Origin of the sequence: Caballeronia sp. INDeC2 (assembly GCF_023631325.1) — a bacterium.
Lineage (GTDB): Bacteria > Pseudomonadota > Gammaproteobacteria > Burkholderiales > Burkholderiaceae > Caballeronia.
Window position 1 is genome coordinate 225,803 of the sequence record NZ_JALQDG010000040.1, and the last position, 57,671, is coordinate 283,473.

At 64.8% G+C, this 57,671-nt stretch carries 43 protein-coding genes and 1 pseudogene (1 of these 44 cut by a window edge); 25 read left to right on the forward strand and 19 right to left on the reverse strand.

Translation table 11 applies throughout. The annotated features are described in order from the left end of the window. From NCS28_RS25480 to NCS28_RS25490, 3 genes are all read left to right on the forward strand, one after another. Positions 1 to 282, forward strand: the 3' portion of a protein-coding gene (locus NCS28_RS25480) for a universal stress protein (RefSeq protein WP_250516548.1). Its footprint begins 165 nt before the window's first position; the window shows 282 of its 447 coding nt (coding positions 166-447); its start codon lies off the left edge, out of view; its stop codon occupies positions 280 to 282. A 31-nt stretch (positions 283 to 313) separates the two neighbouring features. Further along, entirely contained in the window at positions 314 to 625 is a 312-nt protein-coding gene (locus NCS28_RS25485; protein ID WP_250516549.1) for a hypothetical protein, read from the forward strand. Between the two features lie 80 nt (positions 626 to 705). Further along, positions 706 to 1,011 (forward strand): DUF1488 family protein, encoded by a 306-nt coding sequence (locus NCS28_RS25490; protein ID WP_250516550.1) that lies wholly within the window; start codon positions 706 to 708, stop codon positions 1,009 to 1,011. On the opposite strand, the gene fnr is transcribed toward NCS28_RS25490, so the two are convergent. The 6 genes from fnr to NCS28_RS25520 form a co-directional block, all read right to left on the reverse strand. Beyond that, positions 987 to 1,721 carry a fumarate/nitrate reduction transcriptional regulator Fnr gene (fnr, locus tag NCS28_RS25495; protein WP_250516551.1) on the reverse strand — a complete coding sequence of 245 codons (735 nt, stop codon included), beginning with the start codon at positions 1,719 to 1,721 and terminating at the stop codon, positions 987 to 989. The genes NCS28_RS25490 and fnr overlap by 25 nt on opposite strands. Positions 1,722 to 1,883: 162 nt before the next feature. Continuing rightward, the gene (locus NCS28_RS25500; RefSeq protein ID WP_250516552.1) at positions 1,884 to 2,531 is read right to left on the reverse strand and encodes a response regulator; all 648 of its coding nucleotides are present in this window, start codon (positions 2,529 to 2,531) and stop codon (positions 1,884 to 1,886) included. Positions 2,532 to 2,572: 41 nt separating this feature from the next. Further along, on the reverse strand, positions 2,573 to 3,700 hold the full coding sequence (locus tag NCS28_RS25505) for a PAS domain-containing sensor histidine kinase (protein ID WP_250516553.1): 1,128 nt from the start codon (positions 3,698 to 3,700) through the stop codon (positions 2,573 to 2,575). 46 nt (positions 3,701 to 3,746) lie between these two features. Continuing rightward, entirely contained in the window at positions 3,747 to 3,977 is a 231-nt protein-coding gene (locus tag NCS28_RS25510) for a hypothetical protein (RefSeq protein WP_250516601.1), read from the reverse strand. Between the two features lie 65 nt (positions 3,978 to 4,042). Then, entirely contained in the window at positions 4,043 to 4,267 is a 225-nt protein-coding gene (locus tag NCS28_RS25515; protein WP_250516554.1) for a hypothetical protein, read from the reverse strand. Positions 4,268 to 4,513: 246 nt separating this feature from the next. After that, positions 4,514 to 4,840, reverse strand: coding sequence for a hypothetical protein (locus NCS28_RS25520; protein WP_250516555.1), 327 nt, complete (start codon positions 4,838 to 4,840; stop codon positions 4,514 to 4,516). Between NCS28_RS25520 and NCS28_RS25525 the strand changes: the two genes are divergently transcribed. Together NCS28_RS25525 and NCS28_RS25530 are read left to right on the forward strand one after the other, a co-directional pair. Then, a complete protein-coding gene (locus NCS28_RS25525) occupies positions 4,827 to 6,341 on the forward strand; it encodes a pyrrolo-quinoline quinone (RefSeq protein ID WP_250516556.1) in 1,515 nt (504 codons plus the stop codon). The two genes, NCS28_RS25520 and NCS28_RS25525, sit on opposite strands and share 14 nt — an antisense overlap. 66 nt (positions 6,342 to 6,407) lie before the next feature. Next, positions 6,408 to 6,980: a DUF1993 domain-containing protein gene (locus NCS28_RS25530; RefSeq protein ID WP_250516557.1), complete on the forward strand. Its 573-nt coding sequence runs from the start codon at positions 6,408 to 6,410 to the stop codon at positions 6,978 to 6,980. Between the two features lie 12 nt (positions 6,981 to 6,992). Here NCS28_RS25530 and NCS28_RS25535 read toward each other — a convergent pair whose 3' ends face one another. The 4 genes from NCS28_RS25535 to NCS28_RS25550 all read right to left on the reverse strand — a co-directional run bounded on the left by NCS28_RS25535 (position 6,993) and on the right by NCS28_RS25550 (position 11,021). Next, a complete protein-coding gene (locus tag NCS28_RS25535; RefSeq protein WP_250516558.1) occupies positions 6,993 to 8,318 on the reverse strand; it encodes an MFS transporter in 1,326 nt (441 codons plus the stop codon). A gap of 142 nt (positions 8,319 to 8,460) precedes the next feature. Then, positions 8,461 to 9,393, reverse strand: a complete 933-nt coding sequence (gene kce / locus NCS28_RS25540; RefSeq protein WP_250516559.1) for a 3,5-dioxohexanoate:acetyl-CoA acetone transferase — start codon at positions 9,391 to 9,393, stop codon at positions 8,461 to 8,463. 9 nt (positions 9,394 to 9,402) lie between these two features. Further along, positions 9,403 to 10,194 (reverse strand): SDR family oxidoreductase, encoded by a 792-nt coding sequence (locus NCS28_RS25545; RefSeq protein ID WP_250516560.1) that lies wholly within the window; start codon positions 10,192 to 10,194, stop codon positions 9,403 to 9,405. A gap of 107 nt (positions 10,195 to 10,301) precedes the next feature. Beyond that, a complete protein-coding gene (locus tag NCS28_RS25550) occupies positions 10,302 to 11,021 on the reverse strand; it encodes a GntR family transcriptional regulator (RefSeq protein WP_502801234.1) in 720 nt (239 codons plus the stop codon). A gap of 182 nt (positions 11,022 to 11,203) precedes the next feature. Between NCS28_RS25550 and NCS28_RS25555 the strand changes: the two genes are divergently transcribed. From NCS28_RS25555 to NCS28_RS25565, 3 genes are read left to right on the forward strand one after another with little or no spacing between them, the layout of a single operon-like run. Continuing rightward, on the forward strand, positions 11,204 to 11,893 hold the full coding sequence (locus tag NCS28_RS25555; RefSeq protein WP_250516561.1) for an ABC transporter ATP-binding protein: 690 nt from the start codon (positions 11,204 to 11,206) through the stop codon (positions 11,891 to 11,893). Continuing rightward, on the forward strand, positions 11,890 to 14,433 hold the full coding sequence (locus NCS28_RS25560; protein ID WP_250516562.1) for an FtsX-like permease family protein: 2,544 nt from the start codon (positions 11,890 to 11,892) through the stop codon (positions 14,431 to 14,433). Before NCS28_RS25555 ends, NCS28_RS25560 begins: the two co-directional genes overlap by 4 nt. Continuing rightward, on the forward strand, positions 14,433 to 15,518 hold the full coding sequence (locus NCS28_RS25565) for a lipocalin-like domain-containing protein (RefSeq protein ID WP_250516563.1): 1,086 nt from the start codon (positions 14,433 to 14,435) through the stop codon (positions 15,516 to 15,518). Before NCS28_RS25560 ends, NCS28_RS25565 begins: the two co-directional genes overlap by 1 nt. Positions 15,519 to 15,522: 4 nt before the next feature. Here NCS28_RS25565 and NCS28_RS25570 read toward each other — a convergent pair whose 3' ends face one another. Beyond that, positions 15,523 to 16,686, reverse strand: coding sequence for a GGDEF domain-containing protein (locus tag NCS28_RS25570; protein WP_250516564.1), 1,164 nt, complete (start codon positions 16,684 to 16,686; stop codon positions 15,523 to 15,525). A gap of 353 nt (positions 16,687 to 17,039) precedes the next feature. Here NCS28_RS25570 and NCS28_RS25575 point away from each other — a divergent pair, with 353 nt between their 5' ends. From NCS28_RS25575 to NCS28_RS25605, 7 genes are all read left to right on the forward strand, one after another. Continuing rightward, positions 17,040 to 17,669, forward strand: coding sequence for an RNA polymerase factor sigma-70 (locus tag NCS28_RS25575; RefSeq protein ID WP_502801236.1), 630 nt, complete (start codon positions 17,040 to 17,042; stop codon positions 17,667 to 17,669). 64 nt (positions 17,670 to 17,733) lie between these two features. Beyond that, the gene (locus NCS28_RS25580) at positions 17,734 to 17,991 is read left to right on the forward strand and encodes an MbtH family protein (RefSeq protein WP_250516566.1); all 258 of its coding nucleotides are present in this window, start codon (positions 17,734 to 17,736) and stop codon (positions 17,989 to 17,991) included. 23 nt (positions 17,992 to 18,014) lie between these two features. Then, positions 18,015 to 19,013, forward strand: a complete 999-nt coding sequence (locus NCS28_RS25585) for a TauD/TfdA family dioxygenase (RefSeq protein WP_250516567.1) — start codon at positions 18,015 to 18,017, stop codon at positions 19,011 to 19,013. Beyond that, complete coding sequence (locus NCS28_RS25590) at positions 19,010 to 19,825, forward strand: ABC transporter ATP-binding protein (protein WP_250516568.1); 816 nt, start codon at positions 19,010 to 19,012, stop codon at positions 19,823 to 19,825. The genes NCS28_RS25585 and NCS28_RS25590 overlap by 4 nt, the downstream gene beginning before the upstream one ends. Before the next feature lie 94 nt (positions 19,826 to 19,919). Next, positions 19,920 to 22,010, forward strand: a complete 2,091-nt coding sequence (gene fhuB, locus NCS28_RS25595; protein WP_250516569.1) for a Fe(3+)-hydroxamate ABC transporter permease FhuB — start codon at positions 19,920 to 19,922, stop codon at positions 22,008 to 22,010. Further along, positions 22,007 to 22,774, forward strand: coding sequence for a siderophore-iron reductase FhuF (gene fhuF, locus NCS28_RS25600; RefSeq protein ID WP_250516570.1), 768 nt, complete (start codon positions 22,007 to 22,009; stop codon positions 22,772 to 22,774). Before fhuB ends, fhuF begins: the two co-directional genes overlap by 4 nt. Further along, positions 22,705 to 23,751, forward strand: a complete 1,047-nt coding sequence (locus NCS28_RS25605) for an ABC transporter substrate-binding protein (RefSeq protein ID WP_502801235.1) — start codon at positions 22,705 to 22,707, stop codon at positions 23,749 to 23,751. Before fhuF ends, NCS28_RS25605 begins: the two co-directional genes overlap by 70 nt. Before the next feature lie 33 nt (positions 23,752 to 23,784). Here NCS28_RS25605 and NCS28_RS25610 read toward each other — a convergent pair whose 3' ends face one another. After that, on the reverse strand, positions 23,785 to 25,524 hold the full coding sequence (locus tag NCS28_RS25610) for a cyclic peptide export ABC transporter (protein ID WP_250516571.1): 1,740 nt from the start codon (positions 25,522 to 25,524) through the stop codon (positions 23,785 to 23,787). A 205-nt stretch (positions 25,525 to 25,729) separates the two neighbouring features. Here NCS28_RS25610 and NCS28_RS25615 point away from each other — a divergent pair, with 205 nt between their 5' ends. The 10 genes from NCS28_RS25615 (at position 25,730) to NCS28_RS25660 (ending at position 48,723) form a co-directional block, all read left to right on the forward strand. Beyond that, positions 25,730 to 35,290 (forward strand): non-ribosomal peptide synthetase, encoded by a 9,561-nt coding sequence (locus tag NCS28_RS25615; protein ID WP_250516572.1) that lies wholly within the window; start codon positions 25,730 to 25,732, stop codon positions 35,288 to 35,290. Positions 35,291 to 35,315: 25 nt separating this feature from the next. Continuing rightward, complete coding sequence (locus NCS28_RS25620) at positions 35,316 to 40,283, forward strand: non-ribosomal peptide synthetase (RefSeq protein ID WP_250516573.1); 4,968 nt, start codon at positions 35,316 to 35,318, stop codon at positions 40,281 to 40,283. Between the two features lie 13 nt (positions 40,284 to 40,296). Then, positions 40,297 to 41,658, forward strand: a complete 1,362-nt coding sequence (locus tag NCS28_RS25625; RefSeq protein ID WP_250516574.1) for a lysine N(6)-hydroxylase/L-ornithine N(5)-oxygenase family protein — start codon at positions 40,297 to 40,299, stop codon at positions 41,656 to 41,658. A gap of 49 nt (positions 41,659 to 41,707) precedes the next feature. Next, positions 41,708 to 43,888: a TonB-dependent siderophore receptor gene (locus tag NCS28_RS25630; RefSeq protein WP_250516575.1), complete on the forward strand. Its 2,181-nt coding sequence runs from the start codon at positions 41,708 to 41,710 to the stop codon at positions 43,886 to 43,888. A gap of 56 nt (positions 43,889 to 43,944) precedes the next feature. Next, a complete protein-coding gene (locus NCS28_RS25635) occupies positions 43,945 to 44,805 on the forward strand; it encodes a formyl transferase (protein ID WP_250516576.1) in 861 nt (286 codons plus the stop codon). Positions 44,806 to 45,413: 608 nt separating this feature from the next. After that, positions 45,414 to 46,361: a GNAT family N-acetyltransferase gene (locus NCS28_RS25640; protein WP_250516577.1), complete on the forward strand. Its 948-nt coding sequence runs from the start codon at positions 45,414 to 45,416 to the stop codon at positions 46,359 to 46,361. A gap of 138 nt (positions 46,362 to 46,499) precedes the next feature. Next, positions 46,500 to 46,706 (forward strand): hypothetical protein, encoded by a 207-nt coding sequence (locus NCS28_RS25645; RefSeq protein ID WP_250516578.1) that lies wholly within the window; start codon positions 46,500 to 46,502, stop codon positions 46,704 to 46,706. 132 nt (positions 46,707 to 46,838) lie between these two features. Then, the gene (locus tag NCS28_RS25650; RefSeq protein ID WP_250516579.1) at positions 46,839 to 47,750 is read left to right on the forward strand and encodes an urea transporter; all 912 of its coding nucleotides are present in this window, start codon (positions 46,839 to 46,841) and stop codon (positions 47,748 to 47,750) included. After that, complete coding sequence (locus tag NCS28_RS25655; RefSeq protein WP_250516580.1) at positions 47,728 to 48,504, forward strand: class II aldolase/adducin family protein; 777 nt, start codon at positions 47,728 to 47,730, stop codon at positions 48,502 to 48,504. The genes NCS28_RS25650 and NCS28_RS25655 overlap by 23 nt, the downstream gene beginning before the upstream one ends. A 33-nt stretch (positions 48,505 to 48,537) precedes the next feature. Continuing rightward, entirely contained in the window at positions 48,538 to 48,723 is a 186-nt protein-coding gene (locus NCS28_RS25660; protein ID WP_250516581.1) for a 4-oxalocrotonate tautomerase, read from the forward strand. A 51-nt stretch (positions 48,724 to 48,774) separates the two neighbouring features. On the opposite strand, the gene NCS28_RS25665 is transcribed toward NCS28_RS25660, so the two are convergent. From NCS28_RS25665 to NCS28_RS25695, 7 genes and pseudogenes are all read right to left on the reverse strand, one after another. Further along, positions 48,775 to 50,952, reverse strand: coding sequence for a malate synthase G (locus tag NCS28_RS25665; RefSeq protein ID WP_250516582.1), 2,178 nt, complete (start codon positions 50,950 to 50,952; stop codon positions 48,775 to 48,777). Between the two features lie 261 nt (positions 50,953 to 51,213). Further along, positions 51,214 to 51,501 (reverse strand): hypothetical protein, encoded by a 288-nt coding sequence (locus tag NCS28_RS25670; RefSeq protein WP_250516606.1) that lies wholly within the window; start codon positions 51,499 to 51,501, stop codon positions 51,214 to 51,216. 31 nt (positions 51,502 to 51,532) lie between these two features. Continuing rightward, positions 51,533 to 51,838: pseudogene (locus NCS28_RS33265) on the reverse strand (UPF0149 family protein); the annotation flags it as partial. Between the two features lie 86 nt (positions 51,839 to 51,924). Next, positions 51,925 to 54,153 carry a xanthine dehydrogenase family protein molybdopterin-binding subunit gene (locus tag NCS28_RS25680; protein ID WP_250516583.1) on the reverse strand — a complete coding sequence of 743 codons (2,229 nt, stop codon included), beginning with the start codon at positions 54,151 to 54,153 and terminating at the stop codon, positions 51,925 to 51,927. A 21-nt stretch (positions 54,154 to 54,174) separates the two neighbouring features. Continuing rightward, positions 54,175 to 55,179 (reverse strand): FAD binding domain-containing protein, encoded by a 1,005-nt coding sequence (locus NCS28_RS25685; RefSeq protein ID WP_284505980.1) that lies wholly within the window; start codon positions 55,177 to 55,179, stop codon positions 54,175 to 54,177. A gap of 10 nt (positions 55,180 to 55,189) precedes the next feature. Next, the gene (locus tag NCS28_RS25690) at positions 55,190 to 55,756 is read right to left on the reverse strand and encodes a (2Fe-2S)-binding protein (RefSeq protein ID WP_250516584.1); all 567 of its coding nucleotides are present in this window, start codon (positions 55,754 to 55,756) and stop codon (positions 55,190 to 55,192) included. Positions 55,757 to 56,314: 558 nt separating this feature from the next. Further along, positions 56,315 to 57,631: an MFS transporter gene (locus NCS28_RS25695; protein ID WP_250516585.1), complete on the reverse strand. Its 1,317-nt coding sequence runs from the start codon at positions 57,629 to 57,631 to the stop codon at positions 56,315 to 56,317. Between the last annotated feature and the right edge of the window lie 40 nt (positions 57,632 to 57,671).

Here is a 57,671-nt window from a genome sequence, read left to right on the forward strand (position 1 = left end):
GAAGGCACGCTCACGCTGGAGATCGCGTATGCGCGCGTGCTCGACGCGGGCATCGACTGCGAAACCGAGCTGGCCGAGACGCTCAATGTGACCGACACGATTGCGAAATGTTTGCAGCGGCGCGCGGTGCATATGCCCGCGGATGTCGTCGTGATGGGCACGCACGGGCGCACGGGATTGCGCAGGCTCGCGCTCGGCAGCGTCGCCGAAGCGTTCGTCAGACGTTCGACGTGCCCCGTGCTGCTCATGCGCGCGCCGAATGGCGAGTGCAAGGATGCGTGAGGATCAGCGGCCTGACAGGAGAAACAATCACATGGGCCTCGGAATGCAGATCGCCTACCTCGGTTTTTCCGGCTCGAACGTGATCGAACGAGAAGCGGGCGTCGAACTCGTGCGGCTTGCGGGCGTCGCGACGGATATCGTCGATTGCCGGCTCACGATCAAGGTCTATCCCGATCACTCGGGGCAACCTGTCTACGATGCGCAGCTGGTGCTCCTCACGCGCGACTCCGAGCAGGTCACAGTGCAATGCAACACACACGCCGATCCGACCGTGGCGACGCAGCATGCTTTCGACGACGCCGTGCGTGTCTTGCATGAGCGGCGCGCACGGTCGCCGTATTGATCCAGATCAATACGCGGTACGAATCCGTAGCAGAGACTCAGTGGATATGCGCCGCAGGTCGAACCATACGAGGTATCGGCATGAACATCACGTTTCCGAGCCAGCCGCCCGTCTATCAGGGCGATGTCCCTTCGCTCACATTCGCCGCCTTCGCCGACGGCGAGCGCATCGCGTGCACCATTTCCGCCGAGGCGCTCGAAGATCACTTCGGCGCGGCGTCGTGGCGGGAGGACGATTTGCAGCAGGCGTTCGAGAGCCATCGCTCGTCGATCGAAGGCGCTGCGGAACATGTGCTGACCCGCGTCGGCGGCACATCGGTCATGCTGCGCAGCGGATTTTTCCGCTTCCGTCAGGCGCGCGCTCAGACTTCTTCGAGCCGCGCCTGATCGAGAATCCGCACGTCGCGGCCGCGCGCATCGATCACGCCGGCCTTTTGCAGCCGGGAGAACATGCGGCTCACCGTTTCGATCTTCAGGCCGAGATAACTGCCGATTTCCTCGCGCGTCATGCGCAGGACGAATTGCGCGGGCGAATAGCCGCGCGCCTTCATGCGCGTCGAGAGATTCAGGAGGAAGGCCGCGACGCGCTGTTCCGCGGTCATCGTGCCGAGCAGCATCATGAGGTTCGACTCGCGCACGATTTCGCTGCACATCACGCGATGCACGTGATGCTGAAGCGCCCTGACTTCGCGGCACAGCAATTCGAGCAGGTCGAACGGAATGATGCACACGACGCTGTCTTCGAGCGCGATGGCATCGCACGTATGACGATCGGCGCTCACGCCATCGAGCCCGAGGGCGTCGCCCGGCAGATGAAAACCCGTGACCTGCTCGTGTCCTTCGCGATGCATGACGACGGTCTTGAAGCAGCCGCTGCGCACCGCGTAGAGACTTTGAAACGGATCGCCGCTGCGGAAAAGCGTTTCGCCGCGCCGCACGGTGCGCGTCGAGCAGATGATCGCGTCGAGGCGTTCGTATTCGATTGGGGATAGATCGGACGGCATGCAAATGCGCTGCATCGAGCATGTCGAGCAGCGCGCGCCTGTGCGCTTCACGTCGGCTCGAATGCCGCGACCGTCCGCGCTCACGGGAACCATGCTGCGCCTCCTGTCGGACCGGATCGCGCGTCGATGCGCAATCCCGCGTGTCACGCATCGAATTATTGGCCGCTTTATCTCGAAAATAAATCGGCGCGGGCGGATCGTGCTGTAGGCGTTCGGGAAGCCGTGTAGGGAACTGCCGACAAGCGGCGCTTGAACTCAGGCGCTGTCGTCGTCGAAAAGCTGATGGCGCACCGCGTAGCGCACGAGCGCGGCTTCGTGCGGCATCTGCATCTTGTCGAGGATGCGCGCCTTGTAGGTGCTGATGGTCTTCGCGCTCACGCACAGCGCCTCGCCGATATCGCCGATCGACTCGCCCGCGCACAAGCGCCGGAACACCTCGAACTCGCGATCCGACAGACGCTGATGCGGCAGCGCGTCGGCGGGTTCGCTGAGGCTTTGCGCGAAGCGTTCGGCCATCGCGAGGCTCACGTAGACTCCGCCCGACGCGACCTTGCCGACCGCCGCGACCAGTTCCGCGCTCGCGCTTTCCTTGGTGAGATACCCCGACGCCCCGGCCTTGAAGGCGCGCGCGGCGTATTGCTGCTCGGCGTGCATGGTGAGCACGAGAATGCGCAGCGCGGGCAATTCGTCCTTGATCTGCTTGAGCAGGTCGATGCCGCCGCGGCCCGGCATCGAGAGATCGAGCACGAGCACGTCGGCATTGGTGGAGCGTGCGAGCGCGAGCGTCGTCGGCCCGTCGTTCGCTTCGCCGGCGACCTCGAAGCCGTGCGCGTTCGCGAGGATATGGCGCAGGCCGTCGCGTACGAGCGTGTGGTCGTCGGCAATCAGCACTTTTATCGTCATCGATGCGATCCCTTTGTCATGAGCCGTTTTACACGACGACTTCATGATTCGCCAGTCGCAAGGCCGTCATCGGCGCGACGTTCGAGCGGAAATGTCACGACGATGCGAAAGCCTTCGCCCGGCGCGCTGCGAAACTCGATGACGCCGCCCAGCTGACGCACTCGCTCGCTCATGCCGAGCAGACCGAAGGTGCCGGCGGCGCGTCCGCGCGTGACATCGGCGCCGCAACCGTCGTCTTCGATCGTCAGCGTGCAGCTCGACCGCGCGCAGACGATCGCGATGCGCGCCTCGCTCGCCCGCGCATGGCGCACGACGTTCGTGAGCGCTTCCTGAACCAGCCGGAAGACCGATGTGGAGGCGTTCGTGCCGAACCCGTTTTCCTCACCTTCGATATGCAAGTGGATCGTCAGATCGTAGCGCCGGCGAAAGTCGCAGACGAGCCAGTCGATCGCGGCGAAGAGCCCGAGATCGTCGAGCACGGGCGGGCGCAGGCCGGCCGCGATGCGCCGCGCCGATCCGATGATCGTGTCGATCTGCGCCTGCATCGCGCCGATCTGCGCGCGCGATTGCCGTGCGATGTGCGCATCCTGTGCGCCGGTGCCGAGGATCGACAACTGCATCTTCAGCGCGGCGAGCTGCTGGCCGAGATCGTCGTGCAATTCGCGGGCAATCGACGCGCGCTCTTTCTCGATCGCGCTCTGCACGTGCGCGGAGAGTTCGCGCGTGTGCTGCAACTCGGCGAGCCGCAACTGGTCGGTCATGTCGCGCGTGACCTTGACGAAGCCGAGCAGATCGCCGCGCGCGTCGTGCAGCGCGGTGATGACGACGTTCGCCCAGAAGGGGCTCCCGTCCTTGCGGACGCGCCAGCCCTCGTCTTCGGCACGCCCGTCCCGCGCCGCTATTGCAAGCTCGTTCTGCGGCTTGCCCGCCGCGATGTCGTCGGGCGGATAGAAGACGGAAAAATGACGGCCGACGATCTCCCGCGCGTCATAGCCTTTGATTCTTTTCGCGCCGGAATTCCATGTCGCGACGTTGCCGTGCGCGTCGAGCAGGAAGATCGCATAGTCTTCGACGGCCTCGACGAGAAGCCGGAAAGACGCATCCGTCTGCAGCGCGGGCGTGAGCGGGGCGCGGGGATCGTCGGGTTCGGTCGGGGAGGCGTTCGTCATCGTTGCAATGGGCGGGTGCGCATGCAACGTCCGACGCGTCGCAATGCTATTGCGTAGTCAACCTGAAAGGCGGCAAGGGAAGTTCGTCGCCGTCGAGAAAGGCGGTCGCGCAGCGAACCGCGAAACCGAGCGCGCCGTCCTTGCTCGCGAACGCGCCGAGATTGCCGAGAGAGGTGGCATGGCCGTCCTCTTCCAGGATCGACGCGGTTGCGACGAACGCATTGCCCACTCGAGTGACGGAGGGCTGAAAAGCCGCTCCCCGATGATAGATGATCATGGATTCAACCTGGTCGGAATGGTCGGAGGCGCGAGCGGCAGGCGTGCTGCCGGGTGCGCCCGGGATCACGCGTGCTGCACGGACTGTCGATGGTCGATTTCGGCCATGCCATAGGCGAACGCATAGCGCACCGCGCCGGTCGCGCTCGCAAATTCGCCGAGCATGCCGCTCGAACGGCGCGTGCCGTCCGGTTCGCGCACGATGAGCATCGCTGTATAGCGGTCCTGCTCCGGCACGGCCGTCGCGCTCAGCACGCGGCCTTTATAGATGACATCTTTGAATTGGGTCATCGTTCTCTCAGGTTCTTTTTCGGTGACGGCACTCGTGATGCCTACATTCCGTAAGCAACAGCCTAACCGTTCAAATTTTGTCGTCTAATCCGATTTAAGTTTTTTTACTTTTTTCCGGTAGTTACTTAAGTCCGATGAAATTATTTCCGCCGGTCACGCATCGAGCCGACCGTTCCGCCAAATCCTAGCCTTCCCCCGACGATCTTTTCCCTTGTTAAGCCGTCGCAGACAATAATCGGCACAACACTAGGGCGGGCCCCTCCTGAACGGAGATCCACAGATGAAAGGGCATTTATCGGTTGGCGTGACCGCAGTTGCCATTGCAGCAATCATCGGTGGATGCAGCGGAGGAAGTTCCAGTTCCGATCCGTCCGCGACATCCGGAGGCGCGGCATCGGCGTCCGGGCCTGCGGCGGCGTCTTCGCCTTCGTCGGCATCGTCGCCTTCATCGCCTTCACCGCCTTCATCGCCTGCTTCGTCCGCTGCACCGGCGAGCAGCGCGAGCGCACCGTCAGGCGCCAGCACGCCCGTGACAACCCGGCCGTCCGCATCCACGCCGATGGACGTCACCACGTATCACAACGACATCCGCCGTACCGCGCAGCAGCTCGCTGAAACCCGGCTCACGCTCGCCAACGTGAATGCATCGACATTCGGCAAGCTCGGCTTCTATTCCGTCGATGGCGCCGTCGATGCCCAGCCGCTCTTTCTCGGCAACGTGCCGATTGCGGGCGGCACGCATAACGTGCTGTACGTCGAAACCGAGAACGCGAGCATCTACGCGTTCGATGCCGACACCGGCACCGTGCTCTGGCATGTCTCCACGTTGCTTCCGGGCGAAGTGCCGAGCGACGATCGCGGTTGCGATCAGACCACGCCGACCATCGGCATCACGGCGACACCCGTCATCGATCGCACGCGGGGGCCGAATGGCGCGATGTATGTCGTCGGCATGTCGAAGGACAGCGGCGGCGCGTATCACCAGCGCATTCACGCAATCGACATCGCAACGGGCGAGGAACTCTTCGGCGGCCCGACCGAGATCACCGGCTCGTATCCGGGCACCGGCTCGGGCAGCGTGAACGGCGTCGTGCCGTTTACGCCCGCGCAGTACATCGAGCGCGCGTCGCTGCTGCTCATGAACGGCGTCGTATACACGGCATGGAGCTCGCATTGCGACGCCTTGCCGTACACCGGCTGGGTCATGGGCTACAGCGCGGACACGCTGAAGCAGACAGGCATCGTCAACGTCACGCCGAACGGCGAGATGGGCGGCATCTGGATGGGCGGCGCGGGCCTCGCATCGGACGGCACGTCGATCTATTTCCTCGACGGCAACGGCACGTTCGATCCGACCACCAACGCACAGGAAATGCCCAACAAGAACGACTTCGGCAACGGCTTCCTCAAGGTCACGCCGTCGTCGACGCTGACGCTTCAGGTGACCGATTACTTCGAGCCGTCGGATACCGTCGCGGAATCGACCGCGGACCTCGACCTGGGCTCGGGCGGCGTGCTGGTCTTGCCCGATGTCACCGACATCAACGGCAACGTGCAGCATCTCGCCATAGGCGGCGGCAAGACGCGCGTGCTCTACGTCGTGAATCGCGACGCGATGGGAAAGTTCGATTCGAACGCCGATCATATCTATCAGCCGCTGTACTCGACGATCACCGGCCCCGTATTCACCGCGCCCGCGTTCTACAACAACACGATCTATATCGGCCCGGCGGGCGATCACCTCAAGGCGCTGCCGGTCGTGAACGCGGTGGTGGCGACGACAGCGTCGAGTCAGACCACGAGCCCGGCGGGTAACTGGAATTTCCCGGGCTTCGCGCCCGTCATTTCGGCGAACGGTGATACGAACGGCATCGTATGGGGCGTCGAGAACACGACGCCGACCGCCGTGCTGCACGCGTACAACGCGGGCAATCTCGCGAACGAACTCTACAACAGCAATCAGGCGGGCACGCGCGATCAGTTCGGCAATAACAAATTCATCTCGCCGACGATAGCGAACGGCAAGGTCTACGTGGGCACGAAAACCGGCGTCGCCGTGTTCGGTCTGCTATGAAATGTCCCATCGGGGAAGCTCTGCATCGGGATAAGATCGAGGAACATCGACCCGTGGAGCATTCTCATGCAACTGACCCGTCTTCTCGTTCCGAGCTTCGCGCAGACGCTGAAGAATCTGTCGACGTGGCTCGACAAGGCCGCCGCGCATCGGCAGGAAAAGGACGCGAATCCCGATGCGCTGATGACGCTGCGTCTTGCGCCCGACATGTATCCGCTCGCGGCGCAAGTGCGCTTCGTGTGTTTTCAGGCGCAGGAGCCGGTGTATCGATTGCGCGGAGAAGCCGTGCCGCAGAGCTTGCGCGAGGTGCGTGAAGAAGGGGCGAAGGCGAACGAGCAGCCCGGCTCGTTCGCTGAAGCGCGGGCGCGTATCGCCGAGGCGATCGCGTTTCTTTCGGCCCTTGCGCCCGATGCGCTCGATGCCGGCACCGATGCGCAAATCGCTTTGGATCTGCCGAACGGCATCGTCTTCGATATGACCGGCGAGCAATACGCGCGCGACTGGTCCTTGCCGCAGTTCTACTTTCACGCCATGACCGCTTACGCGATCCTGCGCAATCACGGCGTGCCGCTCGGCAAGCCGGATTACGTCGCCCATATGTTCGCGTATATCCGGCCCGGCACGTTGCCGCAGGGTTGAAGCGTCAGCGCATCACGCGTTCGACATCACGCGGCGTTTGTCGTCGGCGCGATCTTCGTTGCCGTGACGCAGGCGCGTGCTGCACACCGCGGCGATCAGCAGCGCGATCGCGAGACACACGAGCCCGTTCATCGCGCGGCCGGTCGTCTGTTCGATGATGCCCATCACCGTCGGTCCGACGAAGCCGCCGAGCAAGCCGCATGAATTGACGAGGCCGAGGCCGCCCGCGAGCGCGCTGCCCGAAAGACGCGACTGCGGGAACGTGAAGATGATCGACTGCACGACGAAGAACATCAGCGCCGAGAGGCACACGCCGAGCAGCCCGATCACCGGCGACGCCCATGCGGCGATCAGCATGCCCGACGCCATGACGACCAGCCCCGCGATCAGAATGCGACGGCTCTTCGACGAATCGCTCGCGAAGCGCGGCAGCGTGGCTGCGCCGATTGCGGCGGCGACCCACGGCGTCGCGCTGAGCAGGCCGATCGTCAGCGGAGAAAATTTCCCCGACGCGCCGATGATGCCCGGCAGGAAAAAGATCACCGTATAGATCGTCAGTTGATGGCAGAAGTAGACGAGAATCGCGAGCCACACCTGACGATCGCCGAGCACGCCGCGCAATGCGCCCGCGCCGTGGCCGCCGCCCTGCGCGTCCTGTTCGGCGGCGAGGCGGCGTTCCAGCGCGACGGCTTCATCGCGTGACAGCCACGGCGCGCTCGTCGGACGATCGGGCAGCATCTTCCATACGACGAACGCCAGCAGAATCGCGGGCACGCCTTCGATCACGAAGAGCCATTGCCAGCCGTGAAAGCCGAGCACGCCGTCCAGTTCGAGCAACGCGCCGCCGAGCGGACCGCCGACGATATTCGCCACGCACACGCCGAGCAGGAAGTAGCCGGTAGCGCGAGCGCGTTCCTCCCGTCCGAACCAGTACGTGAGATAGAGCATCACGCCGGGGAAGAGTCCGGCTTCGGCCGTGCCGAGCAGGAGGCGCATCACATAGAACGAGGTCTCGCCGGTGACGAAGGCCATCGCGACGGACAGCGCGCCCCACGTCACCATGATGCGCGTGATCCAGAAACGCGCGCCGACCTTGTGCATGATCAGGTTGCTCGGAATCTCGAAGGCCGCGTAGGTCAGGAAGAAGAGACCCGCGCCGAGTCCGTACGCGGCGGCGGAGATGCCGAGATCGATGCTCATCGAATGCTTCGCGAGCGCGATGTTCGTGCGATCGAGAAAGCTGATCACATAGACGATCACTAGCAAGGGCATCAGCTTGCGCAGCATCAGGCTATTGAGCGATGCGTGCGATGCGCTCGTCGTGTTGGGCTTGGACATGATGACTCCCGGAATCAGAAGGGGCGCGCGATGCGCGCGGGCGATGCGGTGTCGGGAAGGCGTTTCAAGAATGTGTCTCCGTAAGCGTTGTATTTTTATTGGCAAGAGCACGCGCCGATCATGCGGCGCGTGCGCATCAAAACTAGAAGTTCACGTTGTCGCCGCCCTTGAGCGACAGCATCTGCCGCGCTTCGGCCGGCGTCGCGACATCGAGCGACAAGCCTTCGATCACTTGCCGGATCTTGCGCACCTGCGCCGCGCTCGATTCGGCGAGTTGGCCCGGTCCGATCCACAGCGAATCTTCGAGACCCACGCGCACGTTCGACCCTTGCGCGACGCCGATCGAGCCGAGCGGAATCTGGTTGCGGCCCGCGCCGAGAATCGACCAGACATAGTCGTTGCCGAAGAGACGATCCGCGGTGCGCTTCATGTGCGCGAGATCCTCCGGATGCCCGCCGATGCCGCCGAGCAAGCCGAAGACGCTCTGCACGAAGAACGGTCCCTTCACGAGCCCGCGATCGACGAAATGCGCGAGGTTATACAGATGCGAGATGTCGTAGCACTCGAACTCGAAGCGCGTTCCATTGGCCGAGCATGAGGTCAGGATGTATTCGATATCGGCGAACGTGTTCTTGAACACGAGATCGCGGCTCTTCTCCAGATGCTGGCGTTCCCAGTCGTGCTTGAGATCCTTGAAGCGGTCGAGCATCGGATAGAGGCCGAAGTTCATCGAGCCCATGTTCAGCGACGCCACTTCCGGCTGAAAGTGATGTGCGGGCTTCAGACGTTCCGCGACCGTCATGTGCGGACTGCCGCCCGTCGTCAGGTTGATGACCGCATCGGTTTGCGACTTGATGCGCGGCAGGAAGCGCTGGAACACGGCGGGGTCTTGCGTCGGGCGGCCGTCTTCGGGATCGCGCGCATGCAGATGCAGAATCGCCGCGCCTTCCTTCGCGGCCGCGAGCGCGGCTTCGGCGATTTCGTCGGGCGTGACCGGCAGATACGGCGACATCGACGGCGTATGGATCGCGCCCGTCGGTGCGCACGTGATGATGACCTTGCGTTTGGTTGCCATGTTGTCCTCTTAAAGCGTTTCGACGTTGCCGCAGACGGAGAGCGCCTGACCCGAAATCGCGCTGCCGGCGGGCGAGCTGAGATAGAGCACGCTCGCGGCGACTTCCTCTTGCGTGACCATGCGGCGCAGCGAAATCTTCGCGAGATATTGCTTCTCCATCTCCTCGTAAGCGATGCCGAGCTGTTTCGCGCGCGCGGCGATCACGCCTTCCATGCGCGGACCCTTGACGATGCCCGGCTGCACCGCATTCACGCGAATGTTGTCCGGACCGAGTTCGATGGCGAGACTCTTCGCGAGGCCGACCACGGCCCACTTCGTCGCGGAGTAGGGCGTGCGAAAGCCATAGCCGAGACGCCCCGCGACCGACGACATGAACACGATCACGCCGCCATCGGTCGCCTCGCGCAGCATCGGCACGGCCTCGCGCGAGAAGTAGTACTGGCTGTTCAGATTCACGTCGATGGTCTTTTCCCAGTCGTCGGAATCGATCGCGTCGATGCCGCCCGTCGGGCCCGCGATGCCCGCGTTGTTGATCAGCACGTCGAGGCCGCCGAGCTCGCGACGCACGTCGTCGAAGACGCGCTTCACGTCCTCCTTGTTCGCGACATCCGCACGCGTGCCCGTGATCGACGGCGAAACGCTCGACACCGCGTCGATGGCTTTCGGGTCGACATCGCAGACATGCACGCGTGCGCCCGTCGACACGAACGCCTTCGCGATTGCGAGACCGATGCCCGACGCGCCGCCCGTGATCAGCACGCGCAAGCCAGCGCGCGGGGTGAGCAGTTTGATGAAATCCATCGATTGACTCCTTTGTGGTTATGTTTTGCGGGACGTGCGCCGTCCTCGCGATAGCGATTAGTAATACTGATGAATATGTGAAGGAGCGCGCGTTGCGCCTTCGTCGTTCAGCTCTGCGCGTGACGCCGCATGTGCGATTCCTGCGAACGCAGACGCGCTTCGAGATCGCGTGCGGCGTCGCGAATGTCCTTTGCGATACCTTCGCGCGCGGCGGCGCCGTCGTGCTTCCACAACGCATCGATGATCTGCCGGTGCGCCTGCATCGACACGCGCATGTGCGCCACGTCGGGCGCGACCATGTTCAGGAACGGACCGATGCGCATCCACATGTTCTGGATCGTCGCGAGCGTCATGTCGCTTGCGCCGTGCCGATAGATGCTCGTATGGAAGGCGAAGTTGCAGCGCAGATAGGCGCGGGCGTCGTCGGCTTCGACGTGGGCATCCATTTCATCGAAGATGTGCTGCACGGCGGCGACGTCCTCGTTGGCCATGCGGGCCGCCGCGCGTTCCGCGACGCAGCCTTCCAGCGCGATACGCACGTCGCGCAGTTCTTCGAGCAGGTCGGGCGTCATCGGCGGGACCATCAGGCCGCGCGACGGGCCATCGACCAGTGCGCCTTCCGCGCGCAGGCGCGTAAGCGCGGCGCGCACGGGCATCGTCGAGAGGCCTACTGCTTCCGCGACGCCGCGCAGACTCAGCGGCTGCCCGGCGGCGAAACTGCCGCTCATGATCGCTTCGCGCAATTGCTGATAGACCTTCGTCGCCATCGTTTCCGTCGCGATGACTTCGAGTTGCGGCATGGGTTGCGTCAATGATCGGGGTGCCACGCGGATTTTCTTCCTGATGTTTGATCTGTGATCACAGTTTGATTTCGCGAGGAAGTTAAGTCAATGCGAAGCGCGTCAGGGATAACCCGATGTGACGTGGCGTTCATTTGGACCGAAAGCGAGATCGTTGGGCACAATGCTTGCGAATTCTCGAACCGCGACATCGCCCCAGCCAATCCGCAATGCGACCCACCGACTCCGACGTTTCTCCGGCCCTCGAATGCCGCCGCCTCACGAAGAACTATCGCGGCGGCCGCGTCGTGCTCGACGCGCTCGACTTCGCGCTCGGCGCGGGCGAGTTCGTCGCGATCATGGGCGATTCGGGCGTCGGCAAATCCACGCTGCTAAATCTGATCGCGGGTCTCGATACCGCCGACAGCGGCGACGTGCTGATCGACGGCACGTCGATCTCGACGCTCTCCGACGACGCCGCCACCCGCCTGCGCCGGCAAAAGCTCGGCTTCGTATTCCAGGCGTTTCATGTCCTGCCGCATTTGACGCTGTATCAGAACGTGGCGGTTCCGCTGCTGTTGAACGGCATGCCGCCCGCGCCGGCGCACGCGATGCTCGCGGCGGTCGGCCTCGACGGACGCGGCGGCGACATGCCGCGTCAGCTTTCCGGCGGCGAACTGCAACGTGTGGCGATTGCGCGGGCGCTGGTGCATCGGCCGCGTCTTTTGCTCGCCGACGAACCCACCGGCAATCTCGATCCGCAGACCGCGCACGAAGTGCTCGCATTGCTGCGCGCCGAAACCCAGGCGACGCGCGCCGCGACGGTGATGGTCACGCATTCGGAAGCGGCCGCTGCGTTTGCCGATCGCATCGTGATTCTGAGTGATGGCGCGCTGCACGCCGCGACGCTCGCGCGATGAGCGATATCGCGGTCAAGCGCCTCCAATTCGACACGCTCACGCGCTGGCTGCTCGGCGCGCAGTGGCGCAGTCAGCGGGGCCGCGCGCTCGTCGCCATGCTGACCATCGCGCTGGGCGTCGGGCTGGGCTATGCCGTGCAACTTATCAACGGCGCGGCGTTCAACGAGTTTTCCGCTGCCGCGCGCAGCCTGTCGGGGCAAGCGGACTTGCAGGTGCGCGGCGCGCAGCCTTTCATCGACGAGAACATTTATCCGCAACTCGCGACGCATGCGGGCGTTGCGGTCGCGAGTCCGGTGCTCGAAGTCGACACCGCCGTGCCCGGCAAAAGCGCGCCGCTCAAGGTGCTCGGCATCGACGTGTTCCGCGCGAAACGCGTCGCGCCGGACCTGACCGGCGTGCCGTCGCCGAACGCATCTCTCGATGTGCTCGCAGGCGACGCGATCTTCCTTTCTTCGGCCGCACAGACATGGCTCGGCGCGCACGATGGCGGACAGGTCCAGTTGCAGAGCGGCACGTCGCCGGTGACGCTGCGTGTCGCGGGCGGCATCGCGCGCGTGCGTGCCGGTCAGCGCATCGCCGTGATGGACATCGCGGCCGTGCAGACGCACTTCGCGCTCGCGGGCAAGCTGTCGCGCATCGATCTGCAACTCGCGCGCGGCGTCGATCGCGATGCGTTCCGGCAGACGCTGCAACGCGAACTCGGCGGGCGGCTCGTCGTGACGGAAACGCAGGACATCGAAAGCCGCACCGACCGGCTGTCGCGCGCGTATCGCATCAACATGAACGTGCTCGCGCTCGTCGCGCTTTTCACCGGCGCGTTTCTCGTGTTCTCGACGCAGGCCGCGGGCGTCGTGCGCCGCCGCGCGCAGTTCGCGATGCTGCGCGTGCTCGGCATGACGCGCGCGACGCTCGTGCGGCAGATCATGCTCGAAGGCGCGCTGCTCGGCGTCGTGGGTGGCGTGCTTGGCATCGCGCTCGGCTTCACGGTCGCGGCGCTCGCGCTGCGCTTTTTCGGCAGCGATCTCGGCGGCGGCTATTTCCCGGGCGTCGAACCGCGCGTGGTGTTCGAGCCGGTCGCGAGCGCGATTTTTCTCGCGCTCGGCATCGGCGTCGCCCTCGCGGGCACGCTCGTTCCCGCGCTCGAAGCGGCGCGCACGCGTCCCGCGCCGGCACTCAAGGCGGGCAGCGAAGAAGCCGCGCTCGCGCCGCTCGGCAGGCCGTGGCCCGCGCTCGCGTGTCTGGCGCTCGGCGCCGCGCTGACGCAGGCGCCGCCCGTCTTCGATACGCCGATCGCCGGATATGCCGCCGTCGCACTGTTGCTCGTCGGCGGCATTGCGCTGATGCCGCGTCTCACGGCGATCGTGTTTCGTCGCGCGATGAAGCCGAAGAGCGCCGTCGCGACGCTCGCGCTCGCGCGTCTCGCAAATGCGCCGGGGCAGGCGTCGATCGCGATGGGCGGCGTGCTGTCGAGCTTCACGCTGATCGTCGCGATGGCGATCATGGTGACGAGCTTTCGCGTGTCGGTGGAAGACTGGCTCGCGCATCTGCTGTCGGCGGATCTTTACGTGCGCATGGCGGCGACTGGCGACACGGGCGGCTTGCAGCCCGATCAGCAGATGCAGCTCGCCGCGGCGAACGGCGTCGCGCATGCGGCGTTCACGCGGGCGTCGAAACTCACGCTCGATGCCGCGAAACCGTCCGTGGCATTGATCGCCCGCGAACTCGACGCCGCCGATCCCGGCGCGACCTTGCAGATGACCGGCGAGGTGCTGCCGCCTGCTTCATGGCGCGCCGATGAAACGCCGGTCTGGGCCTCGGAAGCGATGGCCGATCTGTACGGCTATCGCGTGGGCGAGCGCGTGAGCTTGCCTGTCGGCGGCGCGAACGAGCGCTTCGTCGTCGCGGGAATCTGGCGCGACTACGTGCGGCAGACGGGCGCGCTGCAAATGCGTATCGCCGATTACCGCCGTCTCACCGGCGACACGACCGCGACCGATGTCGCGATCACGTTGCGCGCGGGTTCGAGCGCGGCGCAGGTCATCGACGCGATCAGGAAACTTCCCTTCGGCGATACGCTCGAGTTCTCAGAGCCCGGCGAGATTCGCGGGCGCACGCTGACCATCTTCGATCGCAGTTTCGCCGTGACGTACCTGCTGGAAGCGGTGGCGATCGTGATCGGTCTGTTCGGCGTCGGCGCGACGCTTTCGATGCAGACGCTCGCGCGCTCGCGCGAATTCGGCATGCTGCGGCACGTCGGCGTGACGCGCACGCAGATTCTCGCGTTGCTGGCATCCGAAGCGGGATGGCTCACGCTGCTCGGCATCGCGATGGGCTGCGTGCTCGGCTTCGCGATCAGCCTGATTCTCGTGTTCGTCGTGAATCCGCAGTCGTTTCACTGGAGCATGTCGCTCCATGTTCCGTGGGCGATGATCGCGGTCATCGCGTGCGTGATGCTGGCGTCGTCGTGCGCGACGGCGGTGCTGTCGGGCCGCCGCGCCGTGTCCGTCGATGCGGTGCGCGCGGTGCGGGAGGACTGGTGATGCGCGTCCTGCTTCTCACGTGGCTGTTGTCCTCGCTGGCCGCATTCGCGGGCGAACCGGCGTTCGCGCCCGTCACGCCCGGACACGCGATCGAGTGGCCGAAGGATACCGGCGCGCATCCGCCGTATCGCACGGAATGGTGGTACGCGACCGGCTGGCTGGAGACGCCGGATCATCAGCCTCTCGGTTTTCAGATCACGTTTTTTCGCTCGAACACGGGACAGAAGCCGGGCGCGAGCGCGTTCGATCCGTCCCAACTGATCATCGCGCACGCGGCGCTGTCCGATCCCGCGTATGGACGCCTCGTGCACGATCAGAACGTCGCGCGGCAGGGCTTCGGCCTTGCGTATGCGAAAGAAGGCAACACCGACGTCAAGCTCGACGCGTGGCGCATGACGCGCGAGGCGGATGGCCGTTATTCCGTCATCGCCGATGCCGCCGGTTTCGCGCTCCGTCTCACCTTCACGCCGACGCAGCCGCCGATGATCCAGGGCGAGCAAGGCTATTCGCGCAAGGGGCCGTCGCCGAAACAGGCGAGCTACTACTACAGCGAGCCGCAACTACAGGTCGCGGGTAACGTTACGCGGCCATCGGCATCGGGGAAGGCGAATGCGAGCGTCGCCGTGACGGGCCGCGCGTGGCTCGATCACGAATGGTCGAGCACGCTGTTGTCAGCCGATGCGGCCGGCTGGGACTGGCTAGGCGCCAATCTCGGCGATGGCTCCGCACTGATGGCCTTCAAGGTCCGCGCGCGCGACGGACACGCGGTCTGGGCGCACGCCGCGCTCCGCGATCGCGACGGGCGGATGCAGCGCTTCGGCCCGGGCGATGTCGAGTTCACGCCCGAACGGCAATGGCGCTCGCCGCGCACGAACACGGTTTATCCGGTGGCGATGAACGTGCGGGTCGGCGCGATGCGCTGGCGGCTGAATCCGCTCATCGACGATCAGGAGCTCGACTCGCGCGATTCGACCGGGGCGTTGTATTGGGAAGGCGCGGTGACGCTGACCGGCGACGGCGGGAAGGGCCGCGGGTATCTGGAACTGACCGGATATGCGAAGACGCTGGACGTGGAGAAGCGGTGACGCATCAGGCGACCAGCCCGATCGCTTCGCGCACGCCCGCCGCAACCCAGCGGCTCTTGCCCGCGCGTTTCGCTTCGTAGAGCGCGTTGTCGGCGTCGCGCAGCACGCCGTCGAGCTCGTCGTGATGATGGTCGAACATCGCAATGCCGATGCTCACGCCGATTGCGAGCGTGACGCCGCCATCGGTGAGAAAGGGCTTCGACAGTTCGCGCACGATGACATCGGGCAGCGCGAGCGGATCGGCGTGCGGCGGCGTGACGATCACGAACTCGTCGCCGCCGAGCCGCGCGACCAGCGATCCTTCTCCCGACAGATGCCGCAAGCGCCGCGCGGCGAGCGCGAGCAGCGTGTCGCCGACTTCGTGCCCGTGCGCATCGTTGACGGCCTTGAAGCCGTCGAGATCGAGATAGAGCAGAGCGGTGCCCGCGCTGTCACGCGCACGGCCGGATTGGCGCGAGCGCACCGCCTGAAAGAGCCCCGCGCGATTCAGAAGGCCGGTCAGTTCGTCATGGCGCGCGCGGCGGTCGTTTTCCTGCTCGGCCTTCATCGTCGAGACGAGCATGCCGTTCAGACGCCAGGCCGCGGCGCTCATCGCGAAGAGATAAAACGGAATTTGCAGCAACGTGAGCCAGAGCGTCGGCTCGCCCGCCAGTAACGCGCCGATGCAGCACGGCCCGAGCGACAGAAAGATCATCACCGCGACGAGACGCGGCGCGCCGAAATTGCGGAAGCAGATGCCGCCGACCATCGCGGCCGCGGACAGAAACGAGAGCGTCGCGGCGATCCAGTCGCCCGATAGCACGGAGACGAGGGCGCCGTAGCCGACCGTCGCGCCCCAGAGCGGCGCAAGCAGCACGTAGGTGTCGGTCAGCGTCGATTTGCGCGCGCGTGCGCGACGCCGCGCGATGACGAGCACGCACAGCCGCACGAAGCACACGGCGATTTCGAGCGCGAGCCAGATGTGGAAAGCGTTCGTCGGATGCCGGCGATCCAGCACCCACGCGACGGCGACCGTGTTCAACACGCCGCCCGCGAAAATCGGCAGCGTCCCGAACAGGCTTCCGACGAGGGCGACGCGGATCGCGCGGGGGATATCGGCTCCCGCGTGCAGCAACCACGTCGCCGCGCGTCCGCGAGGCAGGGTGAACACCTCAGTTTGTTGGTCCATGTTGGATTCCGGCGGCGGTCCGGCGATGGCTGAACCCTCGCGGGAAAGCCAGACCACATATCGGATTACGGTCGTTCGCATCGAAACTTTAGGCGCGCTGCCGCTGCTGGAAAGCGGCAATCGGGACTGGAGGCACGATAAAAATTATTCATTCGGCGGGCGATCTTGACATTTTGTCCGCATCGCGGGCTCCCGCATCCGCTCAGGGACTGCGCCGAAATAGGGCGTGAACTTACAACCTGCTGACGCGCAGGGACTACGTTGAGAATGATTCGCGTTTACGCTAACTTTCCGAGTCCTACGGAAGTGGAGCACGATCTATGGCTTACATGCGCGTCCAGCCGGCATCGTCGATGCGTTCTTCGACCTCGCCGCCGCCTTCGAATCTGTCTCTCGATACACATTGGGCCGAGCCGGTGCCTGAGCGGTCATCGGCGGGGCCGAGCCTGCTCGATATCGCCGTCGCCAATCGGCAGATGCTCGTGAACATGGCGCGCGGTGTCGTCGGATGCGCGAGCCGCGCCGAGGACGTGGTGCACGACGTCTTCGTGCATCTCATCGACTTGCCGCAACAGGACGCGGTGCGTCAGCCGATGGGCTACATCGCCCGCATGGTGCGCAATGCGTCGATCGACGCGTGCCGGCGGCAAAGCCTCGAAAACATCTATCGCGCGGACGAGGAGGACGGCCTCGACGTGCCCTCGCAGGAACTCACGCCCGAAGCGCGCGTGCAGGCGCGCGACACGCTGCGCCGTGTCTGCGATGCGCTCGCGCAGTTGCCCGACCGCAGCCGCACCGCGTTCGAAATGGTTCGCTTAGGCGAAGAGACGCTGCAGAGCACGGCGCGCGCGCTGAATGTTTCGCAGACGCTCGTGCATTTCATGGTGCGCGACGCGCAACAGCATTGCGCCGATTGTCTCGAAGCGCGCGATCGCAATGTCGCATGTCCCGCGTTCGTCGGCGGGCGGGCGCGCCGGCGGTAAAAAAGCGCGCGCGTCGAACGTCTAATCGATAAAGGCCCAATCCGCACCGGAGAGACACATCACCATGACGCAACAGCAGAACCAGAACCAGAACCACGCAGCGGACGATCTCGTCTACACGGTCGTCATCAACGACGAAGAGCAGTACTCGATCTGGCCGACTTTCCGCGAAGTGCCCGCGGGCTGGCGCGAAGCCGGCAAGCGCGGCGCGAAGGCCGATTGCCTCGCGTATATCGAGAACACATGGACCGACATGCGTCCCGCGAGCCTGCGCCGTCACATGGACGCATTGAACGCGCAGGCGAAGTCGCGCCTGAACTGATCAGCACGCTGCGAGGATTCAGCATGACCGAACTATCCGTGACCGCGCCCGCATTGGCCGATCTGCGCATCGAGCCGGGCCTGCCGGTCGTCGTATCGCCACGTGCGGGCGCCGGCATGACGCTCGCCGACGCCGCGCCGCTGCTGCATAGCATCGTCGCCGAGTCGCTCGAACGCGCGGGCGGCGTGCGCTTCACCGGCTTTCGCGTCGAGTCGATCGAGGCGTTCCAGCGCTTCGCCGCGTCGTTCGGCGATCCGCTGATCGGCTACGAGTTCGCATCGACGCCGCGCAGCCAGGTCGAAGGCGCGGTGTACACGTCGACGGAATATCCGCCGCATCGCTCGATTCCGCTGCACAACGAGCAGTCGTACACGCGCGAATGGCCGATGCGCATCTGGTTCCACTGCGCGCTCGCCGCACGCTCGGGCGGCGCAACGCCGATCGCGGACAGCCGGGCGGTGTATCGCGCGCTGTCCGCGTCGCTCGTCGAACGCTTTGCAAAGCGCGAACTGCTGTACGTGCGCAACTTCGGGCAAGGGCTCGACTTGCCGTGGCAGAACGCATTCGGCACGGAAGATCCGCGCGAAGTCGAGCGGATTTGCGCCGCGCGCGGCATCTCATGCGCATGGCGCGACAGCGAGGACGGCGAGCGGCTGCTTCGCACGGAGGAGCGCTGTCAGGCGGTCGCGCGCCATCCGCGAACAGGCGACATGGTCTGGTTCAATCAGGCGAATCTCTTCCATCTGTCGACGCTCGACGAAGACATGCAGGAAGCCCTCGTCGATGCCGTCGGCCTGGACAACGTGCCGCGCAACGTCTTCTACGGCGACGGCGCGCCGCTCGAAGCCGACGCGCTCGCCGAGATCCGCGCCGTGCTGGACGACGAGCGCATCACGTTCCCGTGGCTCACGGGCGACGTGCTGATGCTCGACAACATGCTGACCGCGCACGCGCGCGATCCGTTCGAAGGACCGCGCAAGGTCGTCGTCGCGATGGCGCAGAGCTACCGCGAGGCGCGATGACACTTCGTACGGCGCTTCGCGCGCGTTCATTGACGGTCGGCTATCGCGACGACGTTGTGTTGGAGAACCTCGACATCGATATCGCCGCGGGCCGCGTCACCGCGTTGTGCGGGCCGAACGGCTGCGGCAAGAGCACGCTCCTGCGCACGCTCGCCGGATTGCAGCCCGCGCGCGCGGGCGAAATCGAAGTGAACGGCAAACCGATCGCGTCGATGCGCCGCCGCGAACTTGCCCGCACGCTCACGATGCTCGCGCAGTTCAACCAGATTCCGGCGGGACTCACCGTGCGCGAGCTCGTCGCGTATGGACGCTATGCGCACGGCGGCTGGATGCGCGGCCTCACGCGCGCGGATCACGCGGCGATCGATGCGGCGCTCGACGCAAGCGGCCTCGTCGACGACGCCGCGCGCGATGTCGCCGCGCTCTCGGGCGGCGAGCGGCAGCGCGCGTGGATCGGCATGGCGCTCGCGCAGGAAGCGCCCCTCGTCCTGCTCGACGAACCGACGACGTACCTCGACATCCATCACCAACTCGACATCCTGCAGGAATTGCGACGGCTCAATCGCGAGCGCGGACTCACCATCGTGTGGGTGCTGCACGACCTGAACCAAGCGGCGGCGTTCTCCGACGAGATCGTGTTGATGCGCGCGGGACGCATCGTCGCGCAAGGCTCGCCCGAGGCGATGATCGATCCGCGTCACTTGCAGGAGACCTTCGGCGTGCGCATGCTGCGCGTCACGCATCCGCAAACGGGCGCGCCGATGTGCGTGCCCGCTTACGAAAGCGTCGAGCAACGGGATATCGCCGCATGACGACACTCGCTACCCGGCGCCGCTGGCGTCGCAAGGCTTCGTTCTGGCAACGCGTGTCGGTCGTGATCGAGCTGATCGTCGGACGCAAAGCCGCATGACGACGCTCGTTTCCGCCGAGGCATCGCCGCATCGCGTGGCTGCGAGCAATCGCGTCGGCGCGATCGGGGTTGCGTTGATCGCGCTGATTCTCGGTCTCGCCGCGTGGCGTCTCGGCCCGGAGTTCCGCGCATGGCTCGATGCGCCGAAAGGCAGCGATGCCGCTCAACTCGCGCATGTTTTCCTCTTCGATCTGAGCGCGCCACGCGTCGCGGCGGCGCTCGTCGCGGGCGGCTGTCTCGCGGTCGCGGGCGCGCTCTTTCAGGCGTTGACGCGCAATCCGCTCGCCGCGCCCGACCTGCTCGGCATCACCGGCGGCGCGCAACTCGGCCTGCTCGCGGCGATGATTGCGCCGGAGATCGTCGGCGCGGCGTCGGTGCCGTTGCTGTTCGTGTGCGGATTAGCAGCGGCCGGTTGCGTCGCGGCGGCTGCGGGCGGCTGGCGCGCGACGCCGTTGCGGCTCGTGCTCGCGGGCAGCGTGTGCATGCTGCTCTTTTCCGCGATCTCGACGCTCCTGCTCGCCCTGTTCGAGCAGACGGTAGTCGGCGCGTCGTTGTGGGCGAGCGGCAGTTTGTATCAACCGGGCGCGTCGGGCTTGATATCGGCGCTTGCGTGGCTCGTGTTGCCGCTCGCCGCGTTGCCGTTCGTGATCCGTCCGCTCGATCCGCTCGCACTCGGCGACGACGCCGCCAAAGCCGCGGGCGTGTCCGTCGATGCGACGCGTCTCTTCGCGATGACCGTCGCGGTCGGCTTCGCGAGCGTCGCGGTGGCGATCGCGGGGCCGCTGTCGTATGTCGGACTGATCGCGCCGAATCTGCTGCGCATGATGCGCGGCGCGAAGTCGTCGAAGCTGTCGGCGTTGGTGCCGCTATCGGCGCTCGCGGGCGGCGCGCTCGTGCTCGCCACCGACAGCGCCGTGCTCGCGCTCGATCTCGATTCGACCTTGTCGACGGGCGTCGCGATCGCGTTCGTCGGCACACCGCTGATGCTCGCGATGATCCGCAGCGGCGCGGCGTGGTCCGGCGCGCTGCATGCGGGCCAGGCGAGCGAAGCGGCGAAGCGCGGCCTGCGCATGGTGCGGATGTTGTCCGCGCTGCCGTGGCCCGCGCTTGCGGCGTTGCTTGTCGTCATCGGATGCGCGGTGCTCGTGACCGGCGCATCCATCGGTCCGACGATGCTCGGCCCCGTGCGCTGGCTCGATGCGCTCGCACATCGCGACGACATCGCCCGCATGCTGCTCGAACTGCGCGTGCCGCGCTTGCTGTGCGCGCTCTTCGCGGGCGCGTTGCTCGCGGCAAGCGGCGTGCTGATGCAGAGCATCGTGCGCAATCCGCTCGCCGGTCCCGAAGTGCTCGGCGTGACGCAAGGCGCGGGACTCGCGACGCTCGCCGCGCTGATGATCTGGCCGCTCGCCGGTCATCTCTTTCTCGCCGCGGCCGCGCTCGCCGGCGGCGGTGCGACGCTCGTTCTCACGCTGCTCTTCAATCGACGGCATCGATACGCGCCGCTCGCGGTGGCGCTGACGGGCATCGTCATCGGTACGCTGTGCACGACGCTCGCGCAATGGCTCATCACGCAGCAGAGCGTGCAGCCGGCGCGCTTCGTCGTGTGGCTGGTCGGCGGCACGTATGGGCGAAGCTGGGGCGAAGTCGCGACGATCCTGCCGTGGTGCTTGCTCGCGCTGCCGGTGCTCGCGCTGATCGCGCGCCCGCTCGATCTGCTCGCGCTCGGCGACGATCAGGCGTCCGCGCTCGGGCTGCCTATCGCGTTGCTGCGTCCGCTCGTGCTGACCGTGGCGACGTTCGCGGCGTGCGCGGCGGTCGCGGCGGTGGGACCGGTCGGATTCATCGGTCTGATGGCGCCGCATCTCGCGACGATGCTCGGCGCGCGTTCGCACGGCACGCGGCTCTGGCTTGCGGCGTTGCTGGGCGCGCTGGTGCTGGCCGCCGCCGATCTCGCCGCGCGCACGCTGCTCGCGCCGCGCGAGATTCCGGCGGGGGTGCTGACCGCGCTGATCGGCGCGCCGTACATGCTGGCGCTGCTCGTGATGGAGACGCGCCGTGACAAAGGACGAGGCCGCGCGCGATGAAGCCTGAAGCGCGCAGCTTCGCCGCGTTTGCGCCGCCCGAGCTTGCGCCGTATCTGCAAAACGTGTGGCTCGGCATGCCGGACGAATCATTCGGCGATAACGCCGTGCGCATTCCGCTGACTTCGCTCGCCGATCATCGCGGTTCATTGCTCGCCGCGATGACCGCGCTCTACGGCGGCGATGCGCGGCTGCACGCACGCGCGTTGCTGTCGCAGTGGAGCAAATACTACTTTGGTCTTGCCGCGCCCGCGGGCGTGGCGGCGGCGCGGCTGCTCGGCCGTCCGCTCGACATGTCGCCGGAACGCACGCATCTCGTGCTGAAGGACGGCATGCCCGCCGCGCTTCATTTCGATGCCGATGCATTGCACACGCCCGACGCCGATCCCGCGCGGCGCTATGCAAGTCTCGTCGCGCATCTCGATAGCGTGATCGGCATGATCGCGGGCATGACCAAGATCGCGCCGCGCGTGCTGTGGAGCAACGCGGGCAATCTGCTGGATTATCTGCTCGCGAATTGCCCGTCGATTCTGAATGATTCGGACATCGACGCGACCTGGCTCTTTCGCCCCGCCGATGACAACCCGCTGCGCACGCCGATTCGTGATACGACGCCGCGTTCACCGCTGCTGCCCAAACCGTTCCGCGCGCGCCGCGTGTGCTGCGTGCGCTATGAGATTCCTGGAGAGACGCAACTGTGCGCAAGCTGCCCGCTGCTTTTGACGATGCACGACGACGAACTCGCGTTGCAGGACGCCGTCCGCTGAAGCGCGCGGTGTCGCTTGCGGCGTGTGTGTGCATCGCGCTGGCGGGCCGACATGCATTCGCCGATGAAAGCGAAGCATGCGCGCCGCTCGCCGGCAATCCGACCGTTTCGCAGTTCAGCACGACGATGCCCGCGCATCCCAAGCGCATCGTCGTGCTCGAATTCATGTTCGCGGAAGACGTGGCGGCGCTCGACATGACGCCTGTCGGCGTGGTCGATCCCGAGTATTACGACAGCTGGATCGGCTACGACCGCGCGCGCTTCAAGGGCGTGCCGACGGTCGGCACGCGTCAGGAGCCGAGCCTCGAAGCGATCGCATCGACGCGGCCGGATCTGATCATCGGCGTGGGATATCGCCATGCGCCGATTTTCGCGGCGCTCGATCGCATTGCGCCGACGGTGCTTTTCCAGTTCAGTCCCGACGTACAGAACGGCAAGGGCAACGGCGCGCGCACGCAGCTCGAATGGACACGCAGCATCTTTCACACGATCGCGTGCATGACGGGACGTGAGCAGCAAGCGCGCGACGCCGATGTGAAACTCGATGCGGGACTTGCGCGCGATGCGGCGCGTCTGAAAGAAGCGGGATTGTCGGGCACGCGCTTCGCGCTGTTGCAGGAACTCGGCTTGCCCGACCGGTATTGGGCTTATACGGGCAACAGCACGGCGGCGGGCGTGGCGCGCGCGCTCGGCGTTCGTCTGTGGCCGGAAAAGCCGACGCGCGAGGGCACGGTGTATGTGACGTCGGCGGACTTTCTGAAGCAGCCGGACGTGGCCGTGCTGTTCGTGACGACATCGGGTGCTGATGTGGCCATCGATACGAAACTCGATTCGCCCGTATGGCGCTTCGTGCCCGCGAAGAAGAAAGGGCGCGTGACGCTCGTCGAGCCGAATATATGGGGATTCGGCGGGCCGATGTCCGCGTTGAGGCTCGGGGATGTGATTACCGAGAAGTTGCTGGCGTTGCCCAAGCAATGACGAAAAAACGGGGCTTCGCGCCCCGTTCCTCATTCAACCCATCGTCCCATTACCCGGCAAATCCACCACCGCCGACCTCACCCCGCTGCGCGTCTCGTTCACCACCATCCCGTTCTCCAGCTTCAGCACCCGATCCGCAATCGAGAAATACCGGTCGTCATGCGTCACGACGATCACCGTCTTCCCACGCGCGCGCAACTCGGGCAACAACTGCTCGTAGAACACCGCCTTGAACGCCGGGTCCTGATCGGCGGCCCATTCATCGAAAAGATAGAGCGGCCGGTCTTCCAGATAAGCGACCACCAGCGCGAGCCGCTTGCGCTGCCCGGTCGAAAGCGAACGCGTGGAGAACGCGCCATCGATCACCTTCACCTTGTGATCCAGCGCGAGCCGTGCGACGAGCGCATTCGCGCGCGCATCGGCGGCGGCGCGCGATGCATCGTTGGGATCGACGATGCCGAGCAGCGCATCGAAAAGATGGAAGTCGTTGAACACGGCCGTGAAGCGCTCGCGATACGCCGCGCGCGTATCGGCATTGACTGCCTTGCCATCGACCTCGATCACGCCCGACTCGGGCTCATAGAGACCAGTCAGCACCTTCGCAAGCGTCGTCTTGCCGCTGCCATTGCCGCCGACGATGAACACGAGCTCGCCCGGCCTGAACGTCAGATCCACGGGACCGATCCTGAACATGCGCTCGTCGCGCTCATGAAAATACGAGTGCGTGACGCCGCGCATCGTGAGCGTTTCGAAGCTCGCATCGTGTGTCGGCGAAACCGGCGCTGCATGCACGCGCAGACTGCCGAACTCCGCCATCACCTTCTCGATGCGCGCAAGCGACACACGCGCCGCGTTGAGCGTGGGAATGTTGTTGAGCAAGCCATCGAGCGGCACGAGCATGAAGAGAAACACGACGACATAGCCCGCGGTCGCGCCTGCATCCGCACGCACGCCGAGCGTGGGCCAGAACGCGGCCGCGCCGAGAAAGCCGTAGAACAGAAAAATGATCCAGCCCACGCCGACCGCATACGCGCTGAACGCGCGGCGGCGATGATCGCGCACTTCGCCAATGGCCGCGCCCAGTTGCCCCTCGACGAACTGTTGCGAGCGCGTGCGATGCAGCTTCAGTTCCTTCGCTCCCGCGAACAACGCGCCGAGATAGCCGAAGAGCTTGTCCTGCGATTGCCCCGCGGCTTCGAGCGATGCGATCGCGCGCTTGTCGCCGAGGTGATAACCGAGCGAGCCCGTGACGATGGCCGCGAGCGCGAGCAGGCACACCGGCCACGACAGCCACGCGAGATAGCCGAGGCAGCCAAACACGATCGATCCATGCATGACGATGTTCGGCAACGCGAAGAAGAGCATCGACACGTTGGTGGCGTCGTCGGTCAAGACGGATTGGACGGGCGCCGCGCCGATGCGCTCGACATCGCGCAACTCCGCCGCCGCCACGCGCCGCGCGACGTGTTCGCGCAACTGCGCCATCGTGTCCTGCGAGAGCCGCGCGAACAGCACGCCCGATATCACGCGCGTGAAGAGCGCGATCACCGCGCACAACGCAAAGCGCCATGCGAGCGCGCCATCGGCTGAAGAGGGCGTCGACAGCGCGCGATTGAGCGTCGCGACGAGCATCACGCTCGCGATGCCGTTCATCACACAGGCGACGAGCGCGGTCGCGAACGCGCCGCGCGAGCGTCTGAGCAGCGCAAGGATCAGGCGTGCCGCGGGCTTGTGCGTGGCGGAGGAATCTAAAGGCTCGTTGATAGCAGTCATTGGCAGGGCATCGCTTAAGTCGGAATGGCGGTGCTGAACGCACCTCTACATAGAGACGTTTCAGCACGGCGAATCTTTAGCGCATGAAAAGCGGTAAAAATTTTTTCGCGCGATTCGTCATCCCGAGTGAAGCCGCACTTTCAGCGGCCCACTGTTCACGCCGCAGCTTTTTCCGATGCGGTCAGAACCGAAGGAATTCATGCCGATGACGAGTTTCCCGACCGCGCTGCATCTTCGTATCCAGCACCTTGCGCGCCTTCGACCCGATGCGCCCGCGCTCGCATTCAACGCTCACGACGACGCGCGTCTGTCGCGCGGCCAACTCGACGCCCGCGCGTCCCGGCTCGCGGCGCGACTGCGCGCGGCGGGCGTCGGCGCGGAAGTGCGCGTCGGCGTGTGCGTCGAGCGCTCATGCGAATTGTTCGTCGCGCTGCTTGCCGTGCTGAAGGCGGGCGGCGTGTTCGTGCCGCTCGATCCGCATCATCCCGCCGCGCGCCTCGACTGGATCGCGAACGATGCGAGCCTCGCGCACGGTATCGTCGATGCCACCGCCGGCGATGCGATGCGCGCACGCTTCGCGCAATGTTTCGATGTCCATCACGATCCCGCCGATGCGCCCGCGCTCGACGACGACGCGCCCGTGCATCCGCGCGCCGCCGCGTACATGATCTACACGTCGGGCTCGACGGGCACACCGAAAGCCGTCGTCGTCGAGCATGGTCCGCTCGCCGCGCATTGCGACGCGCTCGCGGCAGCGCTTTGCATCGGCGAGGGCGATAGCTTGCTGCATTTCGCATCGGTCAATTTCGATGCCGCGCACGAATGCTGGCTCGCGCCGCTCGCGGCCGGCGCGCGCGTCGTCATCACGGCGCCGCCGCCGTTCGCGCCCGAAGCCGCGCATGCGTTGATCGAACGCGAAGGCGTGAACGTCGCGGCGTTTCCGCCCGCGTATCTGCGCGAATTCGCGGCGCTTGCCGAACGCAAGGGCGTGCCCGCCACGTTGCGCGTGCTCGCATTCGGCGGCGAGGCGCTGTCGCGCGAAGCGTTCGCTCGCGTGCGGCGCGTGTTCGCGGCGCAACGTCTCATCAACGGTTACGGGCCGACCGAAGCCGTCATCTCGCCGATGCTGTGGCCCGTCGAGCCGCACGTCACGCCCGATCTGAGCGATGCCGACGCATACGCGTCGCTGCCCATCGGGCGCGTGATCGGTCCGCGTGTTGCGCGCATCGATGAAGGCGAGTTGCTGCTCGGCGGCGTGTGCATCGCGCGCGGTTATCACGGACGCGCGGCGCTGACCGCCGAGCGTTTCGTGCCGGACGCTTCGGGCGAACCAGGCGCGCGCATCTATCGCACGGGCGATCTCGCGCGTGAACGTGCCGATGACGCTTATGACTATCTCGGACGCATCGACGATCAGGTGCAGATTCGCGGCGTGCGTGTCGAGCCTGCCGAAATTGCTGCGTGTTTGCGCGCGCATCCATCGATTCGCGATGCCGCCGTGCTCGCCGAATCGGCGAATGGCCGCTCGCAACTAACCGCCTGTCTCGTCGTCGATCATGAAGCTGCGAGCGACGGCGCATTGCAGACGTATCTCGCGGAACACTTGCCCGCAGCGTGGCAGCCGCATCGCTATGTGCGGCTCGCACGTCTGCCTTATACGTTGAACGGCAAGCTCGATCGCGATGCGTTGAAGGCCCAGGTTGCGTCGGCGTCGGCCGTGCGCGATGCGGACTACATCGAACCCGCGACCGATACCGAGCAACGTCTCGCGCAGACCTGGCAACGCATTCTCGACGATGCCGCGCCCATTGGCCGTGCCGATCGCTTCTTCGAGCGTGGCGGCGATTCGCTCGCGGCGATGCAGTTGCAAGCGGCGATTCGCATCGACTGGCGCGTGAACCTGCGTCTCGATGCGATCTTCGACGATCCATCGCTGGAAGCACTCGCCGCGTTGATCGATGCAAGCGATGTGGAGACGAGCGATACGGTGATCGTCAGACGCGCAACGCCGGTGCATGAGCGCCATATCGATCGACCGGCGTCGTTCGCACAGCAACGCTTCTGGGTGCTGGCGCAGACGCGCGGCGCGGGCTCGGCGTATCACATCGCCGGTCATTGGGATATCAACGGCACGCTCGATGCTCACGCGTTGCAGCGCGCGCTCGATCATGTGATCGAGCGTCACGAGGCGTGGCGCACGACGCTCGTCGAGAACGAAGACGGCATCGTCATGCAGCGCATTCACGCTTCGTTGCCGGTGACGATCGCGCGCGTGAGCGTCGATGCAGCCGATGATATGGAAGCGCTTGCGCAACGTCACGCGAGCGACGCGTTCGATCTGTCGAAGGGTCCGCTGTTGCGCGCGACGCTCGTATCGTCAGGCGATGAATCACATCGACTGATGCTGGCCGCGCATCACGCGATCACCGATGGCTACAGCTCGCGCATCGTCTTCGAAGAGCTCGCGCACGCATATGGCGCTTACGTGCGGGGTAACGCGCCGTCGCTGCCCGCACTGCCGATTCAGTACGCGGACTACGCGCAATGGCAGCGCGATCTGGTCGATAGCGCGCAAGGCGAGCGTCAACTGCGCTTCTGGCGCAAGGCGCTCGAAGCGGCGCCCGAGGCGCTGGCGCTTCCTTATGACCGCGCGCGTCCCGCTGAACGCGATCATCGCGGTGGACGTGCGTCGTTGCGTTTGTCCATCGCGACATCGAACGCGTTGCGTGAACTCGCGCGCGACAAGCATGCGTCGCCGTTCGTCGTGTTGTTGTCCGCGTTCGATGCGTGGCTTAATCGGCTGACCGGCGCAAACGATTTCGTCGTCGCGACGCCGGTCGCGCATCGTCAGCGGCCCGAGACTGCATCGCTCATCGGGCTGTGCCTGAATACGCTGGCGTTGCGTGCGCGCGTCGATTGCCATCGAACGTTTTCTGATTTGATCTGCGATGTACGCACGCATGCGCTCGATGCATTCGCGCATCAGGACGTGCCCTTCGATCGCGTGCTCGATGCAGTGAAGCCGCCCGTCGCGCGTGGTGACGAATGGCTGCGCGTGAAGTTCGCCCAGCAATTCGATGCACAGTTGATGGCTGCCTTGCCGAACGCATCGGCGATCGCGACGCCCGGCCCCGATCTCGCGGCGCGCTTCGATTTCGCGCTCGATTTCACCGACGATGCACACGGTATCGAACTCGTCGCGGCCCACGCGCGCGATTGCATCGATGACGCCACCGCGCACGCATGGCTCGCGAGCTTCGCGTCCCTCGTCGATGATGCGGTGCGCGATCCTTCCCGTTCGATCGCATCGCTCGATTGCACGACGCAACGCGATATGCAACGCGGCCGCGCGCTGACCTTCGCCGCCGAAGATATCCTCGAGCTGATCGCGCAACAAGCGAGCGCGACGCCGCATCGCATCGCGCTCGCCGACGCGCACACGCAAATCAGCTACGCCGAACTCGACGACGCATCGAACCGCATCGCGCTCGCGCTGCGTCACCGAGGCGCGCAAGCCGAGCATGCGGTGGCGGTGTGCATCGAACGTTCGGTGCGCTTCGTCGTCGCGTTGATCGGGGCGATGAAGTCGGGCGCATACGCGGTGCCGCTCGATCCGGCGATGCCGCAAAAACGTCTCGATGCCGCGATAGCATCATGCGGCGCGCGTCTCGCGCTCGTGGCGATGAAGGACGACAACGCGCCGCGCACACTCGGCCATGCGCAATTGCTCGATGTCGATGCGCTCGCGCACGATGCATCGCTCGCGAATGCCGCCATGCAGCGCGTGCAGCCCGCGCCGCAGCAAACCGCATACGTCATCTTCACGTCGGGTTCGACAGGCATGCCGAAGGGCGTCGCGGTCTCGCATCGCGCGCTCGCCGATTACGTGCAAGGCATGCTCGACGAGTTCGCGTTTGCACCGGGCGCATCGATGGCGATGGTCTCTACCGTCGCCGCCGATCTCGGTCACACGACGCTCTTCGGCGCGCTGTGCTCGGGACGCACGCTGCATTTGTTGCCCGCTCGATGCGCATTCGATCCGGACCGCTTCGCCGCCGAGATGCGCGCGCGCGAAGTGGGCGTGCTGAAGATCGTGCCGAGTCATCTGCACGCGCTGCTCGAAGCGCAGCATCCCGCCGACGTATTGCCTTCGCATGCGCTCGTGACCGGCGGCGAGTCCTTGCCGTGGTCGCTCGTCGAACGTGTGAGGACGTTGAAGCCATCGTGTCGCGTGATCAATCACTATGGTCCGACCGAAGCGACGGTCGGCGCGATCGCGTGCGAGGCATCCGCATTCGCCGACCGTGAACGCAACGCGCAAGGCGCGCCGCTCGGCCGTCCGTTGCCGAACGCCTGCGCCTATGTGTTCGATGCATCCGGCGCATGCGTGCCGCCGGGCGGCATCGGCGAGTTGTATCTCGGCGGACCCGGCGTCGCGCGCGGTTATCTCGGACGTGCGGCGGCCACTGCGGAGCGCTTCGTGCCGCATCCCTTCGCGCACGGCGAGCTGCTTTATCGCACGGGCGATCGTGTGCGTCTGCTCGCCGATGGACGCATCGCGTTCCTCGGTCGTCTCGACGATCAGGTCAAGATTCGCGGCTATCGCGTCGAGCCTGGCGAAGTGAGTTCGGCGCTGCGTGCAATGGAAGGCGTCGCGCAGGCCGAGACCTTGCCGATCGATCGCGATGGCCGTTTGCAACTCGCATCGTTCGTGAGCGGCTCCGCGCTTGACGAAACCACGCTGCGCGACGCGCTCGCCGAACGCTTGCCCGACTACATGGTGCCTGCGACGATCGCCGTGCTCGAGGCGCTGCCGGTGACGGCCAACGGCAAGATCGATCGCGCCGCGCTGCGCGATATCGCGATGAAGCCGGCCGAATCCGCGGCATCGAGCGATGCCCCGCAAGGCGAAGTCGAAGAAGCGATTGCATCGGTCTGGAGGGACGTGCTGAAAGCGAAGCGTATCGGCCGCGACGATAACTTCTTCGAGCTCGGCGGCGATTCTATTCTCGTGCTGCAGATCATCGCGCGTCTGCGCAAGCGCGGCCTGCGCGCGACGCCCAAGCAGATCTTCGACAATGCGACGGTCGCGCAACTCGCGCGCGTCGCGAAGACGATCGAGACGGCCGAAGCGAAAGCACCCGTTGTCGCAACGAAGCATGCAGGCGAAACCGCGACGCTGACCCCCGCGCAATTGCGTTTCTTCGCGCTCGATATTCCGCAGCGCGGTCACTGGAATCAGTCGATCGAATGCGACGCGCATGCATCGTTCGATCTCGATGCCTTCGCGCGCGCCTTCGATGCGCTGCTTACGCATCACGAGATCTTCCGGCAACGCTTCGAGCGTGACGGCGCGACGAACGCATGGCGCATCGTGCAGGCCGGGAAGGCATTCGACACGCTGCCGCTCGCCGCCGTCGCCGCGCATGACGAAGCCGACGCGCTCGCGCAATTCGATGCGATCCAGCGCACACTCGACATTTCACGCGGCCCGCTCGCGTGCGCGCTCGCCGCTTCGCTGCCCGACGGGCGCACGAAGCTCTACCTCGCGATACATCATCTGATCGTCGATGGCGTGTCGTGGCGCATCCTGCTCGACGATCTTCTCGATGCGTATCGCGCCGCGCAAACGCGTGGTATCGCGAGCCTCACGCGCACCGGTGCAACGGCCTCGCAATGGGCTGCGCGGCTTGCGAAGGCGGCGCGCGATCCGCAATCGCCATCGCCCTTCGCCGGCGAAGCGAAGTACTGGACCACGATGCTCGCATCCGGCGATGACCTGGCGCTCGATCATCCGCAAGCGAAGGCGACGAACGCCGATGCCGCCGTCATCGAACAGACGCTCGATGTCGCGCTCACACGCGCCGTGCTCGCCGATGCGAACGCCGCGTATCGCACGCAGACGATCGAGCTGCTGATCGCCGCGCTCGCGCATGCGATCGGCAAGACATGCCGTATCGAGCTGGAAGGACATGGCCGTGAAGCGCTCTTCGATGATATCGACGCGAGCCGCACGCTCGGCTGGCTGACGAGTCACTATCCGCTAACGGTGCCGGTGGAAGCATTGCCCGTCGCGACGCTCGCCGGTGCAAAGGACACGCTGCGCGCGGTGCCGCATAAAGGCCTCGGCTTCGGCGTGCTGCGCCATTACGGCGACGACGCGACCCGCGCATCGCTCGACGCATTGCCGCGTCCGCGTGTGACCTTCAACTATCTCGGTCAGTTCGATACACAGAACGCGCACGATGCCGCTTTCACGCCGCGCTTCGGCGGCGCGGGCTGCGAGCGCGATCCATCAGGCCCGCTCGGTAATTCGCTCGCGATTCACGCTTACGTGGACGATAGCAACGAACGCACGCTCAAACTGCATTGGGTCTATGGTTCGACGCAACTCGAACGCGCGACGGTCGAAGCCCTCACGCAGCGCTTCGAAAGTGCGCTGGCCGATATCGCGAGCGCGTGCGCCGAACGCATCGCGATCAAAGGCGCAGGCGCGACGCCTGGCGATTTTCCGCTCGCACGCGATGGCGGTCTGACGCAAGCGGCGCTCCAGCGTCTGCCGTTCGATTTGCGCGGCATCGCCGATATCTATCCGCTGTCGCCGATGCAGCAGGGCATCCTGTTCCATTCGCTGTTCGCGCCGGAGCAATCGACGTATGTGAACCAACTAGCGGCGACGCTGATCGCGCCCGACGTCGATCGCTTGCGCGCGGCATTCGAGGCGGCCGTGCCGCGCCACGACATTCTGCGTACCGGCTTCACGCCCGACGAGGCCGCACCGATGCAGATCGTGCATCGCCAGGCACGCATGCCCTTCGATGTGCTCGACTGGCGCGATCGAAACGATGCGCTGGCTGCGTTCGAAACGTGGCTCGCCGAAGACCGCGCGCGCGGCTTCGAGCTTACGGCGCCGCCTTTAATGCGCGTCACGCTGATTCGCCTCACGAATGAGGATTGGCGCATCGTGTGGACGCGTCATCATCTGCTGCTCGATGGATGGAGCACCGCGCGCATGTTCGCGGACGTGTTGGGCGATTACATCGAGCCGCCTCGTGCGCAGCCTTTCGCCGCGCACTCGATGAAGACGCGCTATCGCGACTTCATTGCGTGGCTCGGCGCACGCGATGTGCAGGCAGACGAAGCGTTCTGGCGCGAACGTCTCTCGCGTCTCGATGAACCGACGCGCATCGCGCAGCGCGAAGCGAGCGATCGACCTTCGCTCGACGATCACCGCATGTGGCGCGCGACGCTCGATGCCGCAACGACCGCGCGTCTCACCGACACCGCGCGCCGCTTGCATGTCACGCTCAACACGCTCGTGCAAGGCGCGTGGGCAGTGGCCTTGCAGCGCACGACGCATTGGACGAGCGTGGCGTTCGGCGCAACGGTGGCGGGCCGCCCAGACGCGCTCGCCGATATCGACGACGTGCTGGGCCTCTTCATCAACACGCTGCCGGTGATCACCGCGCCGCTGCCGCAACGTGCCGCGTCCGCGTGGCTGCGCGAACTGCAAGCGGACAACGCCGCAGCCAACGAACACGCGCATACGCCGCTCGCGGAGATCCAGCGCTGGGCGGGCCAGGGCGGCGGTGCGCTGTTCGACACGCTCGTCGTGTTCGAAAACTATCCCGTCGACGATGCCTGGGCCGGCCGCGACGAACGCGCGTTGAAGATTCGCAATCTGCGCAATATCGAAGCGACCGACTTCGCCTTGACGCTCGTGGTGGAAGCGGGCGAATCCATCGTCATCGATTACGGATATGACGCGGCACGTCTCGATGAATCGCGCGTGGCGGCGCTGCATCGCGCGCTGTCCGCGTGTCTCGATGCATTCGCCGCGAACGCCGATGCGCCGCTCGGTGCGATCTCCATTGCCGAAGACGCCGCCCGTTTCAACGCGACCGCGCGCGAGTGGAGCGAGGCCGAACGCGCGCCGCTGCATCGTCAATTCGAACGCATGGCGAAGGCCGCGCCCGATGCCATCGCGCTTGAGATGAGCGTTGGCGATAGCGCGTCGAAACGCATGACGTATGCCGAGTTGAACGAACACGCGGAGCGCGTCGCGGCTGCGCTCGTGAGCGTGGGCATCGAACCGGATTCGGCAGTGGCGTTGTGCGTCGAGCGTTCGTTCGAGATGGTTGTCGCGCTGCTCGGCGTGTTGAAGGCAGGCGCGGCGTATCTGCCCATCGATCCGGATTATCCGGCCGAACGCATCGCATATCTGCTCGACGATGCGAAGCCCGCCGTCGTGCTGACGCAAGCGCATCTGCGTGAACGTGTGCAAGCCGTTGCTTCGGATGCGCGCGTCTTCGATACCGCCGCACTCATGCAGAACGACGCGACGCTCGCAACGCCCGTCGAAGTCGCCGATGCGCAGCTCGCGTATCTCATCTACACATCCGGCTCGACCGGCAAGCCCAAAGGCGCGGGCAACACGCACGGCGCGCTGGCGAACCGCATCGCGTGGATGCAGAACGCTTATCGCCTCACGCGCGACGATGTCGTTTTGCACAAGACGCCGTTCGGCTTCGACGTGTCCGTGTGGGAATTCGTGTGGCCGCTCGCGACGGGCGCGAAGCTCGCCATTGCTGCGCCCGGCGATCATCGCGATCCGGCGCGGCTCGTCGCGGCGATCGAAACGCATTGCGTAAGCACGCTGCACTTCGTGCCGTCGATGCTCGCGGCTTTCGTCGCGCATATCGACGAGTTCGGCGATGCGCATCGCTGCGCGAGCATCGAGCGAATCGTCGCGAGTGGCGAAGCGCTCGCGCCGGAACTCGTCGCGCGTGTTGCAAGGCTCTTGCCGGACGCGCGGCTCTACAACCTCTATGGCCCGACCGAGGCCGCGATCGATGTATCGCACTGGACGTGTAGTGCGCGCGATATCGAAGAATCGTCGGTGCCGATCGGTCATCCGATCGCGAATCTGCAACTGCATGTGCTCGACGCGGCGCTGCATCCGGTTCCCGCTGGCGGCATCGGCGAGCTGTATCTCGGCGGCGCGGGCCTCGCGCGCGGATATCTCGGGCGCGCGTCGCTGACCGCCGAACGCTTCGTGCCCGATCCGTTTGTCGCGGGCGCGCGTCTTTATCGCACGGGCGATCTCGCGCGTCGCCGCGACGATGGTGCGCTCGACTACCTCGGCCGCATCGATACGCAAGTGAAGCTGCGCGGACAACGCATCGAGCCGGGCGAGATCGAAGCGCTGCTGCGCGCGGAGCCGAACGTGCGCGACGCGGTGGTCATCGTGCGCGACGAGCAGTTGATCGGTTACATCGCCTGCGCCGCGCCCGATGCATTCGATGAAACCGCCGTGTTGAATTCGTTGCGTTCGCAACTACCCGCCTACATGGTGCCCGCGCACGTGATCGCGCTCGACGTGTTGCCTGTCACGCCGAACGGCAAGTGCGACCGCAACGCGCTGCCCGCGCCGACGCGCACGCAGCGAAACGCGGAAGCGCCGCAGACGCAGACAGAACGTGAACTCGCCGCGATCTGGCAACGCGTGCTGAATCTCGAAGCCATCGGCCGCGACGACGACTTCTTCGCGCTGGGCGGCCATTCGCTGCTCGCGACGCAAGCCAACGCGCAGGCCAACCTGCACTGGTCGCTCACGCTCCCGCTGCGCACGCTCTTCGATGAACGCACGCTTGGGCGCTGCGCCGCCGCCATCGATGCCGCGCTCGCGCAACGCGATGCAGCGGGCGGCGCGCACGATGCAGCGAGCGCCATCGACGCACTGCTCGATGAACTGGAGACGCAATGAGAATCACAAGAGAAAGAGGAAACGCATGACGCAGGCCAAACCCGATCTGCTCTCGCTCGCGACGCGCTTCGCGCAGTTGCCCGACGCGCAGCGCAAGGTGTTCGTCGCGCGGCTCGCCGATGCGGGCATCGACTTCCGCATGCTGCCCATTCCGCCGCGCGCGAGAGGCGAGGCGTGCGACGAGCCAGCGGCGGGCATGCCCGCATCGTTCGCGCAAACGCGTCTGTGGCTGCACGCGCGCATGATCGACGAGCCCGCCGCGTATCACATCACCGAGCGCATGCAACTCGATGGCGCGCTCGATGCGAACGCGTTGCGCCTGTCGTGCGATGCATTGATCGCGCGTCATGAAGCGCTGCGCACGACCTTCGCGGAAGGCGCGGACGGCGTGACGCAAACCGTGCATGCGCCGATGCGCTGTCCGTGGCAATCGGTGGATCTCAGGCATGTGCCGATCGCAGAGCGTGAGGCGCGCGCTGCCGCGCTCGCACTCGCCGACGAATCGCGTCCCTTCGATCTCGCGCATGCGCCGCTCATGCGCGCGCATTTGATCAGGTTCGATGCGAACACGCACTGGCTTTCCCTGACGACGCATCACATCGTGTCGGATGGCTGGTCCGCCGATATCGCGCTGGCCGAGCTCGCATCGTTCTATCGCGCGTATGCACGAGGCGAAGCGGTGTCCGTCGCGCCTTTGCCGATTCAATACGCGGATTACGCGCTTTGGCAACGTCGTTGGCTCGATGCGGGCGAGCGCGAACGGCAACTCGATTTCTGGCGCGCGCGGCTCGATCCTTCGCGCGACGTGCTCATGTTGCCGGGCGCGGCGGCGCGTCCCGGTGAACGCAGCGCGCGCGGTGCGCGTCATGTATTCACGCTCGATGCAACGCTTGCCGCGCGTCTGCGCGCCTTCGCAAACCAGCGCCGCGCAACGCCCTTCGCCGTGCTGCTCGCCGCACTGAATGCGCTCTTCTCGCGCGCATCGGGCGAAGCGCATATCCAGATCGGCGTGCCCGCCGCGAATCGCGAGCGCGCGGAGACGGCGGGACTGATCGGCTTCTTCGTCAACACGCTGACGCTCGCGGCGCACGTCGATGCAGCGCAGCCTTTTTCGACGCTCGTCGATGCTACGCAAGGCGCGCTCGTCGATGCGCAATCGCATCAGGACGTGCCGTTCGAGCAAGTCGTCGAAGCGCTCGGCGTCGTGCGCAGCGCGAGTCATCATCCGCTGTTTCAGGTCATGGCGGCGTATGGCGCGCGCCGTGCGTTGCCGATGTTCGCCGATCTGCGCGCGACCGAATTGCCCTCCGGCGCGCCGTTCGCGAAGTTCGATCTGACCGCGAACTTCGAGGAGCGCACGGACGGTTCGCTCGATGCAGCGTTCATCTATGCGCTCGATCTCTTCGACGCCGATGCGATCGAGCGTCTCGCGCGCCGCTTCGTCGAACTGTTGCGCAATGCGCTCGATGCGCCGCACATGCTCGTCGGCGATCTGCAATGGTTGCCGCAGGACGAGCGCGCGCAACTCGCCGCGTGGAATTGCAACGCGCCTGAACGCGAGCCGGAATTCATCGCTGTGCACGAACGCATCGCTCGTCATGCGCGGGCCAAGCCGGATGCGCGCGGCGTCGCCGACATGGAGCGGGCGTTCACGCGCGGCGAAGTCGATGCGCGCGCGACGCGCATCGCGCAACGACTCGTCGATGCGGGCGTGCGGCCGGAAATGCGCGTGGGCGTCGCGCTGAGCCGTTCGGTCGATCTCCTCGTGGGCCTGATCGCGGCGCTAAAGTCGGGCGGCGCATTCGTGCCGCTCGATCCGAGTCATCCGCGCGAACGTCTCGCGCAGATTCTCGACGATGCGCGCATCGGGCACATTGTCACGGAGCGCGCGAGTCTCGACGCGCTGCCCGTGCCCGCGAATGCGCGCATCCTGCTTCTCGACGACGAAAGCCTCTACACCGGCGATCGAACGTCGGGCGTCGCGTTGCCCAAAGTCGCGGCAGAGCAGGCGGCTTATGCGATCTATACATCGGGATCGACCGGCAAGCCGAAGGGCGTGATCGTCGATCACGGTTCGTTCGCACGCCATTGCGTCGCCATCGCTGAACGTTATGGCGCGACGGAGAGCGATACGTTCATGCTGTTCCAGTCGGTCAACTTCGACGGTGCGCACGAAGGCTGGTTCTCGCAGTACATCTCGGGCGCTGCTGTAGCCATCACCGGCGACACGCTCTGGCCGCCCGCGCTGACATGCAAGCTCATGCGCAAGGAAGGCGTGACGATGACCTACGTGCCGCCGGGCTGCGCGACGCAGCTCGCGGAATGGGCGCTCGCGCACGGCGCGCCGCCTACGCTGAAGTCGATCACGGTCGGCGGTGAAGCAACCTCGCGCGAAGCCTTCGCGTTGATGCGCCGCGCCTTTCCGAACGCGCGCATCGTCAATGGCTATGGTCCGACGGAAACCGTCATCACGCCGATGCTGTGGATGTTCAATCCCGGCGACGATCCTGCGAAGCTCGCCGATTGCGCGTATCTGCCGATCGGCACGCTCGTCGGCGCACGCACCGCGCACGTGCTCGATGAGCGTTTGAATCCGCTGCCCGTCGGCGTGATCGGCGAACTGTATCTCGGCGGCGAAGGCGTGGGCGTCGCGCGCGGTTATCTCGACCGTCCCGCGCTGACCGCGGAACGCTTCGTGCCCGATCCCTATGGCGAGCCGGGCGCGCGTCTCTATCGCACGGGCGATCTCGTGCGCCGCCGCGCCGATGGCGTGTTCGATTTCATCGGCCGCGTCGATCATCAGGTGAAGCTGCGCGGCTTGCGGATCGAGCTCGGTGAGATCGAAGCGCAACTCGCCGCGCATGACGATGTGCGCGAGGCGTGCGCCGTGGTCCGCGGCAAGGGCGCGCAGTCGGCGCTCGTCGCTTACGTCGAACTGAAGACCGATGCCCGCGAACGCGCGGCGCTCGGCCGTGCCGCCGATGCCACCGAACTCGATGCGCATCTGCGCCGCACGCTGCCCGATTACATGGTGCCGGCGCATATCGTCGTGCTCGATGCATTGCCGCGCAACGCGAACAGCAAGGTCGATCGCGCGATGTTGCCCGAGCCGCCGAAGAAGGAACGGCGCTACGAAGCGCCCGCCGCGGGCACCGAAGGCGCGCTCGCGAAGATCTGGCGCGAAGTGCTCAACGCCGAGCGCGTGGGGCGCGCCGACCATTTCTTCGAGCTCGGCGGACATTCGCTCGCGGCAGTGCGCGTCGTCACGCGCATCGCGGAGACGCTCGGACGCGACGTGCCGGTGCGCGCGCTGTTCGAAACGCCGGTGTTATCGCAATACGCGAAGCGTGTGCAGCAGGCTAGTGCTAGTGAAGGTGCGCCGGATACGTTGCAGACAACGTTCGCGCCCGATGAAAACGGCGTATGGCCGCTTTCCGCCGCGCAGCTCGGTCTCTGGTTCCTGTGGCGCGCGCAGCCGCAAAGCGCCGCTTATAACATTCCCGTCGCGGTGCGCCTGCGCGGTCCGCTCGATGCCGGTGCCTTGCGCGAAGCGCTCGCGCAAGCCGCCGCGCGTCATCCGGCGTTGCGCACGCAACTGGTCGAACGCGAGGGCGCATCGCCGGGTCAACGCATCGCGCCGATGTGGCGTTTCGAGTTGCCGGTGATCGATGTCGCGGGCCGCATCGATGAAGCGAAGCGCATCACCGATGAAGACGCGCTCACGCCCTTCGATCTCGCCCATGCGAAGCATCTGTGGCGCGCGCGACTGCTGCGCCTCGCCGACGACGATCACGTACTGTCGCTCGTCGTGCATCACATCGTGTCGGATGGCACGTCGATCGATCTGTGGCTCGACGATATCCGCGCAACGTATGTCGCGTTGCAGAAGGGCGCGTCGGTGGCGGAGCGCGTGTCGAATGCGCTGGTGCTGCCGTCGTCGGCAACGGGCGCGCATCTCTCGTTCTGGCGCGATGCGCTGAAAGAACTGCCCGCGATCGCATTGCCCGCGCCGTCATCGGGGCGTGTGGAAGAACCACAATGGCTCGCCAGCCGCATCGCATTCGATCTCGACGATGCGCTCGTCGAACGTGGCCGCGCGCTCGCAATGGAATGTCACGCCACGCTGCCGATGCTGCTGCATGCGGCGCTCAACGCCGCGTTGCATCGTATGACGGGCGCGTGCGATCAGCCTGTGGGCGTGCTCGCATCGACACGCGAATCCACGGGCGACGCGGCGCGCGATGCGCTCGGGCTCTTCATCAACGCGGTCGTCGTGCGCACGCGCATGTCGAACGACGATACGCCCGCGACCTTGCTCGCTACCGTGCGCGACGCAGCGCTCGCCGCCTACGCACACGCCGATGTGCCGTTCGCCAATGTCGTGTCCGCGCTGAATGCAGAGCGCCCTGGCGCGGCCAATCCGCTGTTCCAGGTGATGTTCAACTATCTTCGCCCGGCCGCGATGGCTTCGCGCGATTGGGCCGGCCTCGCAATAGAAGGCTTCGACGACGTGCGTCATCGCGTCGTGTTCGATCTGGAGCTGGACGTGACCGAATATCCGGACGGCCGCGTGAGCTGCGCGTTCTCGTATGCGAACGAGCGTGTCGATGCCGCGTTCGTCGAGACGCTTGCGCAGCGTTATCTCGCGACGGTTGAGCAATTCGCGCACGCGCCGCATGAAGTCTTCGACGCATGCGAAGCCACGCTCGAAGGCGTTGCGCGCATGGCGCCGCCGCCATCGAACGAAGGGTCCGGCGAAGCACAAACGCTCGCGACGATCTGGAGCGAACTCTTCGACGGCCAGATCCTCTCGCCACACGACGACCTCTTCGCAGCAGGCGCGACATCGTTCGCCGTCGTGCATTTCGTCGATGCGGCGCGCAAGGCCGGCTTCGACATCGCCATTCGCGACGTTTTCGCCACGCCGCATTTCGCGGGCCTCGCTTCGACGCTCGCACGCCGCTTCTCGCTGGCATCGACCAACGACATCTGAGAGACACAGGGAAATGAAGAAAGAAACCGTATTCGATCTGATCGGCGTCGGCTTTGGGCCGTCGAATCTGTCGCTTGCCGTGCGCCTTGCAGAAGAGAGCGGCACGTCGCAAATGAAGCATTGCTACATCGAACGGCAGCCCGAATTCGGCTGGCATCGCGACATGCTGCTCGACGATTGCCGCATGCAGATTTCGTTTCTGAAGGACCTCGTCACGCAGCGCGATCCGACGAGCCGCTTCACGTTCATCAACTATCTGTTCGAGCGCGGACGTTTGAACGAATTCGTGAACCTGAAGAATTTCTACCCGACGCGCGTCGAGTTTCACGACTATCTCAGTTGGGTCGCGCAAGCCTTCGACGATCGCGTGCATTACGGGCAAAGCGTCACGGCCATCGAACCGGTGCTCGAAGCGAACGGCGACGTGAGCGCGCTGCGCGTCGTGTCGCAGGATGAAGACGGGCGCGAATGGCGTCGCGTGACCAATGCGTTGTCGGTCGGCGTCGGCGGCACGGCGCGCGTGCCGGAACCGTTCGCGTCGCTCGGGCCGCATAACGTGATTCATTCGTCGGCGTATCTCAGTTCGATCGAGCGCGTCGCGGGCGATGGCCGCAACGGCAAGAAGCGCATCGCCGTGATCGGCGCGGGACAGAGCGCGGCCGAAGTGTTCTCCGATCTCACGCGCCGCTTCCCGCATGTCGATGCAACGCTCGTGATTCGCGCGAGCGCGCTCAAGCCCGCGGACGACACGCCTTTCGTCAACGAGATCTTCAGCCCCGAATTCACCGATGTGGTCTTCGCGCAATCGGAAGACGGACGGCGCTCGTTGATCGAGCGTTTCCGCGACACGAACTACGCGGTCGTCGATCGTCCGCTGATCGAGCAGATATACGAAATGCTTTATTTGCAGAAGGTTTCCGATGAAGCGAGGCATCGGCTGCTCGCGAACACGCTCATCGAAAACACCGCGCGCCGCGCGAATGGCGAGATCGAACTCACGATGCGCGATGTGCTGACCGGCCATGCGCGCGCGGAGCAATTCGATGCGCTCGTGCTCGCGACGGGTTATCGGCGCGACACGCATCTCGCGCTGCTCGACGAGCTTGCGCCGCATCTCGACGACGCGCTCGCGCAACGCAACGTCGGCCGCGATTATCGGCTCGTCACGCCTTCGAACTTCAAGGCGCGCATCTATCTGCAAGGCTGCTGTGAAGACAGCCACGGTCTCTCCGACACGCTGCTTTCGGTGCTCGCGGTGCGTTCGGACGAGATCGCCGCATCGCTTGCCGATGCGGGACAGGACAACACCGCGAAACACGCGGCGAATACGAGGAAAACCGGGGTGAGCGGCGGCCGCGTGGCCGTTGCTCTTTGATGAAGAAGCGGCGAAAACAGCAAGCCGCATTGCGATGGAGAGAAGAAGAATGACGTGGGGAAGAGGGACGCGCCGGGCGATCGCCATAGCGGCGAGCATGGCGTTCAGCCTGGCGGCGGCCGAGCGCGCGCTGGCGCAGGAACAGGAAGCACAGGCCGCACCGCAGACCAGCACGCTTCCGGCGGTGCGCGTGAATGCGGCGCTCGAAGGCGACGGCACGGTCGGGCTCGTCGCACGCAAGAGCCGCACGGGCACGAAGACCGACACGCCCATCGACGAGATTCCGCAGACGATCAACGTGGTCACGTCGACGCAGATCGAGGAGACGGGCGCGACCACCATCAACGAAGCGTTGCGCTATGTGCCGGGCTTTTCGTCGTATGGCTCGGACGTTCGCTCGGACTGGTATTCGGCATTGCGCGGCTTCACGCCTACGGTCTTCGTCGATGGGCTGCAAGTGCCGAACACGCTCAACCTGTCGAGCTGGCGCGTCGATCCATACATGATCGACAGCATCACGATTCTGCGCGGGCCGACATCGGTGCTGTATGGCCAGGGCGATCCGGGTGCGATCGTCGATGTGCAAAGCAAGCTCGCCGATGGGGGGCGTTATCGCGAGGCGGGCGTGCAGATCGGCGACTATGCACGCAAGCAGGTGATGTTCGATATCGGCGACAAGATCGACAAGGACGGCACGCTGTCTTATCGCGTGCTCGCGGTCGGGCGCGACGGCAATTCGATGACCGGTCCGCATGCGGAGCAGCGCTTCGCGATCTCGCCATCGGTGCGCTGGCAGCCTGGCGCGAATACGTCGTTGACGATCGCGGCGAGCTATCTGCAGGACTGGGGCGATGCGTCGAACAACTTTCTGCCCGCGCAAGGCACGGTGCTGCCCAATCCGAACGGCAGGATCTCGGAGAACCTTTATACGGGCGATCCGACCTACTCGTACTATCGCAAGAAGGAATGGTCGGTCGGCTATCAGTTCGAGCACAAGTTCAACGACATCTGGACGTTTCGCCAGAACACGCGCTGGATGCATCTCTCGCTCGATAACGGCGCGGTGTGGGGCGCCGGTCTCGATCCGAGCGATCCGAGCGAGCAGACGCTCGCGCGCTATGCCGGTCTGTTCCAGCCGAACTACAGCCGCTTCGATATCGACAATCAGGCGCAGGCGCGCTTCGGCACGGGGCCGCTCGAACATACCGTGCTACTCGGCTTCGAGTACAACCGCCAGAACTCGACCGATAGCGAATGGCTCGCGCAAGGTCCGAGCCTGAACATGTACAACCCGGTTTATACGCCGGTATCGACCGCGATTTTCAGCGGCCCGGATTCGTTCGGGCAGACCAACACGCGCACGACGCTCGATAGCTTCGGCCTCTATGCGCAGGATCAGGTGAAGTGGAATCGCTGGGTGCTGACCGTGGGCGGCCGCGAGGACTGGAGCAACACGAAGCAGGACGACATCGCCGGCGGGACGCAACTGAAGCAGGACGACAGCGCGTTCACGGGGCGCGTGGGTTTGACGTATCTCGGCGATTACGGGCTCTCGCCGTACATCAGCTATTCGACTTCGTTCAATCCGATCATCGGCGTGAAGATGGCCGATGGCGGTCTGCCCGCGCCGACGAAGGGACGCCAGATCGAAGCGGGTCTGCGCTGGCAGCCGCCGGGCAAGAACCTGATGCTCGGCGCGGCGGTGTATCAGATCAACCAGACGAACGTCCTCACGCCCGATCCGACCGATCCCACGGGCACGTTTTCCGTGCAGACGGGCGAGGTGCGCTCGCGCGGCATCGAGCTGTCCGCGGTGGGCAACGTGACGCGCAATCTGTCGGTGATCGCGGCTTACGTCTATCAGGATGTGAAGAACATCCGCGCGAACGACGTGACGCTCGACAAGTGGCCGGTATCGATTCCGCTGCCGCGCCAGATGGCCTCGCTGTGGGCCGACTGGACATGGCATGGGGGACCGCTCGATCGACTCGGCTTCGGCGCGGGCATCCGCTATCAGAGCGGGCTCGCGGGCGCGGCGGACAACTCGCTCTATATCCCGAGCTACACGGTGTACGACGCGGCCGTTCATTACGACACGCAGCATTGGCGTTTTGCGGTGAACGCGTCGAACATTTTCAATCGCACGTTCGTGAGCGGATGCCAGTCGGATTCCGCCTGCTTCTATGGCAATCCGCGCACGGTGATCGCGAGCGCCCGTTATAACTGGTGATGATCGTAGGCGGCGCGAGCGATGGTCCGCGTCGTCATTTTTTCGAGCAGGATTCAATGACGAAGATAAAGCTGGTCTACATCATGTCCTTGCGCAACGCAGCGGCGGATCGCGCGGGACAGCATATCGAGTACAAGGGCGGCACGCGTTATATGAAGTCGCCGTTGCAATATCTTGCAGAGCAACTCAATGCTTCGCCTCTGGGCGATCTGTATTCGCTCGAAGGTGTGATTTACGACGATGACGAAGGCTCGCCGCGAGATCGCGAAAAGCTGGCTGGATATGGCTTTCGTGCTGAGCCTGGCGGGCAGTGGATTCATCCGCCGGAACTCGCCGTGCAGGGCGTGCCGGTGACGAGTTTGCTGCATGCGATTCCGTCTTCGTATCGGCGGCTGCCTATGGATGCCGTCGTCGAACGTGCGGCGCAGAAGAGCGCGTTCGAGAAGCGCTTGCTCGACAAGCTACGTGCGCTCGATGCGGATTTCGTCGTGCTCGATGGGCTGCTCGTGATTCTCGATGAACTCGTTCGGCCAGGGGCGGAGTTTTGTCGACGTATCGCGAATATTCATCCGGGCGTTACGCGGCTTGGATCGCCGTTTGAGCGGCGCGGGGCTTATGCGACGCTCGATGCGTTGTATGGCGCGCGTGGGCAACGTGTGATCGACTGGAACACGATGCGCGTGCAGTCCGCGCCGGTGATCGATCGAACTGGGGCCTCGTTTCATTACGTCGATAACGGGATCGATTCGGGTGAAGTGATCTTCGATGTATTGGGGACGAGTATCGATCCCGTCGATACGATTCTCGAATTGCGATGGAATAACTTTCAGCGGAGTCTGTTTCCCGCGCTTGAAGGGGGGCTTTTGGCTATGGCTGAGAGTCTTGCCAAGAACGCTGTTGTGGGGATTGGGACTTGAGTCTCTCTTCTATGGAATCCTGATTTCGTGTTGGTTTATTAGCACTGCCCCTGTGCGGGGCGGCAGTCACTTTCTTTGCTGCTGCAAAGAAAGTAACCAAAGAAAGCAGCTCGATAGGCCCGCGGTCACACGCAGTTTGGCCATGCTTGCCAGGTGATCGTGGGCTGCCTAAGTGTCGCCCTCAATGGTCCAATCGGGCTTGGATCGCGCACGGTCTGACAAGCCAGTTGTTTAAACGCGCTGGTTCAGCACGAAATAGCTTCGGCACAGCGCTAGGCGCTGCCGCTGGGTATACGAGGGAAACCGTCGAAGAAGAAGCACGAGCAGACCCGATTGACGACCCATCGGCCGCGAAGCGGGCCGGAGATATTTGGTGCTTAACCGTGCGCGATCCAATTCCGATTTGGCTTTGAGGGCGACACTTAGGCGAGTGCCATGGGCGCCTGGCAAGCATGGCCAACGTGCGTGTGACCGCGGGCCTATCGAGCTGCTTTCTTTTTGACCCCCGCCCCGGGGAGGGGCAGTGCTATTAGACCGACACGAAGCCGGGATTTCACGAAAGCGTGAGCGAACCCAAACCCAGTCATGAACCTGCCGGAGACTCAACGATGAACATACGTTTCGATCCACACCTAGCGGCTACAGCAAAGCAACCCGCGAACCGCACGTTGGCGACATGGAACGCGGACGCGTTGCTTGAAGCGCTATGCGATATCTACTGCAACGAACCTGAGCGCCGCGCGGCGACGCTTGCACTACCTTGTTCAGGCACCGACGCACAAAAAGCCGAAGCCCTCGTAGCACAAGCGCAAAACGAGAAGCTGATAGACAACGCAAAACACGTCGAAGATCATCTGCTCCTGACGACATCACGCCAGACGTTCTGGAAAATCGCCAAACCTTGGCTGAAGGCGCCCGCATCGAGCGAAACCTTGCTCAGCTACACGCAAACCGGCGACATCACGCATCCAGTAAGACCCAAAAACACCGAAGGTACGATCTACGAACGCCACTTCCCGCAGATCGACATGACCTTCAGCCTTCGCACCGCCGACCCCGACGCGGATTCGGAAATCTTCAGCGCATGGATGAATCTCGACCGCGTCGCGCACTTCTGGGACCAGCGCGGCACACGCGCCGAACATGCGGCTTACCTGAAGGAACGTCGCGAAGATCCGCACATGCATCCGATGATCGGCTACTTCGACGACAAGCCCTTCGGCTACTTCGAGTTCTACTGGGCGAAAGAAGATCGCCTGGGCCCGTTCTACGATGCGGGCGACTTCGATCGCGGGCTGCATCTGCTGATCGGCGACGCACAGTTCCAGAGCGCGGGCAAACTCAAGGCGTGGTGGAGCGGCGTGCTGCACTACATGTTCATCGACGATCCGCGCACCGAGCGGCTCGTAGGCGAACCGCGCGTCGATCATGTGCGGCATATCGCGTACATGCATCGCATGGGCTTTTACACGCTGAAGGAGTTCGACTTCCCGCACAAGCGCGCCGCGCTCACCGTGATCGAGCGGGAAAAGTTCTTCAACGATTTTCGCTTCTGACGTCACGCAGGAGGACTCCAAGCGAATTAGGGCCGGGGCGCAGACGCAGTAATGGCGGAGGATTTGCGGCATTGCAACATGACTGTAGGGGAAAACCCTTAAGTTTGTTACAATGTCGCAAAGTTTGAGGACCACATCATGCGCCGCCGTTACGAAGTCATCGAAAAAGTCGCTTTTGCCCTGCTGACGCTGTCCGCCGTCATGGACGCAAGTTACATCACCTGGGAAAAGCACCCTAACTTCCGCGAAAACGTCACGGAAATCGTGAAGATGAGCTCGGACCTGTCGTTGGCCAACCCGGGTGTCGGTGAGCCGACGCCGCTGGTGCCGATGGCTTTCAACTAAGCTCCAGCGTCCTAAGGCGCGACGTTCGCCGCGCCCTCTGCTTCAGCCCACATACAGGTTATTCGGCCGGCCGCCGCACGGCGCGCGCCGGCTGATTTATGCTGGCGGCTTCCCGTGCCGTCGCCGCCCAGCATGTCCTCCGCTCTCCATTCGAACGCCGTCTTCGGCGATCAACTCCGCAGTTTCGCCCGCGCGATCGGGCAAATCGTGCTTCAGCGCAATGCCGCGACCGGCGCGCTGGTGTTTCTCGCGGTCCTTTGCGCGAGCCCGCGCCTCGCGTGCGCCCTTCTGATCGGCACACTGACGGGCAATGTCATCAGCGTGATCATCGAGGACGACGGCGCGCCCGCGTTTCGCGACGATCTCTACGGCTTCAATGGCGCGCTCGCGGCGCTCGCAGCTTTTGCGTTCGTCGGCGATGCGTCGCAGGCCACGGCTGTGGCGATCGTCGCGGCGATGTTCGCGAGCGTCCTCGCCAGCAAGCTCGCGCACATGCTCTCGCGTTACCGGTTGCCGACCTTTTCGAGCCCAGCGATCATCGTCACCTGGTGCTGGCTGCCGCTGTTCGCCGATCGCGGCGATACGGGCGCGGTCCCGCAAGTCGCCGCCGGTTTCATCCCGATGCTTCAGGCCGCGTTCGCCGGTCTCGCGCCGATCACGTTCGCGACCGGCGCGCTCGCGGGCGCATTGATCGCAGCGGGATTGTTCGCGTCGCGGCCGTCGCAGGCGGGCTGGGCGCTCGCTGGCAGCGCGCTCGGCGCGGCGCTGCACGGGCTCGGCGGCGCGAGCGATGCCGTCGTGCTCTCGGGCGCATGCGGTTTCAACGCGGCGCTTGCGGCGCTCGCGGCCGCTCCGCTCGGCAAGCGCTATGCGATCATCGCGATCGTCGCGGCGGTGCTGATCGAACGCGCGATCGATTGCCTCGGCATCGCAGCATTGACCGCGCCGTTCGTGCTGGCGTCCTGGGGCGCGATCGCCTTACAGCGGCGCTTGTCCAGAACATCGAAACGAGGAGATTCGCATGTCGTTCACCCACACGCCTGAGCGCAGGATCGCCGACAGCGGGCCCCGCTCGGCGGCCGAAGACGCGACGCGCGTCGCGCTCGCCGCCGCATACCGGCTCGTCGCGCTCAACGGCTGGGACGATGTCGTCTACACGCATATTTCCGCGAGCGTGCCGGGCGAGCCGGGGCGCTTTCTGATCAATCCGTTCGGGCTTTCATTCGATGAAGTCACGGCGTCGAATCTCGTGAAGATCGATATCGACGGCAACGTGATCGGGGAGAGTACGCATGCGGTGAACGCGACGGGCTTCGCGCTGCACGGCGCCGTGCATGCCGCGCGCGATGACGCCGTATGCGTGATGCATCTGCATGTGCGCGAGGCTATCGCCGTCTCGGCGCAACCGCATGGCCTGCTGCCCGCATCGCAACACGCGATGCGCTTTCACGGCCATCTCGCGTATCACGACTACGAAGGGCTCGCGTTTTCGCCGTCGGAAGGCGAACGGCTGGTCGCGAGTCTCGGCGCACATCGCGCGATGCTGTTGCGCAATCACGGGCCGCTCACGCTCGGGCGCACCATCGCCGAGGCTTATGTGCTGATGGATATGCTCGTCAAGGCGTGCGATATTCAACTTCGCGCGCTCGCGGGCGTGGGCAAGATGATCGTGCCGACGCCGGACGTCGTCACGCGCACCGCGGCGCAATTGCATGACGACGATGCTGTCGAAGGCGCGCTCGAATGGCCCGCGCTATTGCGCAAGCTCGATCGCATCGATCCGTCGTATCGCGATTGAATACCGGTTCAACTCACACAGGAGAGCAACGGCATGCCGACATTCAACATTCAATTGTTCGAAGGCCGCACGGTGGAAGAGAAGCGCAGGTTCGTCGAGGCGATCACGCGCACGACGTGCGAGACGCTCGGCTGCGAGCCGGGCTCGGTGGATATCATTCTGACGGATGTGAAGCGCGAGAACTGGGCGACCGCGGGCAAGCTCTGGTCGGAGCAGTGAGTTTGCGATGCGCACATACGGCGCGATGCCGTACGTGCGCGATGCATCGCTTTACGCCGATGCCTTCACGGCGAGACGGAACTTGTGCAGCAGCGGTTCGGTATAACCGCTCGGTTGCGTGCGTCCTTCGAATACGAGCGCGCACGCGGCCTTGAATGCGAACGAGCTGTCGAACGAGGGCGCCATCGGGCGATAGTACGGATCGGCTTCGTTCTGCTTGTCGACAACGGCGGCCATGCGTTCGAGCGTCTGACGCACCTGCTCTTCCGTGACGATGCCGTGGCGCAGCCAGTTCGCAATGTGCTGGCTGGAAATGCGCAAGGTTGCGCGGTCTTCCATCAGGCCGACATCGTGAATGTCCGGCACCTTCGAGCAACCCACGCCCGAATCTACCCAACGCACCACATAACCGAGAATGCCCTGCGCGTTGTTCTCGATCTCGTTTTTGATGTCTTCTTCCGACCACGTCGGCTTTTCGACGACGGGAATCGTCAGCAAGCCGTCGAGCAACTCGTTCTTCTGGCCGTCGTAGTCGATGCTTTCGAGTTCCTGCTGGACCTGTTGCACATCCACCATGTGATAGTGCAGCGCATGCAGCGTGGCGGCCGTGGGCGAGGGCACCCATGCGGTGTTCGCGCCGGCCTTCGGATGCGCGATCTTCTGTTCGAGCATCGCGTGCATCAGATCGGGCATCGCCCACATGCCCTTGCCGATCTGCGCGCGCCCGCGCAAGCCCGTATTCAGGCCGACGAGCACGTTGTTGCGCTCATACGAGCTGATCCACTTCGACGACTTCATGTCGCCCTTGCGCATCATCGGGCCGGCTTCCATCGACGAATGCATCTCGTCGCCGGTGCGGTCCAGGAAGCCCGTGTTGATGAACGCGACGCGCGCGCCCGCCGCCGCGATACACGCCTTGAGGTTGACGCTCGTGCGGCGCTCCTCGTCCATGATGCCCATCTTGATGGTGTGACGCGGCAGGCCGAGCAGATCTTCGACGCGCGAGAAGAGCTCGTCCGCGAACGCCACTTCGGCGGGGCCGTGCATCTTCGGCTTCACGATATAGATGGAACCCGTGCGCGAGTTCATCTTGTTCTTCAGATCGTGCATTGCGCCGAGCGTGGTCATCACGGCGTCGAGGATGCCTTCGGGAATCTCGTTGCCGTCGCGGTCGAGCACGGCGGGGTTCGTCATCAGATGGCCGACGTTGCGGATGAACAGGAGCGAACGTCCGTGCAGCTTGATGGTCGAGCCGTTCGGCGCGGTGTATTCGCGATCCGGGTTCATGCTGCGCGTGAAGGTCTTGCCGTTCTTCGTCACCTGCTCGGCGAGATGGCCTTGCATCAGCCCGAGCCAGTTGCGATAGAGCTGCGTCTTGTCGGCGGCGTCGACGGCCGCGACCGAATCCTCGCAGTCGATGATCGTGCTCACCGCCGCTTCGATCAGCACGTCCTTCACATGCGCGGCATCCGTCTTGCCGATCGAGTGGTTCGCGTCGATCTGGATTTCGAAGTGCAGGTCGTTGTGCTTGAGCAGAATGGCCGACGGTTCCTTCGCGTCGCCCTGATAACCTGCGAACTGTTCGGCGTTGGCGAGGCCGCTCTTGCCGCCGTCCTTCAGCGTGACGACGAGCTTGCCTTGTTCTACGCTGTACTTCGTCGCATCGGCGTGCGAGCCGTGGTCGAGGGGCGCGTTGTCGTCGAGGAACGCGCGCGCATACGCGATCACCTTCGCGCCGCGCTTCGGATTGAACTCGGCGGTGCGCTCGGCACCGTCGCTTTCATCGATTGCATCGGTGCCGTAGAGCGCATCGTAGAGACTGCCCCAGCGCGCGTTGGCGGCGTTGAGCGCATAGCGCAGATTGGAGAGCGGCACGACGAGCTGTGGACCGGCCTGCTCGGCGATTTCGCGATCGACATTGGCGGTGCTCGCCTGGACACGCGCGGGCGTGGGCACGATATAGCCGATCTCTTCGAGAAACTTGCGGTAGGCGCGCAGATCGCGCACCGGCCCGGGATTGCTGCGATGCCAGTTGTCGAGCTCGGTCTGAAGGCGGTCGCGCTCGGCGAGCAGCGTGCGGTTCTTCGGCGCGAGATCGTGGACGATGGCATCGAATCCCTTCCAGAAGGACGCGCTGTCGACGCCGGTGCCGGGGATGGCTTCTTCATCGACGAACTTCGCGAGATTCGCGTCGACCTGCAGGCCGTGTTGTTTGATCATGTCGGTCATGGGCACTCCGGCTGAATTTGCTGCTGCACAGGGGTTTGGGGATGGGCTGGGCTCTATGGTAGCGCGTCTTGAGGGAGGATCGAAGCGGGGGTTGCTTGCAAATCGTGTGCCTGCCGGGTTCGTCGCGCGGAAATAGCCGGAGCGTAAGCGGCGCTCTGCTGCGCCAGTGATAAGTGACAACGCTACTCGCAGGGTAAATTCAGACTTTTCGACGATAGCCTTGACCGTCAACCGATTACGATCCAGACATTATCGAATCAGCTAATGCGACGATAACAATTCGGAATACAAACTAATAATGAAACTCGACTTTGCCGGCCCGAGCGTGTCTTCGCCGGTCATGCTGCTGCAATTCACGGCAAGCCGTTGAACGGGTCGCGGGCAGGGCTTGCGAGCGCCAAAGCGGTGGTGGTGAACATCGGCGCTGCGCTCGACGGCTTTCCCCAATAACCCGAAGTCGATCCGTTGGCGGCCGCGCCCCCTCAAGTCGCGGCGCCTGTGATGTGTCGTCAGTCGCTTGCGCATGAAGCCGTATGCCGTCGTTGCCATGCGCAATGCCGTCTTCGTCGTCCAGTAAAAGAACCGGAAAATAAAACGTCGTCTCTTCGTGGAGTGTCCGCTCGAGTGTGTCCGCTATCGTGTTCCAGTGACGAATCAGCAAATTGAGAATCTTCTCGGCTTCCTTCCGGTCTTTGAAAGCGAATTGGTTACCCAGTACTTCGGCAGGCCATTCGCTCGGTGAAATCAATTAAGGGCCGCAAATCAGCGCGGTGAAAAAGCCATCCATCATTTCGAAGCTCGTCGCTTCCTCGCCCAGGGCGTCGAGAAAGTCTTCCAGGCGATCGAATTCGCGTTCAGTCAGTGCAGCTTTAGCCGGGGATATCAAATCATTCTCTCAGTCGGATGGAACGGCCGTTCGAGCCCGGCTTTCGTTGCGATGAAAGACACGAAAGACCGGGCCCGAACCTGCCGCTACGCCTTCAATAAATCCTCGATCATTATTGGCAGCTTCCTCACCCGGACACCCGTCGCGTGATAGACCGCACCGGTGATCGCCGCCGCGATGCCCGCCAGCCCGATCTCCGCGATGCCCCGCGCGCCCAGCTCGTTGAAGACCGTGTCGGGATAATCGAGAAACGTGACGTCCATTTTCGGCGTATCGGCGTTGGTCGCGACGACGTAGTCCGCGAGGCTGCTGTTGACCGGCGCGCCGCTTCGTTCGTCGTAGACGGTGTGTTCGAAGAGCGCCATGCCGACACCCATCACCACCGCGCCTTCTATCTGATTGCGCCCCGCGCGCGGATTGAGGATCTTGCCCGCATCGATCACCGTCACGACGCGGCTGACCCGCAGGCGCGCCGTCGCCGGTTCCCACGTCACTTCGGCGAAGTGCGCGCCGTACGAGTGGATAGACCACTTCTTCTTCAGCGGATCGTCGAAGCCGCCCTTCGCGCTGCCGCTGCCCGATGCCGCATGCAGCTTCGCGGCTTCGAGAATGCGCGCATACGGCACGCCGCTTTCGGGCCGCTCGTTCTTGCGATGCACATGGCCGCCGCTCATCGCGAGCTCTTCCGCTTTGGCACCCGCGAACGGCAATCCTTCCGCCTTCACGGCACGTTCGAGCAGCGTCTTGATGGCCGCGCGAACGGCGTCCGATACCGCCGGAATCACCGATGCCGTCGCCGCCGATCCGCCCGACACCGGACCGAGCGGCAGCGACGTATCGCCCAGGCCGACTTCGATCTTCGAGAGCGGAATGCCCGTATGCTCCGCGACGAGCTGCGCGAGAATCGTGTACGTGCCCGTGCCGATATCCTGTGTCCCGCATGCGACGCGCGCGGTGCCATCCGAACGCAGATCGACGGTCGCGTCAGCCGAAAAGCGGAGTCCCGGCCAGCTGCACGCGCCGACGCCCCAACCGAGCGTGAGACCGTCGCGCTTCATCGAGCCGACTTCCGGGGTGCGCCTGGACCAGCCGAATTTTTCCGCGCCCGTCTTCAGGCACTCGGTGAAATGCCGCGACGAAAACGGCAAGCCGCTGCTTTCATCCACGCTCGGCTCATTGCGCAAGCGCAGCTCGACAGGGTCGATCTTCAACGCGATGGCCAGCTCGTCCATCGCCGATTCGAGCGCGAAGAGGCCGGGCACGGCGCCGGGCCCGCGCATCGACGTAGGCGAGCCGACATTGCGTTTCACCGTGCCGCCCGACACGCGCAGATTGGGCGTGCTGTACATCGACGGCGTCGCTTCACCGCAGTCTTCCGCGTAATCGTCGGCGATAGCCGCGTGGTTCACGAAGTCGTGCTGCAACGATACGAGCTTGCCGTCCTGCGTCGCCGCGAGCCGTACGCGTTGCTGCGTCGTCGGCCGGTGCCCGACGTTCTGGAACATCATCTTGCGCGAGAGCACGAGCTTGACGGGCCGCTCCAGTTGGCGCGTCGCGGCCGCGGCGAGCAGCGAATGCGGCCACATCCACAGCTTGCCGCCGAAGCCCGAGCCGAGATAGCGCGAAATCACGCGCACTTTTTCTTTCGGCAGACCGAGCATTTGCATGAGCGTGCCCTGATGATTGGCCACGGCCTGACTCGTTTCATAGAACGTGTAGCTTTCCCCGTTCCAGTGCGCGACGGTCGCGTGCAACTCGATCGGGTTATGCGTTTCGACGGGCGTCACGTAGGTTTCGTCGAGCTTCACGGGCGCGCCGTCGAAAGCCTTGTCGGGATCGCCGCGCTCGCTGGCCACGTCGAGTTTCGCGTTGGCATCGAGCGTGGCGCTTACGTCGTGCGGCGTCTTGTCGTAGCCGACCTTGATCGCGGCAGCGGCGGCGCTCGCCGTTTCGAACGTGTCCGCGACGACGAGCGCGACGTATTGTCCGTAATAGCGAATGACGTCGTCTTCGAACGGCGGACGGTTCTCGTCGACGAAACCGGTCTCGATCGAATTGCCGGCGATGCGATAGAAGCGGCCGATATTGCCGCGATGAAGAATCAGCTTCACGCCGGGCATGGCTTGCGCGGCGGCGAATTCGAGCGACGTGATCTTGCCGCTCGCGATGGTCGAGCCGACGGGCACGGCGTACAGCATGCCGGGCAAGTCGACGTCGGAGGTGTAAGTCGCGCGGCCGCAGACCTTAAGCGGTCCGTCGATGCGCGACTGGGGCCGTCCAATGAAGGACTGCGTGATGTCGGGCGCGGTGGACATGTTCGGGTTCCTCGGTCGGGTTCAGGACGTTTGCGTGACCATCTTGAGCGTATGCACGATGCAGCGCTTCGATAGCTCGACCTTGAAGCCGTTCTCGCTTTGCGGCTTCGCATCGGCGAGCGCGGCATCGGCGGCGCGTTTGAACGCGGCTTCATCGGGCGCGGCGTCTTGCAGCGCCTGCTCCGCCTCGCGCGATCGCCACGGCTTCGTGCCGACGCCGCCGAGCGCCACGCGCGCATGCGCGATGCGCCCGTCCTTCACGCCGATCACGACGCCCGCCGACGCCAGCGCGAACTCATACGACGCACGATCGCGCAGCTTGAGATACGCCGAGCGGGCGCCTTCGACCGGCGGCGGCAGCGTGACGTGCGTGATCAGATCGCCGGCGTCGAGCACGTTCTCGCGATCGGGCGTGCTGCCGGGCACGAGAAAGAATTCGTCGATGGGAATCGCGCGCTTGCCCGCCGTGCCCTCCACATGAACTGTCGCTTCGAGCGCCTGCAATGCCACGCACATGTCCGACGGATTGCTCGCGATGCACGACTCGCTCGTGCCGAGAATCGCCATCATGCGATTGAAGCCCTGAATCGCCGAGCAGCCGCTGCCCGGCTCGCGCTTGTTGCACGGCGAGGTCGTATCGCGGAAGTACACGCAACGCGTGCGCTGCAGGATATTGCCGCCCGTGGTCGCCATGTTGCGCAACTGCACGGACGCACCGGCGAGCACCGCTTGCGACAACACCGCATAACGATCGCGAATCAGCGGATGATGCGCGAGATCCTCGTTGCGCGAGGTTGCGCCGATGCGCACGCCGCCGTCGTTCGTTTCTGCGATCTCATCGAGCGGTAGGCGGCTGATATCGATCACGCGCATCGGCCGCTCGACGTTCAGCTTCATCAGGTCGAGCAGCGTCGTGCCGCCCGCGAGAAAGCGCACTTCCGCGCCTTGCTGCGCGGTATGCGCGAGCGCGCCCGCGTTGATCGCGTCGCGCATGTCGCGCGCGCGGGAGAGTTGGAACATGTCCATGTCGCTCTCCTTATTTCGACGACGGCTTGTTCGCCCGCACCGACTGGATCGCGCTGACGATGTTCTGATACGCGCCGCAGCGGCACAGATTGCCGCTCATCGCTTCGCGCACGTCTTCGTCGCTCGGACCGATGGGTTCGTCGAGCAGCGCCACCGCCGACATCAACTGGCCGGCCGTGCAGTAGCCGCACTGATAACCGTCGCATTCGACGAACGCGGCCTGCAGCGGATGCAGCGCTTCGACTTCGCCGATGCCTTCGATCGTCGTGATGGTGTCGCCCTCGCACGCGGCGGCGAAACACAGACACGAGTTTACGCGGCGGCCGTTCACATGAACGGTGCATGCGCCGCATTGGCCGTGGTCGCAGCCTTTCTTCGTGCCGGTCAGATGAAGATGCTCGCGCAATGCATCTAATAAGGTCGTGCGCGGATCGAGCGATAGCGTCTCGCTGCGGCCGTTCACGGTGAAGGTGAACGTGGCGGCCGAGTCGTCAGCCTTAGCCGGCAAGGGCGTCAGCGCCTTGTTCGGCGTATCGGCGTGCGTGGTTTTCGATTGGGGGACGTTACGTTGTGGCATCGGGCAATCTCCTGGAATTGTGCAACATGCTGCTGCACGAATGCGGCGATGACGCGGCAAAGCGTGAGAGGGGCGAAGATGCGGCGAAGTGTGTCGGCGCCGATGGCGCGAAGGAAAGGCGACGAAAAAGGGTCTGTGCGACGGGCGCAGGACCTTTGTGCGCCGGCGATGCGGCGATAGACGACACTCAGCCAGTATAGGCACGTGACGCGAAACTTTCCCGATCGAAAGCTGCGCGCCGGCCACCAAATGCTGCGGGCGCACGAAGCATGCCCGCGGGGCCTGAACGCTTCAATGCGCGAGCACGGCCCGCGCGAAGAGCGATAGAAGGAACACGCCGACCGTCGTGAACAGGACGAGCGCCACGAGGATCAGGATCAGGCGAAGAATCATCTGCATCGTGGCGCTCCAAAAAAAATGGCCGCATGCGCGGCCGGAAGGAGGGGTGGGTCAGTCAGTCGTGAGCGTAAGCGCGCTTTCTTAATTCAAACTTAAGCGCACCGGACTTCCGTGCGGGCCGCCCATTCTCCTTCCTTTGCGAGCACGATGCAGCAGTCTTCAGCGCAGCGCGTCGCTATAGCGGTCGCGCAGCGGGAAGATCGTCAGAAGCGCGACCGCGCTGCCGAAGATCACGTAGTAGCAGATCGAAAGCGGGTCGCCCGTGGTCATCGTCAGCCATTGCACGATGGCCGGCGCGAAGCCGCCGAAGATCATCACCGCGACGTTGTAGCTCACCGAGATGCCCGTCGAGCGCACGCTCGAAGGCAGCAGCTCGGAGATGAACGCCGGGTAGCAGCCCTGGAAGATGCCGAGGTACGTCATCAGGAGCGCCTGGCAGGCGATCAGCATCGGCAGGCTCGGATGCGCGGTGAGGACGGCGAAGATCGGATACGCCGTGACGAGCGAGAGCGAGAGCGCGGTCGCCATCAGCTTTTTGCGGCCGATGCGGTCCGACAGGCGGCCGAAGATCGGGCAGCAGACGAGATACACGAGCGCGCCGATCGTCGAGCTGATGAGGCCGTCGGTGAGCGCCATGTGCAGCACGCGCGTGGCGTGCGTCGGCAGATACAGCAGGAAGATGTACGTGCCGATGGTCCCGAACACCGTGAGGCCGAAGCCCGCGAGCACGGGCATCCAGTGCTTCGTGGCGGTGTCGCGGATCGGACGCGCGCTCAGTTCGTTCTTCTGCGCCTTTTCCACGAACACCGGCGATTCATCCAGCTTCGAGCGCAGATACAGGCCGACCGGCACGATCAGCAGACCGATCACGAACGGAATGCGCCAGCCCCAGCTGTTCAGATGCTCGGGGCTCAGCGTGCGCGTGAGCACCGCGCCGAAGAACGAGCCCGCGAGACTCGCCGCCGCTTGCGCGACCATCTGGAAGCTGCCGAAATAGCCGCGCTTGTTGGCGGGCGCGTATTCGACGAGAAACGCCGTCGCGCAGCCCACTTCGCCGCCCGCCGAGAAGCCTTGGATCAGGCGCCCGAGCAGCATCAGCAAGGGCGCGGCGACGCCGATCGCGGCATACGTCGGCGCGAACGCGATGATCGCGATGCCGACCGCCATCAGCGAGATGGTGAGCGTGAGCGCCGATTTGCGTCCGACGCGATCCGCGACCGCGCCCAGCACGATGCCGCCGAGCGGCCGCGTCAGAAAGCCGACGCCGAACGTCGCCCAGGTCGCGAGCAGGGAGATGGTGGGATTCGTTGCGGGAAAGTACAGCTTGGCGATGATGACGGCGAAGAAGCCGTAGACCATGAAGTCGAACCATTCGAGCGCGTTGCCGATGGTCGATACCACGATGGCTCGCCGGCCGGACAGGTTGATTGCGGCGTTCTGTTCGGCCGCGTGGGCTGCAGGTAGTACGGTGCTCATCGAATGCACTCCGTGGGCGTGGGGCGATTGATCAGGGGCG

Bases quoted from the DNA above. Each gene is read 5' to 3' on its own strand.
- NCS28_RS25575 (WP_502801236.1), top strand. From the start codon at position 17,040: ATGCGTTCTTCGACCTCGCCGCCGCCTTCGAATCTGTCTCTCGATACA.
- NCS28_RS25535 (WP_250516558.1), bottom strand. From the start codon at position 8,318: ATGTCCAAGCCCAACACGACGAGCGCATCGCACGCATCGCTCAATAGC.
- NCS28_RS25485 (WP_250516549.1), top strand. From the start codon at position 314: ATGGGCCTCGGAATGCAGATCGCCTACCTCGGTTTTTCCGGCTCGAAC.
- NCS28_RS25620 (WP_250516573.1), top strand. From the start codon at position 35,316: ATGACGCAGGCCAAACCCGATCTGCTCTCGCTCGCGACGCGCTTCGCG.
- NCS28_RS25525 (WP_250516556.1), top strand. From the start codon at position 4,827: ATGGACGTCACCACGTATCACAACGACATCCGCCGTACCGCGCAGCAG.
- NCS28_RS25585 (WP_250516567.1), top strand. From the start codon at position 18,015: ATGACCGAACTATCCGTGACCGCGCCCGCATTGGCCGATCTGCGCATC.
- NCS28_RS25545 (WP_250516560.1), bottom strand. From the start codon at position 10,194: ATGGATTTCATCAAACTGCTCACCCCGCGCGCTGGCTTGCGCGTGCTG.
- fhuF (WP_250516570.1), top strand. From the start codon at position 22,007: ATGAAGCCTGAAGCGCGCAGCTTCGCCGCGTTTGCGCCGCCCGAGCTT.
- NCS28_RS25645 (WP_250516578.1), top strand. From the start codon at position 46,500: ATGCGCCGCCGTTACGAAGTCATCGAAAAAGTCGCTTTTGCCCTGCTG.
- NCS28_RS25565 (WP_250516563.1), top strand. From the start codon at position 14,433: ATGCGCGTCCTGCTTCTCACGTGGCTGTTGTCCTCGCTGGCCGCATTC.
- NCS28_RS25640 (WP_250516577.1), top strand. From the start codon at position 45,414: ATGAACATACGTTTCGATCCACACCTAGCGGCTACAGCAAAGCAACCC.
- NCS28_RS25555 (WP_250516561.1), top strand. From the start codon at position 11,204: ATGCGACCCACCGACTCCGACGTTTCTCCGGCCCTCGAATGCCGCCGC.
- NCS28_RS25510 (WP_250516601.1), bottom strand. From the start codon at position 3,977: ATGATCATCTATCATCGGGGAGCGGCTTTTCAGCCCTCCGTCACTCGA.
- NCS28_RS25685 (WP_284505980.1), bottom strand. From the start codon at position 55,179: ATGGACATGTTCCAACTCTCCCGCGCGCGCGACATGCGCGACGCGATC.
- NCS28_RS25590 (WP_250516568.1), top strand. From the start codon at position 19,010: ATGACACTTCGTACGGCGCTTCGCGCGCGTTCATTGACGGTCGGCTAT.
- fnr (WP_250516551.1), bottom strand. From the start codon at position 1,721: ATGGTTCCCGTGAGCGCGGACGGTCGCGGCATTCGAGCCGACGTGAAG.
- NCS28_RS25655 (WP_250516580.1), top strand. From the start codon at position 47,728: ATGTCGTTCACCCACACGCCTGAGCGCAGGATCGCCGACAGCGGGCCC.
- NCS28_RS25630 (WP_250516575.1), top strand. From the start codon at position 41,708: ATGACGTGGGGAAGAGGGACGCGCCGGGCGATCGCCATAGCGGCGAGC.
- NCS28_RS25560 (WP_250516562.1), top strand. From the start codon at position 11,890: ATGAGCGATATCGCGGTCAAGCGCCTCCAATTCGACACGCTCACGCGC.
- NCS28_RS25570 (WP_250516564.1), bottom strand. From the start codon at position 16,686: ATGGACCAACAAACTGAGGTGTTCACCCTGCCTCGCGGACGCGCGGCG.
- NCS28_RS25650 (WP_250516579.1), top strand. From the start codon at position 46,839: ATGTCCTCCGCTCTCCATTCGAACGCCGTCTTCGGCGATCAACTCCGC.
- NCS28_RS25505 (WP_250516553.1), bottom strand. From the start codon at position 3,700: ATGACGAACGCCTCCCCGACCGAACCCGACGATCCCCGCGCCCCGCTC.
- NCS28_RS25695 (WP_250516585.1), bottom strand. From the start codon at position 57,631: ATGAGCACCGTACTACCTGCAGCCCACGCGGCCGAACAGAACGCCGCA.
- NCS28_RS25610 (WP_250516571.1), bottom strand. From the start codon at position 25,524: ATGACTGCTATCAACGAGCCTTTAGATTCCTCCGCCACGCACAAGCCC.
- NCS28_RS25680 (WP_250516583.1), bottom strand. From the start codon at position 54,153: ATGTCCACCGCGCCCGACATCACGCAGTCCTTCATTGGACGGCCCCAG.
- NCS28_RS25690 (WP_250516584.1), bottom strand. From the start codon at position 55,756: ATGCCACAACGTAACGTCCCCCAATCGAAAACCACGCACGCCGATACG.
- NCS28_RS25530 (WP_250516557.1), top strand. From the start codon at position 6,408: ATGCAACTGACCCGTCTTCTCGTTCCGAGCTTCGCGCAGACGCTGAAG.
- NCS28_RS25500 (WP_250516552.1), bottom strand. From the start codon at position 2,531: ATGACGATAAAAGTGCTGATTGCCGACGACCACACGCTCGTACGCGAC.
- NCS28_RS25670 (WP_250516606.1), bottom strand. From the start codon at position 51,501: ATGGCAACGACGGCATACGGCTTCATGCGCAAGCGACTGACGACACAT.
- NCS28_RS25665 (WP_250516582.1), bottom strand. From the start codon at position 50,952: ATGACCGACATGATCAAACAACACGGCCTGCAGGTCGACGCGAATCTC.
- kce (WP_250516559.1), bottom strand. From the start codon at position 9,393: ATGGCAACCAAACGCAAGGTCATCATCACGTGCGCACCGACGGGCGCG.
- NCS28_RS25635 (WP_250516576.1), top strand. From the start codon at position 43,945: ATGACGAAGATAAAGCTGGTCTACATCATGTCCTTGCGCAACGCAGCG.
- NCS28_RS25515 (WP_250516554.1), bottom strand. From the start codon at position 4,267: ATGACCCAATTCAAAGATGTCATCTATAAAGGCCGCGTGCTGAGCGCG.
- NCS28_RS25625 (WP_250516574.1), top strand. From the start codon at position 40,297: ATGAAGAAAGAAACCGTATTCGATCTGATCGGCGTCGGCTTTGGGCCG.
- fhuB (WP_250516569.1), top strand. From the start codon at position 19,920: ATGACGACGCTCGTTTCCGCCGAGGCATCGCCGCATCGCGTGGCTGCG.
- NCS28_RS25580 (WP_250516566.1), top strand. From the start codon at position 17,734: ATGACGCAACAGCAGAACCAGAACCAGAACCACGCAGCGGACGATCTC.
- NCS28_RS25615 (WP_250516572.1), top strand. From the start codon at position 25,730: ATGACGAGTTTCCCGACCGCGCTGCATCTTCGTATCCAGCACCTTGCG.
- NCS28_RS25490 (WP_250516550.1), top strand. From the start codon at position 706: ATGAACATCACGTTTCCGAGCCAGCCGCCCGTCTATCAGGGCGATGTC.
- NCS28_RS25660 (WP_250516581.1), top strand. From the start codon at position 48,538: ATGCCGACATTCAACATTCAATTGTTCGAAGGCCGCACGGTGGAAGAG.